The sequence below is a fragment of the Neobacillus dielmonensis genome (assembly GCF_000612665.1).
Classification (GTDB): domain Bacteria; phylum Bacillota; class Bacilli; order Bacillales; family Cytobacillaceae; genus Neobacillus; species Neobacillus dielmonensis.
The window spans coordinates 132,296-178,418 of sequence record NZ_HG942082.1; the positions used below are offsets into that span (position 1 = coordinate 132,296).

47 protein-coding genes (1 of these 47 only partly in view) are annotated in these 46,123 nt (G+C 46.7%); 11 read left to right on the forward strand and 36 right to left on the reverse strand.

What is annotated here, in order from left to right:
- The 7 genes from icmF to BN2425_RS20770 form a co-directional block, all read right to left on the reverse strand.
- On the reverse strand, nt 1-684 hold the 5' portion of the coding sequence (gene icmF / locus BN2425_RS20740) for a fused isobutyryl-CoA mutase/GTPase IcmF (RefSeq protein ID WP_042463636.1). 2,574 nt of this gene lie to the left of the window's left edge; only the first 684 of its 3,258 coding nucleotides appear in the window; the start codon lies at nt 682-684; its stop codon lies beyond the left edge, outside the window.
- Nucleotides 681-1,343, reverse strand: coding sequence for a TetR/AcrR family transcriptional regulator (locus BN2425_RS20745; RefSeq protein ID WP_042463640.1), 663 nt, complete (start codon nt 1,341-1,343; stop codon nt 681-683). The genes icmF and BN2425_RS20745 overlap by 4 nt, the downstream gene beginning before the upstream one ends.
- 103 nt (nt 1,344-1,446) lie before the next feature.
- Nucleotides 1,447-2,586, reverse strand: coding sequence for an acyl-CoA dehydrogenase (locus BN2425_RS20750; protein WP_042463642.1), 1,140 nt, complete (start codon nt 2,584-2,586; stop codon nt 1,447-1,449).
- Nucleotides 2,587-2,730: 144 nt separating this feature from the next.
- Entirely contained in the window at nt 2,731-3,861 is a 1,131-nt protein-coding gene (locus BN2425_RS20755) for an acyl-CoA dehydrogenase (protein WP_042463645.1), read from the reverse strand.
- A gap of 25 nt (nt 3,862-3,886) precedes the next feature.
- On the reverse strand, nt 3,887-4,738 hold the full coding sequence (locus tag BN2425_RS20760) for a 3-hydroxybutyryl-CoA dehydrogenase (RefSeq protein WP_042463648.1): 852 nt from the start codon (nt 4,736-4,738) through the stop codon (nt 3,887-3,889).
- A 13-nt stretch (nt 4,739-4,751) separates the two neighbouring features.
- Nucleotides 4,752-5,936, reverse strand: coding sequence for an acetyl-CoA C-acetyltransferase (locus tag BN2425_RS20765; RefSeq protein ID WP_042463651.1), 1,185 nt, complete (start codon nt 5,934-5,936; stop codon nt 4,752-4,754).
- 303 nt (nt 5,937-6,239) lie between these two features.
- Nucleotides 6,240-8,327 (reverse strand): heterodisulfide reductase-related iron-sulfur binding cluster, encoded by a 2,088-nt coding sequence (locus BN2425_RS20770; RefSeq protein WP_042463653.1) that lies wholly within the window; start codon nt 8,325-8,327, stop codon nt 6,240-6,242.
- 180 nt (nt 8,328-8,507) lie between these two features.
- On the opposite strand from BN2425_RS20770, the gene cls reads away from it, so the two are divergent.
- Together cls and uvsE are read left to right on the forward strand one after the other, a co-directional pair.
- Entirely contained in the window at nt 8,508-9,710 is a 1,203-nt protein-coding gene (cls, locus tag BN2425_RS20775; RefSeq protein ID WP_042463656.1) for a cardiolipin synthase, read from the forward strand.
- Between the two features lie 15 nt (nt 9,711-9,725).
- A complete protein-coding gene (gene uvsE / locus BN2425_RS20780; protein ID WP_042463658.1) occupies nt 9,726-10,685 on the forward strand; it encodes a UV DNA damage repair endonuclease UvsE in 960 nt (319 codons plus the stop codon).
- Between the two features lie 118 nt (nt 10,686-10,803).
- On the opposite strand, the gene BN2425_RS20785 is transcribed toward uvsE, so the two are convergent.
- The 5 genes from BN2425_RS20785 to speE form a co-directional block, all read right to left on the reverse strand.
- Complete coding sequence (locus BN2425_RS20785; RefSeq protein WP_042463800.1) at nt 10,804-10,983, reverse strand: H-type small acid-soluble spore protein; 180 nt, start codon at nt 10,981-10,983, stop codon at nt 10,804-10,806.
- A gap of 288 nt (nt 10,984-11,271) precedes the next feature.
- Nucleotides 11,272-12,942 (reverse strand): arginine--tRNA ligase, encoded by a 1,671-nt coding sequence (gene argS / locus BN2425_RS20790; protein WP_042463661.1) that lies wholly within the window; start codon nt 12,940-12,942, stop codon nt 11,272-11,274.
- Nucleotides 12,939-13,358, reverse strand: coding sequence for a DUF1934 domain-containing protein (locus tag BN2425_RS20795; RefSeq protein ID WP_235714706.1), 420 nt, complete (start codon nt 13,356-13,358; stop codon nt 12,939-12,941). Before BN2425_RS20795 ends, argS begins: the two co-directional genes overlap by 4 nt.
- A gap of 230 nt (nt 13,359-13,588) precedes the next feature.
- A complete protein-coding gene (speB, locus tag BN2425_RS20800; RefSeq protein ID WP_042463667.1) occupies nt 13,589-14,461 on the reverse strand; it encodes an agmatinase in 873 nt (290 codons plus the stop codon).
- A gap of 112 nt (nt 14,462-14,573) precedes the next feature.
- Nucleotides 14,574-15,404, reverse strand: a complete 831-nt coding sequence (speE, locus tag BN2425_RS20805) for a spermidine synthase (RefSeq protein ID WP_042463670.1) — start codon at nt 15,402-15,404, stop codon at nt 14,574-14,576.
- Nucleotides 15,405-15,913: 509 nt separating this feature from the next.
- Between speE and BN2425_RS20810 the strand changes: the two genes are divergently transcribed.
- Complete coding sequence (locus tag BN2425_RS20810; protein ID WP_042463674.1) at nt 15,914-17,983, forward strand: transglycosylase domain-containing protein; 2,070 nt, start codon at nt 15,914-15,916, stop codon at nt 17,981-17,983.
- 154 nt (nt 17,984-18,137) lie between these two features.
- Here BN2425_RS20810 and BN2425_RS20815 read toward each other — a convergent pair whose 3' ends face one another.
- Together BN2425_RS20815 and BN2425_RS20820 are read right to left on the reverse strand one after the other, a co-directional pair.
- A complete protein-coding gene (locus BN2425_RS20815) occupies nt 18,138-18,650 on the reverse strand; it encodes a YwhD family protein (RefSeq protein WP_042463677.1) in 513 nt (170 codons plus the stop codon).
- Nucleotides 18,651-18,666: 16 nt separating this feature from the next.
- The gene (locus tag BN2425_RS20820) at nt 18,667-19,317 is read right to left on the reverse strand and encodes a site-2 protease family protein (RefSeq protein ID WP_042463680.1); all 651 of its coding nucleotides are present in this window, start codon (nt 19,315-19,317) and stop codon (nt 18,667-18,669) included.
- Between the two features lie 235 nt (nt 19,318-19,552).
- Here BN2425_RS20820 and BN2425_RS20825 point away from each other — a divergent pair, with 235 nt between their 5' ends.
- Nucleotides 19,553-19,738: a 2-hydroxymuconate tautomerase gene (locus tag BN2425_RS20825; protein ID WP_042463683.1), complete on the forward strand. Its 186-nt coding sequence runs from the start codon at nt 19,553-19,555 to the stop codon at nt 19,736-19,738.
- Nucleotides 19,739-19,792: 54 nt separating this feature from the next.
- Here BN2425_RS20825 and BN2425_RS20830 read toward each other — a convergent pair whose 3' ends face one another.
- From BN2425_RS20830 to BN2425_RS20845, 4 genes are all read right to left on the reverse strand, one after another.
- On the reverse strand, nt 19,793-20,005 hold the full coding sequence (locus BN2425_RS20830; protein ID WP_154663574.1) for a hypothetical protein: 213 nt from the start codon (nt 20,003-20,005) through the stop codon (nt 19,793-19,795).
- A gap of 129 nt (nt 20,006-20,134) precedes the next feature.
- Nucleotides 20,135-20,656, reverse strand: coding sequence for a YwgA family protein (locus tag BN2425_RS20835; RefSeq protein WP_042463686.1), 522 nt, complete (start codon nt 20,654-20,656; stop codon nt 20,135-20,137).
- Nucleotides 20,657-20,687: 31 nt separating this feature from the next.
- Nucleotides 20,688-21,983: an HD domain-containing protein gene (locus BN2425_RS20840; protein ID WP_042463689.1), complete on the reverse strand. Its 1,296-nt coding sequence runs from the start codon at nt 21,981-21,983 to the stop codon at nt 20,688-20,690.
- A gap of 246 nt (nt 21,984-22,229) precedes the next feature.
- Entirely contained in the window at nt 22,230-22,469 is a 240-nt protein-coding gene (locus BN2425_RS20845) for a DUF1450 domain-containing protein (protein ID WP_042463691.1), read from the reverse strand.
- Nucleotides 22,470-22,848: 379 nt separating this feature from the next.
- Here BN2425_RS20845 and BN2425_RS20850 point away from each other — a divergent pair, with 379 nt between their 5' ends.
- Nucleotides 22,849-23,601, forward strand: coding sequence for an RsfA family transcriptional regulator (locus tag BN2425_RS20850; RefSeq protein WP_042463694.1), 753 nt, complete (start codon nt 22,849-22,851; stop codon nt 23,599-23,601).
- An 84-nt stretch (nt 23,602-23,685) separates the two neighbouring features.
- Here BN2425_RS20850 and BN2425_RS20855 read toward each other — a convergent pair whose 3' ends face one another.
- The gene (locus BN2425_RS20855; RefSeq protein ID WP_042463697.1) at nt 23,686-24,510 is read right to left on the reverse strand and encodes a lipoate--protein ligase family protein; all 825 of its coding nucleotides are present in this window, start codon (nt 24,508-24,510) and stop codon (nt 23,686-23,688) included.
- A gap of 99 nt (nt 24,511-24,609) precedes the next feature.
- A complete protein-coding gene (gene pta / locus BN2425_RS20860; protein ID WP_042463699.1) occupies nt 24,610-25,581 on the reverse strand; it encodes a phosphate acetyltransferase in 972 nt (323 codons plus the stop codon).
- 269 nt (nt 25,582-25,850) lie between these two features.
- On the opposite strand from pta, the gene hemQ reads away from it, so the two are divergent.
- Together hemQ and gerQ are read left to right on the forward strand one after the other, a co-directional pair.
- Nucleotides 25,851-26,600, forward strand: a complete 750-nt coding sequence (gene hemQ / locus BN2425_RS20865; RefSeq protein ID WP_042463702.1) for a hydrogen peroxide-dependent heme synthase — start codon at nt 25,851-25,853, stop codon at nt 26,598-26,600.
- A gap of 253 nt (nt 26,601-26,853) precedes the next feature.
- On the forward strand, nt 26,854-27,360 hold the full coding sequence (gene gerQ / locus BN2425_RS20870; protein WP_042463705.1) for a spore coat protein GerQ: 507 nt from the start codon (nt 26,854-26,856) through the stop codon (nt 27,358-27,360).
- A 50-nt stretch (nt 27,361-27,410) separates the two neighbouring features.
- On the opposite strand, the gene BN2425_RS20875 is transcribed toward gerQ, so the two are convergent.
- The 13 genes from BN2425_RS20875 to fdhD all read right to left on the reverse strand — a co-directional run bounded on the left by BN2425_RS20875 (nt 27,411) and on the right by fdhD (nt 40,334).
- Nucleotides 27,411-27,785, reverse strand: coding sequence for a DUF423 domain-containing protein (locus tag BN2425_RS20875; protein WP_042463708.1), 375 nt, complete (start codon nt 27,783-27,785; stop codon nt 27,411-27,413).
- A 15-nt stretch (nt 27,786-27,800) separates the two neighbouring features.
- The gene (locus BN2425_RS20880) at nt 27,801-28,085 is read right to left on the reverse strand and encodes a YwdI family protein (protein WP_042463711.1); all 285 of its coding nucleotides are present in this window, start codon (nt 28,083-28,085) and stop codon (nt 27,801-27,803) included.
- A gap of 283 nt (nt 28,086-28,368) precedes the next feature.
- Nucleotides 28,369-29,388 (reverse strand): thiazole biosynthesis adenylyltransferase ThiF, encoded by a 1,020-nt coding sequence (locus BN2425_RS20885; protein ID WP_042463713.1) that lies wholly within the window; start codon nt 29,386-29,388, stop codon nt 28,369-28,371.
- 204 nt (nt 29,389-29,592) lie between these two features.
- Nucleotides 29,593-29,826, reverse strand: a complete 234-nt coding sequence (moaD, locus tag BN2425_RS20890; RefSeq protein ID WP_042463715.1) for a molybdopterin converting factor subunit 1 — start codon at nt 29,824-29,826, stop codon at nt 29,593-29,595.
- Nucleotides 29,819-30,286, reverse strand: a complete 468-nt coding sequence (locus BN2425_RS20895) for a molybdenum cofactor biosynthesis protein MoaE (protein WP_042463717.1) — start codon at nt 30,284-30,286, stop codon at nt 29,819-29,821. Before BN2425_RS20895 ends, moaD begins: the two co-directional genes overlap by 8 nt.
- 12 nt (nt 30,287-30,298) lie before the next feature.
- Nucleotides 30,299-32,221 (reverse strand): molybdopterin biosynthesis protein, encoded by a 1,923-nt coding sequence (locus tag BN2425_RS20900; protein ID WP_042463720.1) that lies wholly within the window; start codon nt 32,219-32,221, stop codon nt 30,299-30,301.
- Between the two features lie 11 nt (nt 32,222-32,232).
- On the reverse strand, nt 32,233-33,465 hold the full coding sequence (locus BN2425_RS20905; protein ID WP_042463723.1) for a molybdopterin molybdotransferase MoeA: 1,233 nt from the start codon (nt 33,463-33,465) through the stop codon (nt 32,233-32,235).
- A 16-nt stretch (nt 33,466-33,481) separates the two neighbouring features.
- Nucleotides 33,482-34,081: a molybdenum cofactor guanylyltransferase gene (gene mobA, locus BN2425_RS20910; RefSeq protein ID WP_042463726.1), complete on the reverse strand. Its 600-nt coding sequence runs from the start codon at nt 34,079-34,081 to the stop codon at nt 33,482-33,484.
- A 14-nt stretch (nt 34,082-34,095) separates the two neighbouring features.
- On the reverse strand, nt 34,096-34,905 hold the full coding sequence (locus tag BN2425_RS20915; protein WP_042463728.1) for a formate dehydrogenase accessory protein FdhE: 810 nt from the start codon (nt 34,903-34,905) through the stop codon (nt 34,096-34,098).
- A gap of 71 nt (nt 34,906-34,976) precedes the next feature.
- Nucleotides 34,977-35,681, reverse strand: a complete 705-nt coding sequence (locus tag BN2425_RS20920; protein ID WP_042463730.1) for a formate dehydrogenase subunit gamma — start codon at nt 35,679-35,681, stop codon at nt 34,977-34,979.
- A complete protein-coding gene (locus tag BN2425_RS20925) occupies nt 35,674-36,495 on the reverse strand; it encodes a 4Fe-4S dicluster domain-containing protein (RefSeq protein ID WP_042463733.1) in 822 nt (273 codons plus the stop codon). Before BN2425_RS20925 ends, BN2425_RS20920 begins: the two co-directional genes overlap by 8 nt.
- 2 nt (nt 36,496-36,497) lie before the next feature.
- Entirely contained in the window at nt 36,498-39,473 is a 2,976-nt protein-coding gene (gene fdnG / locus BN2425_RS20930; protein WP_154663576.1) for a formate dehydrogenase-N subunit alpha, read from the reverse strand.
- An 84-nt stretch (nt 39,474-39,557) separates the two neighbouring features.
- Nucleotides 39,558-40,334 (reverse strand): formate dehydrogenase accessory sulfurtransferase FdhD, encoded by a 777-nt coding sequence (gene fdhD, locus BN2425_RS20935; RefSeq protein WP_042463742.1) that lies wholly within the window; start codon nt 40,332-40,334, stop codon nt 39,558-39,560.
- A gap of 536 nt (nt 40,335-40,870) precedes the next feature.
- On the opposite strand from fdhD, the gene pdxK reads away from it, so the two are divergent.
- The 3 genes from pdxK to bshB2 all read left to right on the forward strand — a co-directional run bounded on the left by pdxK (nt 40,871) and on the right by bshB2 (nt 42,909).
- Nucleotides 40,871-41,683 carry a pyridoxine/pyridoxal/pyridoxamine kinase gene (pdxK, locus tag BN2425_RS20940; protein ID WP_042463745.1) on the forward strand — a complete coding sequence of 271 codons (813 nt, stop codon included), beginning with the start codon at nt 40,871-40,873 and terminating at the stop codon, nt 41,681-41,683.
- A gap of 148 nt (nt 41,684-41,831) precedes the next feature.
- Nucleotides 41,832-42,179 (forward strand): YojF family protein, encoded by a 348-nt coding sequence (locus tag BN2425_RS20945; protein WP_042463748.1) that lies wholly within the window; start codon nt 41,832-41,834, stop codon nt 42,177-42,179.
- A gap of 64 nt (nt 42,180-42,243) precedes the next feature.
- On the forward strand, nt 42,244-42,909 hold the full coding sequence (gene bshB2, locus BN2425_RS20950; RefSeq protein WP_154663577.1) for a bacillithiol biosynthesis deacetylase BshB2: 666 nt from the start codon (nt 42,244-42,246) through the stop codon (nt 42,907-42,909).
- 162 nt (nt 42,910-43,071) lie between these two features.
- Here the strand turns inward: bshB2 and BN2425_RS20955 are convergent, their stop codons facing one another.
- Genes BN2425_RS20955 through BN2425_RS20965 form a run of 3 tightly spaced genes read right to left on the reverse strand, consistent with a single transcriptional unit; the run spans nt 43,072 to nt 45,735 of the window.
- A complete protein-coding gene (locus BN2425_RS20955; RefSeq protein WP_042463757.1) occupies nt 43,072-44,142 on the reverse strand; it encodes a PQQ-dependent sugar dehydrogenase in 1,071 nt (356 codons plus the stop codon).
- Nucleotides 44,143-44,157: 15 nt separating this feature from the next.
- The gene (locus BN2425_RS20960; RefSeq protein WP_042463760.1) at nt 44,158-45,012 is read right to left on the reverse strand and encodes a Cof-type HAD-IIB family hydrolase; all 855 of its coding nucleotides are present in this window, start codon (nt 45,010-45,012) and stop codon (nt 44,158-44,160) included.
- A 48-nt stretch (nt 45,013-45,060) separates the two neighbouring features.
- Nucleotides 45,061-45,735, reverse strand: a complete 675-nt coding sequence (locus BN2425_RS20965; RefSeq protein ID WP_264757827.1) for a DNA alkylation repair protein — start codon at nt 45,733-45,735, stop codon at nt 45,061-45,063.
- A gap of 148 nt (nt 45,736-45,883) precedes the next feature.
- On the opposite strand from BN2425_RS20965, the gene BN2425_RS22825 reads away from it, so the two are divergent.
- Complete coding sequence (locus BN2425_RS22825) at nt 45,884-46,039, forward strand: hypothetical protein (RefSeq protein WP_195891974.1); 156 nt, start codon at nt 45,884-45,886, stop codon at nt 46,037-46,039.
- The last annotated feature ends 84 nt before the right edge of the window (nt 46,040-46,123 follow it).

Here is a 46,123-nt window from a genome sequence, read left to right on the forward strand (position 1 = left end):
AGGAAACTCATTAATAAACCGGCGGATCAGTTCGTCGGTCAGCGAACTTTTTCCGGCGCCGCCTGTTCCGGTAATTCCAAGGACCGGTATCGTTTTTTCTAACTGTTTTACTTTTTCCAACACCTGCTCAGCGGCGGCAGCGGCTTCTGAATTTTGGTCGACTTGCAATTCTGCCACGGTAATCAGTTTGGCTATGGCATTAACGTCCCCGGATGGCAATTTTTCAATCATGCTGCTGATATCGTCTTGGACCGTTGAAAAATCACATTCCTGGATCATACTATCGATCATGCCCTGAAGCCCAAGCTGGCGGCCGTCCTCGGGTGAAAAGATTCTAGCAATCCCATATTCGTGCAATTCGTTTATTTCCCTAGGAATAATCACGCCGCCTCCGCCGCCGTAAATCCGGATGTGGGACGCGCCTTTTTCCTTTAATAGGTCGTACATGTATTTAAAATATTCGACATGCCCGCCTTGATAGGAGGAAATCGCAATCCCCTGGACGTCCTCCTGAATCGCGGCATTGACCACCTCTTCTACCGAACGGTTGTGGCCAAGGTGAATCACTTCGGCACCGCTCGCTTGGAGAATGCGCCGCATGATATTGATGGAGGCATCATGGCCGTCGAATAAGCTTGAGGCTGTCACAAAACGGATATGATGCTTTGGCTGAACGTTTTTCATCCTTCTCCCCCTTTTCGTAAAGCTGCCTCACTTGAATGCAGCTGCTTAATCCCCGATAGCAGTAAGTCGGTTTGCAATTCAATATATTCATCGAGAGTATAGAGCTTTCTTAGTGCCCAGCGGCGGAAGCTCCACATTTGCCCTTGGACAAAAATATCGTGGGCAATGATCTTAATTTGTTTTTCCGACAAGTTCAGTTCGCCATTTTCCACGCATTTCTCCAGCAGGCTTTCAAACATGCCCGTCATTTCCAATTCTTTTTTTAGCACATAAGGCAAAGCATCCTTGGACAGAGATTTGACCTCCTGGTACATAACGAGGATTTCTTCCTGCATCTCATCCATGACGTAGAAAAAGTTGGCAATCCCCTTTTTCAGGCTTTCAATAGTGCCTTGTTTCAGTTCCAGGTCCTTCTGCAGCCGGTCGCTGACATGGTCATAAATGCTGTCGCACACCAAATAGAGAACGTCCTCTTTGGTGCGGATGTATTCATATAACGTGCCAATACTAAAGCCTGCGGCATTGGCGATTTCCCTGGTTGTGGTCCGATGAAACCCCTTTTGTTTAAAAAGTGCAACGGCTCCTTTGATCATTTGGTCACGCCTTTTCTGGACAAGGCGTTCATCCTTGACCGAAGCCTGAACCTCCCGTTTGCTCATATTTCAACCGCCTTCAAAAGTATTTGTGGCGATCCGTCATTACCGCCTTTCACCTATAGGGTAGGCCCGGACCCTGTGGAGGGTCGGGCCGCAATCTGGCTGGTTATTTGGTTAACATTCTCGAAATGACAAGCCGTTGGATTTCTTGGGTGCCTTCATAGATTTGCGTGATTTTGGCATCGCGCATGAACCGTTCAACCGGATAGTCCTTGGTATAACCATAGCCGCCAAAGATTTGCACCGCTTCGGTCGTGACCTTCATTACGGCATCGCCGGCAAACAGTTTCGACATCGCCGACTCTTTTCCATATGGATAGCCGTTCGATTCGAGCCAAGCAGCTTGGTAGGTTAATAGCCTGGCCGCTTCAATGCTGGTTGCCATATCGGCCAGCTTGAAAGAGATGCCTTGGTTGGCAGCGATTGGCTTGCCGAACTGATGGCGTTCTTTTGCATAATCAACAGCTGCATCAAGCGCGCCTTGTGCAATCCCAACCGCTTGTGCCGCGATCCCGTTGCGCCCGCCGTCAAGGGTCATCATCGCAATTTTGAAGCCCTCGCCCTCTGCTCCAAGCCGGTTTTCTACCGGAACTCTGCAATCTTCAAAAATTAATTCTGTGGTCGGCGAGGAACGAATGCCGAGTTTCTTTTCTTTTTTGCCGACTGAGAAGCCTGGGAAGTCTTTTTCGATAACAAACGCGGTGGTACCCTTTTGCCGGCTAGAAGGATCGGTTAAGGCGAACACGACATAAATTTCTGCTTCGCCGCCATTGGTGATGAAGATTTTAGAACCATTGATGATGTAATGGTCGCCTTCAAGCCGTGCAGTCGTCCGCATGCCGCCTGCATCGGAGCCGCTGCCTGGTTCGGTCAGGCCGTAAGCGCCCATCTTGGTTCCCTCCGCAAGCGGCCTTAAATACTGTTGCTTTTGCTCTTCGGTACCAAATTTGTAAATTGGCCAGCTTGCCAGTGAAGTATGGGCTGATAGAGTGACCCCGATTGAGGAATCGATGCGGGATAGCTCCTCGATGGCGATACAGTAGGCCAAGTAGTCGCTGCCAATGCCGCCGTATTCTTCTGGCCACGGAATCCCCGTTAAGCCCAGCTCCGCCATTTTGTTAAAAAGTTCCCTATCAAACCGTTCTTCTTCGTCGCGCTCGGCAGCTGTCGGAGCGACCTCATTTCGGGCAAAATCCCGTACCATTTTGCGGATCATTTCGTGTTCTTCGGATAGTTTAAAGTTCATTTGCATGTCTCTCCCTTGATTTTGTGCTCTATATAAGATTTTTTTAATAGGCAATCATTTAAAATAATCGGATTCTACAAATAGCTATGAGGTATCTACAAAATTGGGTTAGTTATCTACAAATTTACGAGCAACCCCCAAAACTCACAGGTGCTTACTAATCACGATCTTCTGAATCTCACTCGTACCCTCGTAGATTTCCGTAATCTTGGCATCGCGAAAATACCGCTCAACCGGGTAATCCTCCGTATAGCCGTACCCGCCAAACACCTGAACGGCCTCCGTCGCCACTTCAACCGCTGTCTTCGAAGCGAACAGCTTGGCAATCGACGCTTCCTTGCCGCATTTCTCGCCCCGGTTCCGCAAATCGGCCGCCTGGTAGACTAATAGTTTTGCAGCTTCTACTTGAGTCGCCATATCCGCCAGCTTAAAAGCAATTCCCTGCTGGGAGGCAATCGACTTGCCAAACTGGTGCCGTTCTTTGGCATAGGCAGTTGCGGCGGACAGTGCGGCTTCGGCAATCCCCAGCGCCTGGGCGGCAATCCCAATGCGGCCAACATCCAAATTGGCCATTGCGATCTTGAACCCTTCACCTTCTCGGCCCAACAGGTTTTCAATCGGAACCATCATATCTTCAAAGGTCAACTGGACGGTTCGCGACCCGTGCAAGCCCATCTTCTTTTCGTCTTTACCGACTACAAAGCCCGGCATGCCCTTTTCTACAATAAACGCCGAGATCCCCCTGGGACCTTTATCAGGGTTTGTTTTGGCAAACACGATATACACATCTGCTTCAGAGCCATTGGTGATAAACATTTTACTGCCGTTCAGCACATAATGGCCGCCCTGCCTGACCGCGCGGGTTTTCAGACTGGCCGCATCCGAGCCCGAGCTCGGTTCCGTTAAACAAAACGCCCCCAAATAGTCCCCGGCAGCGAGCTTCGGTACATATTTCTGCTTCTGCTCCTCAGTGCCAAAATACAGAATCGGGTTCGTTCCAACGGATGTATGAACCGACAAAATCACGCCAACCGTTGCGCTCACTTTGGACAGTTCATGAATCGTACTGACATAGGAAACAAAGTCCATACCGGCACCACCGTACTCTTCAGGAACCGGAATGCCCATCAGGCCGAGGTGCCCCATTTTTTTCAAAATCTCCCGAGGAAACTCGCCTTGCTCCATTTTTTCAATAAACGGCTCTATCTCACTAGCTGCAAAATCGCGGACCATTTTTTGCAGCATCACTTGTTCTTCGGTGAAAAATAAATTCATGATTCCTCGCTCCTTTGGAGGACGCTTATTCGTAGGTATAGAAGCCGCGGCCTGTTTTCTTGCCGAGCCAGCCAGCCTTCACGTATTTGCGCAGCAGTGGGCATGGCCGGTATTTATCGTCGCCAAACCCCTCATGCAACGTTTCCATAATGTAAAGGCATGTATCTAAGCCGATAAAGTCAGCCAGGGTGAGCGGTCCCATCGGATGGTTCATGCCGAGCTTCATCACTTCGTCAATCGCTTCCTTGGTGGCCACACCCTCGTACAATGTGTAAATGGCTTCATTAATCATTGGCATCAACACCCGGTTTGATACGAATCCTGGAAAATCATTCACTTCAACCGGCACTTTATTCAACGTTTTCGTCATATCTTCAATCACTTGGTACACTTCATCAGAAGTCGCCAGACCGCGGATGATTTCCACCAGCTTCATCACCGGCACCGGATTCATAAAATGCATGCCAATGACCTTCTCCGGCCGCTTCGTTGCCGCTGCAATTTCTGTAATCGGCAGCGACGAGGTGTTGCTGGCTAAAATCGCATGCGCCGGGGTGATTCCATCAAGCTGGGCAAAAATTTTCGCTTTGATGTCCATGTTTTCAACCGCTGCTTCGATAACAAGGTCAACCCCAGCTGCATCCTTTAGGTTGGTTGATACCGTCAACCGAGCTAAAACTTCCTGCTTCTGTTCTTCTGTCTGTCGTCCTTTCTCCACATTGCGCGACAGGTTCTTGTTGATAACTCCTAGACCACGTTCCACAAACTTTGGTTCCAAATCATTGAGCAGTACTTGATATCCCGCCTGGGCACAAACTTGGGCGATCCCCGAGCCCATTTGTCCCGCTCCAATTACCATTACTTTTTCTACTTTCATGGTTCCCCTCCGTTTACCTTTTTGGTACTTCCACCATTATCGCATCCCCTTGGCCGCCGCCGCTGCAAATCGCCGCCACACCAGTTCCACCGCCGCGGCGCTTCAGTTCATGGATCAACGTGATAATAATTCGGGCTCCGCTCGCACCGATTGGATGTCCAAGAGCAACTGCCCCGCCGTTTACATTGATTTTTTCTGGATTGAGGCCAGCAATCTGTTTGCTTGCCAACGCGACCGCAGCAAACGCCTCATTGATTTCAAACAAGTCAATGTCCTCTACAGACTTGCCTGTTTTTCGTAAAATTTCATTAATCACCAAGCCCGGGGTTTTCGGGAAATCTTTGGCTTCCACGGCAACTGCAGCTTGGCCGATGATGACAGCTTCAATCTCACGGCCTTCACGGATAGCGCGCTCCTCACTCATTAATACCAGAGCACCGGCACCGTCATTGATTCCAGGTGCATTTCCTGCTGTAATGGTGCCGCCGCCAAATGCTGGTCCCAGCTTTGCCAATTTTTCTAGCGAGGTATCCTTCCGTGGTGCTTCATCATGCTCGACCACAATGGGTGCACCCTTGCGTTGCGGTACCTCTACTGGAATAATTTCCTCCGCAAACTTCCCGCTTTCGATAGCGGCAATCGCCCGCTGATGGCTGCGGTAGGCCCACTCATCCTGTGCTTCGCGGCTGATCTCCAAATCTTCCGCTGTCGAGTTTCCGTACGTTCCCATATGCACGCCAGTAAAGCTGCAGCTCAAGCCATCGTTAATCATTAAATCTTTGACTGCCCCATCGTTCATCCGGAGGCCCCATCTAGCATTAGGCAGAAAATAAGGTGCATTGCTCATTGATTCCATGCCGCCCGCCACAATCACTTCCTCATCCCCAGCGCGAATGATTTGATCAGCCAATGTGACACTGCGCAATCCGGACGCACACACTTTATTGATCATTTCCGTTTTGACTTCCCAAGGAAGGCCCGCATGGCGTGCTGCTTGACGTGATGGAATCTGCCCTTGTCCTCCTTGCAGCACCGATCCAAAAATCACTTCTTGAACATCTTCAGCCCGCACATCAGCACGCTTTAATGCCGCTTTAATGGCAATTCCCCCAAGCTCTGCCGCTTTCAGACTGCTCAATGCTCCGCCAAATTTTCCAAAAGGTGTTCTAACTCCGCTTAAAATGACCGTTTTCCCCATCCAATACACTCTCCCTTTTATAAAAATTTCTCCCCGTTATGGTGACTGAACGCTCGCTCGATGCTTTTCCCAAAAATAACGCAGGACTCAAATGGGTACCTACGCCAATTGCAAATGTAAGCGTTTTTATTAATAGTTTTATTTTACATGAAAAAAAGCAGAAGTTGAATTATTTTTACATAAAATTACCAAAATTAACTCAACTCTGCTATTCATGATTGTCAGGTTCTAAGATGACTTCCGAGTACTAGCTGGTGCGAACAAGTAGGAGCCAGGAGAACCGTCCCCCTGGATCCCAGATCCCTAGCAGACAGCTTTTTCTAGTAGTTCTGCTACGTCGTAGGTGGATACTTTGTCTTCGACTTCTTTGGCTTTGGTTCCGTCGGTGAGCATGGTTAGGCAGTATGGGCAGCCTGAGCTGATGACGGATGGGTTGACGGATAGTGCTTGTTCGGTTCTGGCGACGTTGATGCGGTGGCCAGTTTCTTCTTCCATCCACATGAGTCCGCCGCCGGCGCCGCAGCACATGCCTTTTTCGCGGTTGCGTTCCATTTCAATCAGCTTGACACCTGGTATGGCTTTCAAAATTTCCCGTGGTGGATCGTAGACATCGTTGTAACGGCCTAAGTAACACGAGTCATGGAACGTGATTGTTTCATTAACCGCATTCTTCGGCACGATGCGCCCTTCCTTCACCAGCTGATACAGAACTTCCGTATGGTGATACACCTCTGCTTCCAAGCCGAAATCAGGGTATTCATTTTTGAAAATATTATAGGCATGCGGGTCAATTGTAACGATTTTCTTGACCTCTGCCTTTTCGAATTCTTCAATGTTTTTCGCAGCTAAATCCTGGAACAAGAACTCGTTGCCTAAGCGGCGGGCAGTATCCCCAGAGTTCTTTTCCTTATTGCCAAGGATAGCAAACTTCACACCTGCTTCATTCAAAAGTTTTGCGAAGCTTAACGCGATTTTTTGTGAGCGGTTATCGTAAGAGCCCATCGAACCGACCCAGAATAGGTATTCGAACTCTTCGCCCGCTTTGTTCATTTCCTTAACCGTTTTCACCTCAACATCGTCGCGGAGCTCACGCCAGTCTTCGCGCTCTTTACGGTTCAAGCCCCATGGATTGCCTTGACGCTCAATGTTCGTCATCGCGCGCTGGGCATCGGCATCCATTTTTCCTTCTGTTAAAACAAGATAACGGCGCAGGTCAATAATTTTATCAACGTGCTCGTTCATAACCGGGCATTGGTCCTCACAGTTGCGGCAAGTCGTACATGCCCAGATCTCTTCTTCGGTGATCACATCGCCGATTAAGCTTGGGCTATATACTGAAGTAGCAGCCGTTTCTTCAGCACCTTGTCCGCTAGCGGCCAGCGCAATTTGGTTGCCTTTTGTATTGGCAAACGCAAACGTCGGCACCCATGGCTGCTTGGAGGTAACCGCAGCACCATAGTTGGTTAAGTGGTCGCGCATTTTTACGATTAAATCCATCGGTGACAGCATTTTGCCTGTTCCGGTGGCCGGACACATATTGGTACAGCGGCCGCACTCGACGCAGGCGTAAAAATCAATCATTTGCAGCTGGGTGAAGTCTTCAATTTTTCCAACCCCAAACGATTCTTGTGATTCATCTTCAAAGTCAATTTTTTTCAATTTACCCGGCTTTTCTAACCGGTTGAAGTAGACGTTTGCCGGACCGGCAATTAAATGGGCGTGCTTGGATTGCGGTACGTAAACTAAGAACGACAGCAAGAACAGCAGGTGAATCCACCAGGCCACATAGAAGACGGCCGTTGCGGCTGTTTCACCAATTCCGGAGAAAATAGTCGCAATTAGCGATGCAATTGGTTCCGTCCACGACGTCTCTTCGCCGTGCCAGATGATGCCCATGCCGTTTCCTAATAAAACAGACAACATCAAGCCGCCGATAAAAATTAACACAAGACCCGACTTGAAATTCCGTTTTAACCGGACTAATTTTTCAACATAGCGGCGGTAGAAAGCCCAAACAACAGCTACTAAAATCATCAAGGTGACAATTTCTTGGAAGAAAGTGAAGCCTGGATATAACGGGCCAAGCGGCAGATGTGACCCTGGCGCTAGTCCTTTCCAGATAAAATCAATCGCTCCAAATTGGACAAGGATGAAACCATAGAAGAACATCACGTGCATCGCACCGCTTTTCTTATCCTTCAAAAGCTTCTTTTGTCCAAAGACGTTGATCCAGATTTTCTCCAGCCGTGCTTTTACGTTGTTATCAAACTCGACCTTTTTGCCGAGCTTAATATACTCGATGCGAGTTTTGACAACATAAACGAACAGGCTAATAGCGTAAGCGGTTACAGCCAAAAACGCAATGAGGTTGACCCATAAGAGTCCATTCACATTGAAACGCCCCTTTCCTAATTCTCTCCCCGATTATTTTTAAGTTGTAGAAAATATGAAATTTTCTGAACATCTTACCCATATTATAAAAATGAATGAGCATTCAGTCAAACCATTTTTGCAAACTTATAGAAATGATTTTTCTAGGAAAAACTACAACAGACTGGAGGATGGCTTCCAATGAATGTTGTGATTGCGTTGATCGCACTGGTACTTCTTTCCATTATATGGCTTGTTTTAGATTTTAGCTTGGGACTAAAGAAGCATCTTGCTTCCTCTACTCAGAAGGAAACCCCCATCCTGCATGGAGACCTTGATATTTTTCCGCATGGAAAGAAGCTGTTCACCGATTATTTTGCTGAAATCCGGGCGGCCAAACATCATGTTCATGTGTTGTTTTATATCATAAAAAATGACCCGTTTAGTCAGGAATTCTTTCAGCTGTTAAAAAACAAGGCACAACAAGGTATCGAAGTCCGGTTGCTTTTGGACCAACTAGGCGGCTTAAAGGTGAAAAGAGCTGACATTCAGGCGCTCAAACAGGCGGGTGTTCAGTTTGCCTATTGCAACCGGATTCGGTTTCCGTTTCTGTTCTATACGGCACAGGTACGCAATCACCGAAAAGTCTCGATTATTGATGGGAAAATTGGCTATCTTGGCGGGTTTAATATTGGAAAAGAGTATATTGACCAAGACCCAAAACTCAGTCCTTGGCGCGATTACCATTTGAAAATCACAGGTGAGAGCGTCAATTTTTTACAAAGCGAGTTTTTAATCGACTGGCGGATTGCGACTGGGGAGAATTTGCAGAGAGATACATTCTATTTTCCTAAACTGCACCAAGGCTCAGTCCGCCACCGGCTGGTGCCAACAGAGTGCGGCCAGCTTGAAGGGTTTCAAATCAGGCTGATTCAAAAGGCCAAACGGACAATTCTAATCGGTACACCCTACTTTATTCCAAGTAAAAAAGTGCTGAATGAACTGCTAACAGCATTAGGGCGCGGGGTCAACCTTACGATCCTGACCCCCTACACCGCAGACCATATATTGGTTCAGGAAGCGTCCTATCGGTTTTTGCGGGTTTTAATTTCCGCAGGAGCACAGGTTTACCAGTATAAAAAAGGTTTTTACCATGCGAAAGTAATTGTCATCGATGATAAGGTGTGCGACGTGGGAACAGCCAATTTTGATAATCGAAGCTTCTTTTTAAATAAAGAAATCAACTGCTATATCTATGACCGCCCGTTTATTGAACGACTCCTGTCAGTTTTAAATCAAGACATCCTCGACTCGGAGCTGATGTCGTTAGAAAACCTCAATAAGCCAAATGTTGGCCGCGCTGTTAAAGAGGCGGCTGCCCAGGCTATATCCTTTTTCCTCTAGGAAGGGGCTAGATTTATGAAAATTCGTTTCGGCTATGTTTCCCATGCCATCACCCTATGGGATGCCTCGCCAGCCAAAACGCTGACATTTACCCGTTATCAGCAGATGAATGAGCAGGAACGCACGGAAAAACTGCTAGAAGTGACCAAGCAAAATCTCAACCATACCCGAAGGATGCTGTACTATAATCTCGCCCATGAAATCGAACTGTACCGGTTTTCGAGTTCGATTGTCCCATTAGCGACACATCCAGAGGTGCTTTGGGATTATAAGACACCGTTTGTGGCGGAGTGGCAGGAGCTCGGTGAGTTGGTGCGGAAAAACAACCTGCGCGTCAGCTTTCACCCCAATCAGTTTACGCTGTTTACTTCACCGCAGAAAAAAATTACGGAGAACGCGGTGGGAGACATGAAGTATCATTATGGAATGTTAGAGGCAATGGGGATTGAGCAGGACAGCTTAATCAATATTCATGTTGGCGGCGCCTATGGTGATAAGGAAAAGGCAGTTGCCCGGTTTCACAAAAATTTGACCGCACTGCCGGCCCCAATTAAAAAGATTATGACGTTGGAGAATGATGATAAAACCTATACCACTGAGGAAACATTGGCTGTGTGTGAAAAAGAAGGAGTCCCACTGTTATTTGATTACCATCATCACATGGCCAATTTGTCAGAGGCTCCCTTGGAGGAATTGCTGCCGCGGGTGTTTGCAACGTGGGCAGTGCGGCCTAATTTAGTGCCAAAAATTCATATCTCGTCGCCAAAAACTGAAAAGGAATTCCGGTCGCACGCCGACTTCGTCGACCCCGAATTCATCATGCCACTCATCATCCTGCTAAAAGAAATCGGCCAAGACGTCGACTTCATGATCGAAGCCAAAGCCAAAGACCAAGCCCTGCTAAAACTCGTCGCAGACCTAAGCAAAACCCGCGGAATCACCCGCCTAACCGGTGCCAGCATCACCATCAAATAACCGGGCTTTCCCCCTTTAAAGCGATGGGGGACAGGCCCCCGCTCAGGTAACGTATTAATGCGGTGGGGGACAGGCCCCGTTACAGAAACAAGTCTCCGATGGATTTCGGAGACTTGTTTTATTCTTCGATGAGATATAGTACTGGGACGTCTTGTTCGTTTTCGGGGTCTTTCCTTGTGTAGATGCGGGCCATTTTGCTGGCTTCGTCAATGTGCTGGATGATGACGGGTGTTCCTTCATAGGTCACGTTGATCATGTCAGCGGATTCCAAGATTTCTTTTGCTCTTCCTACATTCATGCGTGCGGTTCCACTCCTCACTGAAAAGTCTTTTATAATATTTGCATTTTTTTGGGAGGTATTCATGTTATAGGAAAAAACATACGTGATTTTACCCACTTTAATAGGGGTACCAGCGTTTTTGGCTGGCTTACCGGCGAAGTTTACACTTTTACCGGTGAAATCCCCCCTTGTATCAACCCAAACATGTACATTACCGGCGGATCTAGACAATTTACCAGCACTTCAATCCAATTCTAAATTTTCCAAACAAAAAACCCTCCCATAATGGGAGAGCTTCTAAAAGTCTTACATTTTTTCCGGAGCAGATACCCCGATTAACGCCAATGCATTCTTCAGTGAGATTTGCACGGCTTTTACCAGCGCAAGGCGGGCCTTCGTACGGTCTAGATGCTCCAAATCAAGCACTTTTTCCGCATTATAAAAACTATGGAACGCTGAAGCCAATTCATTGATATAGTTTGTAATCCGATGCGGCACCCGCTTCAAGGCTGCCTCACCGACCGCCGCAGGGAACTCACCTAATTTTTTCAGCAAATCAATTTCCTTTTCGGCACCAACCATTGAGAAATCGGCATTATTATCTACCTTTACACCCTGTTCCTCACCAGAACGTAAAATCGAGCAAATCCGGGCGTGCGCATATTGCGCATAGTATACTGGGTTTTCATTAGATTGCGATACCGCCAAATCCAAGTCAAAATCAAGATGTGTATCCGAGCTGCGCATCGCAAAGAAATAACGCGTCGCATCGAGGCCAACCTCATCGACCAAGTCCCGCATGGTAACAGCCTTTCCGGTCCGTTTGCTCATCTTCATTTTCTCGCCATTTTTATAAAGATGAACGAGCTGGATGATTTCCACCTCGAGTGCCTCGCGGTCATAACCCAGCGCCTGGATCGCTGCCTTCATCCTTGGGATATAGCCATGATGGTCCGCGCCCCAGATATTGATTAATTTTTCAAAGCCGCGGTCGAGCTTGTTTTTATGATAAGCAATATCCGGAGTCAAATACGTATAGGACCCATCTTGCTTAATTAGCACGCGGTCTTTGTCATCGCCAAAGTCTGTTGAACGCAGCCAGGTTGCCCCGTCCTGTTCATATACATAGCCCGTTTTGCGAAGCGCTTCGAGCGCCTCATCGATTTGGCCATTTTTATAAAGCGAGGTTTCCGAGAACCACACATCAAAGCGGACACGGAAATCCTCAAGATCCCGCTGCAGTTTGGCCATTTCTGTCTTCAGGCCGTACTGACGGAAAAATTCAAATCGTTCTTCTTCCGATAGATTCACATATTTGTCGCCGTACTCTTCAGCCAGCTTCTTTCCGATCCCTACAATATCCGCACCATGGTAGCCATCCTCCGGCATCTCCTTTTCCATGCCTAAGGCTTGGAAATAGCGTGCCTCAACAGAACGAGCAAGATTATTAATTTGGTTACCGGCGTCGTTAATATAGTATTCGCGGGAAACATCGTAGCCTGCTTTGTCCAAAATGTTGCACAATGAGTCCCCGACTGCCGCACCGCGGGCATGTCCTAGGTGAAGGTCACCTGTCGGGTTGGCTGACACAAACTCAACTTGAATTTTTTGCTGGCCGCCGACATTGGTTTCGCCATAGCGGTCCCCAGCCTCAAGAATGGCTGGAATCAAGTCAGTCAGATAACCATTATTCATAAAGAAGTTAATAAATCCAGGACCGGCAATCTCCAACTTTTCAATCGATGCCTTGGATCGGTCGAAGTTCTCTATAATAGCTTCTGCTATCATGCGTGGTGCCTTTTTAGCCACACGAGCCAGCTGCATCGCCATATTTGTGGAATAATCCCCATGAGCCTTTTCCTTTGGAACCTCTAAGATAACATCGGGAATCTGGTCTTCAGCCGCAAGGCCGGCCTTAAGCACGGCAGCCCGAATCTCTTCCTTTAATTTCTGTTGCGTTTGTTCAACTATATTCATATACGGTCCTCCTGAAAACTAATCTCTAAATGATATGTACCGGCATGGGCACCCTGCATGGCAAAATCATAAATGATATCCATAAAGCCTTTGCCGTTCTCATAACTAAGTTCCAACTTTTTCGTCTCTGTTGTTGTTTCAAACACACCAAACGGCATTTCATAGCTGCCCCGCAGCTTTTTTTCCAAAACAAACGGCAGCCGCATCTTCACCGCACCGCTGCGCAAAATCAATGCAGCATCCGCCGTCATTTTTACAATCGTCCGGACACTGCCCGCTTCCATCGCTTCCTCATACTGCAAATAAGAAGCCTCATCTCTTTGAAAATAGCGGCCAAACACCACCAATTCAAGCGACTCCTCCTGGTCAATCGTCGTCTTCACACTAATCCTAACCGGAATCTCCGCATCAGCCAAGCAGAATCCCTCCTTGAAATGAAGCATGGGGACGGTTCTTCTGCTTCATTTTTTCATAGCTTCCATGCAAGCTCTCTCTCTGTTTAGAAACCGTCAGCCATTCTTATATATGATGTCACTATCATTGACGATCGCTCGTAAATGCATACTTATCCATTATAAACATTGAACCCGGACAAATCAAAGATGCCTGTCCGTTTTTGGGACAGGCACCAGCCTTTACATGTTTGTTATTTAATCCAGCCAAGAATCATTTCACGGATTAACTTGCTTGCTGTGTTAACCGTTTGTTCTGATGGGTCCCAAACTGGAGCGACTTCGACTAAATCGCCGCCGACCACGTTGACCTCAGAACGGGCAATCTCATGAATCGAAGCTAGCAGCTCTTTAGAAGTAATTCCGCCTGCGTCCACTGTGCCAGTTCCCGGCGCATGTGCTGGATCGAGGACATCGATATCAATGGTGACATAAACCGGACGACCAGCCAGCTGCGGCAGAATCTGCTTTAACGGTTCCAGAACTTCAAACTTGCTGATATGCATGCCATTTTCCTTCGCCCACTCAAATTCCTCTTTCATCCCCGAGCGGATACCGAATGAATAAACATTCTTTGGTCCGATGTGCTCGGCAATCTTGCGGATTGGCGTCGAGTGTGACAATGGCTCACCTTCGTATTGTTCACGCAAGTCAGTATGCGCATCAAAATGAATAATTGCTAAATCCGGATATTTCTTATATACCGCCTTCATGACCGGCCAAGAAACAAGGTGTTCGCCGCCCATGCCAAGCGGAAACTTACCGGCATCGAGAATCCGGTCAACAAACTCCTCAATCATGTCCAAGCTGCGCTGCGCATTGCCAAACGGCAGCGGAATATCGCCTGCATCAAAATACTTTACATCATCCAGTTCTCGGTCAAGGTACGGGCTGTACTCCTCCAGACCAGGTGATACCTCACGAATCCTTGTCGGACCAAACCGAGAGCCCGGACGGAAACTAACCGTCCAATCCATCGGCATCCCATAAAGAACCACACGGCTCTCCTCAAACACAGGATGACTCTTAATAAACACATTCCCTGAATACGTCTCCTCAAAACGCATAAACCCAACTCCTCTCCGGTGCCTAAGCCCCTCTGCTGCCTTAACGCATTACTTTGGCGGGGGCCTGTCCCCCAGCGCTTTAAAGGTTGCCATAGCGGGGGCCTGTCCCCGTTTATTTCACTAAGTCTGCCACGAATTTGGGCAGGATAAAGGCTGCTTTGTGTATTTCTTTTGTGTAGTATTTGGTTTCGATTTCGTGGAAGCTATCGTCGGTTACTGCCAGCGGGTCGTGTTTTTTGGATCCGATGGTGAATGCCCATAGGCCGCTTGGGTAGGTTGGAATGTTAGCCAGGTACAAGCGGGTGATCGGGAAGATTTCACGGACATCCCGCTGGACGTTGCGGATCAGATCGGCTTTAAACCACGGATTGTCGGACTGGGCGACAAACAGGCCATCGTCTTTTAAGGCTTTGGCAATTCCAGCATAGAAGCCTTTCGTAAACAGATTAACCGCCGGGCCGACTGGCTCGGTTGAGTCCACCAGGATGACATCATATTCCCCGTTGCTGTTGGCGATATGCATAAACCCATCATCGACGCGCACTTCAACACGCGGGTCATCCAGTTTACCGGCGATCTCCGGCAGGTATTTTTTCGAGTACTCGATGACCTTACCGTCGATATCGACAAGCGTTGCTTTCTTTACTTCCGGATGCTTCAGCACCTCACGGATCACACCGCCATCACCGCCCCCCACCACAAGAACATTTTCCGGGTTTGGATGTGTAAACAGCGGAACGTGTGCTACCATTTCGTGATAGACGAATTCATCCCTGACCGAAGTCATGACCATGCCGTCCAAAAGCAGCATGTTGCCCCATTCCTCCGTTTCTACCATATCCAGCTTTTGAAACTCTGTTTGTTCTGTATGTAAGGTATTATTCACTTTCATCGTAATACCAAAGTTCTCGGTCTGCTTTTCAGTAAACCAAAGTCCACCCATATCGTCTTCCCTCTTTCATTCCAAATTTTAGAAGCATGAAACAATGAACACGAAGAGTTCTAGGCCTACACCGCGGACCGGGCTTCCACTTTATCCCTAGTAGTATCAAGAAAATGGTCCAGCCTAAGGCCATACGGCGCTGACCATAGCTTCCGCTTTTCTGTATTAGTTAAAAAAATAACGGCTTTGAGAATTGTCCAGCTCCAGTGCCCTAGCACCTAGTGTCCTTCGCACTCCGCCCTACGATAAGTCAACATCGATTCACCTTCGGCTCATCGTGTTTCCTATATCTCAGTTGGAGCACTCCAGGCCATACGGCGCTGAGCAGGGCACTTCCGCTTTTCTTATATACTACCCAAACTATTGAATTACAATCACACAAAAAAGTCTAGCAAAATTTATGAATTTCCTCTTAAAAAATGTTTAAAACAAAACTCTTTTTTCAATACTATTACTATCTATATTTTTACAGAAATCACCAAAATACATTTAGAGAGGACGGGAACAGCATGGAAATCATGACGAATCACGGATTTCGGAAGACCGTCAAATATTTGCGTGCACTTTTTTTCATCAGTTTGATTGGCATGATTTGTATGTTCATACTCATCATGGGCGTCCTCGGATATGCCAAAATCCTAGGGGCGCCGCCGCTGGCTGTTCCGCAGTCGACACTGTTTTTCGCTGACGACGGCACACTGATCGGTGAAACCAATAATGGCCAAAAACGCTATTGGGCCAAGCTCGACGACATCTCACCCGATTTGGTCAACGCCACCATTTCCATCGAGGATAAAAGTTTTTTCACCCATCACGGCTTTGATTATAAACGCGTCGCCGGGGCGATCCTTGCTGATATGAAAGCGATGGCAAAGGTCCAGGGGGCGAGTACCATTACCCAGCAGTACGCGCGGAACCTATTTCTCGAACACGATAAAACCTGGAAGCGTAAACTGCTCGAAGCCTTTTATACGATTCGCCTGGAAATGAATTATTCAAAAAAACAAATTCTAGAAGGCTACTTAAATACCATCTACTATGGCAACGGTGCATACGGTGTTGAAGCCGCCAGTCAATACTATTTTGGGAAACCGGCCTCCAAACTCACGCTCAGCGAAGCTAGCATGCTTGCTGGCATCCCAAAAGGCCCAGGCATTTATTCACCGCTTAGTTCAATGGAAAAAGCCAAGGACCGCCAGAACATTATTTTGCAAAGCATGGTCAAAAACGGCTATATCTCAAAAACCAAAGCGGAGCAAGCAGTCAGCCAGCCGCTGCAAGTAACCGGCGAACATCCCGCCAAAAAAGTTAAGGTTGCTCCCTATTTTCAGGATGCCGTTAAAAACGCCCTTAAAAACCAGCTCCATCTAGATGACCGTACGATAGCCCTGGGTGGATTAAAGGTATACACTACCTTGGATGTGAAGCAGCAAGAGGCGGCAGAGCGCGAAGCCAGTAAATATGTCTCCGATTCATCCAAAATCCAAATCGGCTTGGTCGCCATGGATCCAAAAAACGGCCAGGTGAAGGCCATGGTTGGGGGACGGGATTATCAAAAAAGTCCGTTTAACCGTGCCGTGCAAGCGGTCCGCCAGCCCGGTTCGACGATTAAACCGCTGCTCTATTATGCAGCACTAGAAAACGGCTTTACCCCCTCGTCAACCATGCGGAGCGAATATACGACGTTCCAGATTGATGATGGCAAGTCCGAGTACACACCGCATAATTTTAATAATAAATATGCGGACGGGGAAATTACACTCGCCCAAGCCCTCGCTGTTTCTGATAATATTTTCGCCGTCAAAACACATTTGTTCTTAGGCGAAGATACCTTAATTAAGACAGCGAAACGGTTTGGGATTTCTACCAAGATGGAGCAAGTTCCATCGCTCGCCCTTGGCACATCCGGCGTCAGGGTCATCGATATGGCCAATGCCTACAGCCTGCTGGCCAATGGCGGTAAAAAGGTTACGCCGACACTGATCACTAAAGTTGAAGATTATAACGGCAATGTGATATTTGAAAGCACCGAGGTGTCCAAGCAAGTCTTGGATCCGGCCAAAGCGTTTGTCTTGACGCAGATGATGACCGGCGTGTTTGACCCGAAACTAAACGGCTACGCCAGGGTAACCGGCAGCACCATTATCGACACATTAACAAGACCATATGCCGGTAAATCCGGTTCCACGGAAACCGACAGCTGGATGATTGGCTATTCACCGCAGCTCGTGACGGCCGTATGGGCCGGCTATGACAGTGGAAACAAACCTTTGGAAGCCGCACCTGAAAAAACTTATGCGAAAAACGTCTGGGCCCATTTCATGGAGGAGGCCCTCGACGGCAAACCAGTCAAGTCATTTAAGCCACCGAAGGAAGGGGTCATCGGCGTGTATATCGACCCAGCTAACGGCAAGCTGGCCACGAAAGATTGTCCGGTCCGGCGCTTTACCTATTTCGAAACTGGCACCGAGCCAACTGATTATTGCACAGAGCATATCCATGACGATCACGATAAGCCGCAAACCAAACCTAATCAGGATAAAAAGGTCCCATGGTACAAACGGATTTTCCCATGGTGACAACGAATTTACTGCTATAATAACGGAAAAAGCTCCGGAGAATCCTCCGGAGCTTTTCCTGTCCTAGTTTTACAGTGCTTTCACACTGCTTATATAGTACCATGTTTTTGCAAAACTACAAGCAATTGAGCTCGATTATTTTTTTGAAAAAATTTTACTCTGCGAGCAGTCCTTTTTTCAGTTCCTCTGCCGAATTATTCCAAAGTTCTTCATTGTGGCTGCGCAAAAACTCAGCTAACACACGCTTTGATTTTTCATCCATATGGTCGACGATAATATGGCGCTTCAGCGATTTATCCATCCGGTTCACATGTTCCGGCAGCGACTTGTAGCCGCGGCGGATCGAGCGGTCCACCGTCATATAGCAGGCCGTTACACCCGCATAATAAGGCCCAGTTTCAGCACGGTCAATCGTCACCCAAACGAGCCAATACGGCTTGCCATTCGGAACCTCTTCTTGATTGGGCAAGAACTTAATGCCCTTCTCCAAGGCACTGCGGGCATGCATCGCACCAACGTCGATTTCTGCCTCACCTGCCTCAATATCGATGATAACCGGTGAAATATTGTCCAAACTCAAGACACCGGCGCCATAGCCTTTATGGCCCTTCATTGGGTCTTCAGGCTTGATAATATTAAATCCGAGTTTTTTCTTTTTTTCTTCCATTAATGCTTAAACCTCCTTAAAAAAACAAGCTGAAGAAAAAGTCGCTTAACCCTCCGGATACCCATGGTACCACGACGTTAAAAATAGGTTGAATCGTATAATTGTCCAAAGGGGTAATGACTAAGATTAGAAAAATCAGCATCCCGTATTGTTCATACTGTGTCATTTTTGAACGAATGTCATTGGGCATTAAATCCTCGATAATCCGATAACCATCGAGCGGCGGCAGCGGAATCAAGTTAAAAATGAACAAGACAATATTCAAGTTAATAAATATATTGATAAACAGCATGAAATTATCGGAAGTCCCAGCACCAAACCGGTTTACCCCATATCCGATGATGAAACCGATGCAGGCCAACAGCAGATTGGAAAGCGGCCCGACCACCGATACCAGTACCCCGGCAAGCCGCGGCTTTTTAAAAAAGAACCGGTTTACCGGAACAGGTCTGGCCCAGCCAAAGCCAGCGATAAAAATTAAAATTGTCCCAATCGGATCCAGATGTTTAATTGGATTAATCGTAAGCCTTCCTTGGTTTTTGGCCGTCATATCCCCAAACTTATAGGCCACAAAGGCATGGGCAAATTCGTGAAACGTGAAAGCAAATATCAACGTAATCGCAACATAAGGAATCAATTTAATTGGATAGGCTAAAAATTGTTCCAACAGATTTCTCCTTCCCGTAACGGACTGTTTTATTGTTCTCTCTCTTTATTTTTCAAGCTCCCCAAGCAGTTTTGCTTTTCTTCAGTATACATGATTACCTTTTAAAAAAGAAAATATATGTGCCGTCGATTATTGCACTTTTCGCGTGTTTGTGGAACACTACAATGGAAAGCAAAGGCTTGGACATCCGTACATAACCAGCTCTTTTGCCAAAAGATTAAAGGAGGAATGTAATATGCCATATGTGACAGTCAAAATGCTAGAAGGCCGGACTGATGACCAAAAGCGGGCACTTGTTGAAAAAGTAACCGAGGCCGTCAGCGAAACAACAGGGGCACCAAAGGAAAAGGTGACAGTATTTATTGAAGAAATGTCCAAAAACCATTATGGAGTTGCCGGCGTTCGGGCCAGTGACCAATAGGTTGACCTAGAAAAGAGTGTGAACCTCCGATTCGTTCACACTCTTTTCGCTCCGCTATAGCTTGAATTCATCCTTTGGCTGGTCCAGTGCCATTTTTTGAAGCTCGAGTTTCATTTTCTCTGTTTCCATTAAAAAGTTCTGCTGTTTCAGCCGCTCCAGCTCTAACTGGTCCTTCAGCATGACCGCCTTTAATTTAGCCTGTTTTTGAAAATGTGAGGTTAATATTGCCACAATCGGTATACAGACAGCAATCGCTCCAATGATCATTCAAACGTCCCCCCAACCATAACTCCTAGTTAAATTATACAAAAAATTGGAAATAATAGGTATAATTAAATATTTTTTCCATATTAGCACAAAAAAAAGCTGGACCCAACACTCGGTCCAAGCACTTGTTTAGTTCAATTCCATGACAGCTGCCGTCTTTTTCTTTAAATCCTCAATATATTGATAGGCTTCATCAATCTCTTCCAGCGTATAGCGCTGGCTGCTTTTCAAGGTAAACACCTTGTCCGTTACTTCTTCCTTTGAAAGATTATCAAAATACAAGACCGTTGAGACCAGCTCAAGGAATCTAGCATTCTGCTCATTCATATCGGTCAAAACATCCTCTAAATGAGGCATTTCTACTTGGTTCAGGCTCAAAAACTCCTTGCCTTCCTCCGTCAGCGTGTAGCGGTACTGAAAATAGCCGCCCTTTTTCTCTTTGACCTCATTAAGGAAGCCCATATTGCATAGCTCCTCAACCCGTGTCGTCAGTTCCTCAGAGTAGGGACCGTAAAAGTGAAACTGGAACCGGTCCTGGAACGGAAAGTCTATTTTTTTCGCAATATAAATCATCTTCTGCAGCTTCTTTCTGCCGACAATTTCTCCAGATACCCTTATTGCCTGCATCAGCTTTGCATGGTCATTCAGCAAGGTTTCTCCATCTCCTTCAAATCTTCACAGTCTATTCTAACAGGCTCCGTATCTGCCTTTTCCATTCTGCTCCCGTGGTCTCATCCTGTAAAAAGTCAGCCGGGTAATAAAGCTTATGGTCCGTTCGTCTTTTACCGGAAATCGCATCGACAATTTCCGATTCACGGGACAGCTCCCGCAATTCGCCGCTTTTCATCAGCAGATGTATCGGCAAACGCTCTTCTTCCTCCCCAGGACGGTAAAAATCGTACGGAAGATCGGAAGACGAATCGACAACCAAATAATAATCCGGGTCAATTCCCGCCTTCATAAACAAGGTGGTCAATTGAGCCAGCTTTTTGTATTCGCGGGCCGGATCAAATTCGGCATATTTAAACAAATTCCGATTCACAAACCGCTTGCACAGGTCACTCAAAATCGGATCCGGTTCTTCCTGCCAGATTTGAAAATAGTACATAATCACTGATTCATCTAATTTTAAATAGTCTTCTAACGTCACATGCTCGCGGAACAAGGATGTAAAATGCATCAATTCATATTTAAATTTGTAGTTTTCCTTATATAACTGCTTGGCGCGGTGAAGGATTTTTGTCAAAATCACCTCGGCGCTGCGGGAAACCGGGTGAAAATATACCTGCCAGTACATTTGATACCGGCTCATGATGTAATCTTCTACCGCATGCATACCGCTTTTTTTAATGACGACCTGGTCCTCCCGCGGCCGCATTACCCGAAGGATCCGCTCCATATCAAACTGCCCGTAGCTGACCCCGGTAAAATATGCATCCCGCTGCAAATAGTCCATCCGGTCGGCATCAATTTGGCTCGAAATCATACTGACGACCAGCTTCTTCTCCGATGTTTTGGCGATGACCTCGGCGACTTTTTTAGGAAAATCCGCCCCCACTCGTACGAGAACCCGGTTCACTTCCGTGTTTCCTAAAATAATTTTCCGGGTGAACTCTTCATGGTCGAGATCAAAGATCTTTTCAAACGCATGGGAAAACGGGCCATGCCCAAGATCGTGAAGCAGTGCAGCACACAAGGTCAGCAGGCGGTCATCGTCATTCCACTCTGGTCTGCCGGCAAACACATCATCAATGATTCTTCGGACAATTTCATAGACACCGAGAGAATGGTTAAACCGGCTGTGCTCGGCTCCGTGGAAGGTCAAAAACGTTGTTCCCAGTTGTTTAATCCGCCGCAAGCGCTGAAATTCCTTCGTTCCAACCAAGTCCCAAATCACCCGGTCACGAACATGGACATAGCGGTGTACGGGGTCTTTAAATACTTTCTCTTCGCTAAGTTTTTCCGCCGAATAAACCATGCATTTCCCTCTTCCTGTCCTCACGTGCCAAATTCTTGTTGCAGCCACTTTGGAATAAAGCCCATCTGCAATCACTTTTTTCTATTATATCCCAAAACAGGCCTACAGTTCAGCAAAATTCCACAGCATTTTTCGACAAAAAGAAAAGCGAAAGCACCGGGACACGTCTCAAAAGCCAAATACACTTTCTTTTATCTTCAAGAAAAAAATCACCTCGTAGGCCGTGCAGAAGGTGATTCCTCTTTATCAGACTGGTGTGTCTGCTTTCTTTAATTTTTTGTTGACCTTTTCCATTAATTCTTCTTCCGTCAGCGCGGCTAATGGCCGGTTATTGACGAAGGCAAAAGTCTTTTTTCGGCCTGGTCCGCAATAGGACTGGCAGCCAATTTTGATTTCAGCATCCGGATCGATTTCTTTCAATCGAGGGATTAATGTCTTTAAATTCACCGCCTGGCAATCGTCGCAAACGCGAAATTCATTGGACATTTGCTACAACCCTTTCTACGTTCAATCTATAAATCATAGTGTAACCCACTAGGTTAATGGATTTTCATCCCATATTCATTTTACTCAAAACAGTCCCACTGACCATTTAACTCCTATGGTATTTTACAGTTTCTGACTAGCTAATGCAAGTTGCAATCTTTAGCAATCCAAAGCGCGGCAAGCCTTTTTGGAAAAAAATCCGAACTGTATGTGTATGAAACTATAATTTTCCTCAAACAAAAAAATCTATTATCCTTTTAACCAATTTGGTATAAAGCCTCAAAAACTTGTCCATCATAAGACTAGAACTTTTAAAAAATTTAGTCAGATGTCATTCTGGCCCTTATTCGGAATTTATTTTTTGAGGAGATGAAACAAAATGAAAGTTCGTCAAGATGCATGGACAGATGAAAACGATCTGCTTTTGGCTGAAACGGTCCTCCGTCATGTAAGAGAAGGAAGCACTCAACTGAACGCATTTGAGGAAGTCGGGGATAAGCTCAACCGTACTTCTGCGGCATGCGGATTCAGATGGAATGCCGTCGTCCGCCATCAATATGAAAAAGCATTGGCTTTGGCCAAAAAACAGCGGAAACAAAGACAGAGAATTCTAGGAAGAGACCAAGGCGGCAAGAAAAAACTGCTTTACCAACCGCCTGTGCCACAAGCCTCCGATTTGGAAGCAGTGCCAGTCCAAGTTGAAATGGTGCAAGAAATGGGAGAAGTGGCCGAAATCGAAACAACCAATCTGACAACGGAAATGGCAGCAGAAACCTTTGTACAGCCTACCGTACAAATGTATCGCCCAGCACCAGCCACAAACGGCATGACCATGGACAGCGTGATTGCCTACTTGGAAAACTTTAAACATTCCAATCTGCAAAATGAAGTATTAAAAACCGAGAATGAAAGATTGAAGCGAGAAATCGCTGACCTGAAGAAACAAAACGAAGAACTGGACGCGAAAGTCAAGAGCCTCGAACAAAACTCCGAAACCATGCAGGAAGATTACGAGACCCTCATGAAAATCATGAATCGCGCCCGAAAACTCGTCCTATTTGAAGAAGAAGAAAGACCTGCTACCAAATTCAAAATGGACCGCAACGGAAACCTTGAAAAAGTAGCAGAATAATGAAATACGTGAAACGGGGGGACGGTTCTCCCGCTTCATTCCTCAGAATGAAGCAAGAGAACCGTCCCCCTGCTGCGTTTTATGCTATAAAAATTTTTGATTGCGGTCTACGATTCTTTGATAATACCCCGGCAGCAGTTCGAGTTCGGTTTCGTTGAGCTGGCCGGCGTATAGATGATCGCTGTTTTGTTTGAGCTGGGTTAACAGGCGGAGCATCACGTCATTGATTGACAGTTGCATACCGAATAGCTCTGATAGGGAGGCCATGACTTCGGGCTCAATTTCTGGATAGGCAAATTTGGTGGCCTGCTCTCGTTTGGCTAGCCGGTAAAATTCCCGTACCAGTTCCGCCCGCGTGCTGCCACTGCCATTAACGCAAAGATAGATTTGCACCGCAACCCCTCGTCTTAGCCTCCGCTGCGAGATGCCGGCAAACTTTTTGCCCCCGATGCTAAGGTCATAGCTTCCCGGGCAATACGAGCCGATAATTTCCCGGGCCTCAATCTCCAAAGAGAAGTCCGCAAACATCTGACGAATCAACAGCCACATCGTGTCATAGCCGCGGTTAATATCAATGCCTTTGTCCGCTTCCGGCAGCACCAGCGAAATATTGAGAACACCCTCATCCAACACAACAGCCAAGCCGCCAGAATTTCTCACGATTGGCTGCCAGCCATTGTTTTTTAAAAATTGTAATCCGTCCTGTAGAAATGGCAGTTTCGTATCTTGGATGCCAAGAACGATTGTTTGATGGTGCACCCATGTGCGGGCAGTCGCCGGCGCCTGGCCCGCTCCGACTGAGGCACACAATGTATCATCAATGCCAAATGATTGTAACGCTTGAAAATGCGGCCCAACGGAGGACTGGTCAATAATCCGCCATTCGGGCTGGCGCAGTAAACTTTCCATAATGGTAGCTCCTTGCAAACTTAGATAAAATCATTTTAGCATACACAGCTGCAAATCAAAAAAGAGCCGGCCCCCAATGGAACCAGCCCCAAAATCCTATTACAATCCCTGTGCAGCAGTAATCAATGCCAATTTGTAGACATCTTCTTCGTTACAGCCGCGTGACAGGTCGTTCACCGGACGATTTAAACCTTGTAAAATCGGTCCAACTGCTTCAAATCCGCCTAGGCGTTGGGCAATTTTATAACCGATATTTCCTGCTTCTAAGCTTGGGAAGATAAATACATTGGCATCCCCTTGAATCACAGAACCTGGTGCCTTGCTTTTCGCAACGGATGGAACAAACGCTGCATCAAATTGGAACTCGCCATCCAACACAAGTTCAGGATCACGGCGTTTTGCCTCTGCTACCGCTTCAGCCACTTTCTCGGTTTCAGGAGACTTTGCAGAACCTTTTGTTGAGAAGCTTAACATTGCAACGCGTGGGTCAATGTCAAACATTTGTGCAGTTTTTGCACTTTCAACAGCAATCTCAGCTAAATCCATGCTATCTGGGGCAATATTAATCGCACAATCAGCGAACACATACTTCTCGTCATCGCGAACCATGATAAACACGCCGGATGTTTTCTTAATGCCTTGTTTGGTTTTGATGATTTGCAATGCCGGACGAACTGTATCCGCTGTGGAATGTGCCGCACCGCTTACCAAACCGTTTGCTTGGTTTAAATAAACCAACATCGTGCCAAAGTAGTTTTCATCAAGCAGCATTTTGCGGGCATCTTCTTCCGTTACTTTGCCTTTGCGGCGCTCAACAAACGCTGCAACCAACTCATCCATGCCGGCATAGTTTGCTGGATCATAAATCTCAGCGTTGTCCAAAGAAACGCCAAGCTCACTCGCTTTCGCTTGAACCTGCTCAACATTGCCAATCAAAATTGGTGTCAATAATTTTTCTTCTGCCAAACGGCCGCATGCTTTCACAATACGTTCGTCCAAGCCTTCTGGAAAAACAATCCGCAGGTCACGTCCAGAAATTTTCTGTTTTAATCCTTCGAATAAATCACTCATTATGTAACCCTCCTAATTAAAGCTCCTTTAATAGCATACTTTACCATGATAAAATTTCAAGCAACAAAGTCACAGACAGCGTTTACATGAAAAAATTATTTAATTGCAAAAATTTGCGCTCACTATTTTACTATTCTCATTTAATAGCTTAAATATCCATACAGCGCACAATTTGGCGAAATAAGAAGTTTCATAAAGGCATCCGTTGGTCAAACTATGTTATAGTTGGTATGATATTTAATAAGAATAATTACATAGGAGTGATGATCATGAGTGAAGCCGCACAAACACTTGATGGCTGGTATTGTTTGCATGACTTCCGGACCGTTGATTGGACCACTTGGAAAATGCTTCCGAGTGACGAGCGCCAGGCAGCCATCCACGAGTTTTTAGGTTTAGTTGAAAAATGGAATAGCACGCAAGAAAGTAAAGAAGGCAGCCATGCTTTATATACAATTGTCGGCCAAAAAGCTGATTTTATGATGATGATTCTTCGTCCGACGATGGAAGAATTAAACGAAATCGAGACAGAATTTAATAAAACAAAATTGGCAGAATTCACAGTTCCTACATATTCTTATGTTTCGGTTGTGGAATTGAGCAACTATCTGCCGGCGAATTCCGATGAGGATCCGTACCAAAACCCTCATGTCCGGTCCCGCCTTTATCCGATTCTTCCAAAAGCCAAACATGTTTGCTTTTATCCAATGGATAAGCGCCGCCAAGGCAATGATAACTGGTACATGCTGCCAATGGAAGAGCGCCGCAATTTAATGCGCAGCCACGGCATGATTGGCCGTTCTTATGCCGGCAAGGTGAAACAAATCATCACTGGATCCGTGGGCTTCGATGATTACGAGTGGGGTGTCACTCTATTTGCTGAAGATGTTCTGCAGTTTAAAAAGCTTGTTTATGAAATGCGCTTTGACGAAGTCAGCGCCCGCTACGGCGAGTTTGGCGCCTTCTTTGTCGGCAATTTATTAGAAGAAGAACGAGTGGAAACATTCCTTCGCGTTTAATATTCGATTAATTAAGTTCCCAGTGTCCTGGGAACTTTTTACTTTCCTCCAACATGAATATAGGCATATCTGAATCCCTCATTTCATACTATTTAAACAGCGAAACTTTGAAAGTTTGAAAGCATCTCCTAGCAAGTGAGGTGAAAAGCGCAAAGTTTTTTTTCATCAAATGGGTCACCAAATTGCATGTTTGGGAGTATGAATACATTGTTGGGCCAATGAATCATTTATTCATTTTTTAGGAGGGAAAAAAATGAACCAATTTTACAATCGCCAAGCTCAGCCCTTTACCCCCGGGGCAGCAGGGCAGCAGGCAGGCCAGCCAACGGTAGGGTCTATGGGAGGACCAATTGGTGCCGCAGGAATGTTTCCCGGGCAGCAAACTGGTTTTCCGCAATTCCCGCAGGCAGGAACACCTGGGATGACCATGCCAACTGCGCCTTCAGGCGGCACTGCCAGCCAAGTGCCTGGTATGCTTCCCATTGAACAATCATACATTGAGAACATTTTACGGTTAAACAAAGGCAAGCTTGTCCATTTGTTTGCCACCTTTGAGGGCAGTACGCAATGGAATTCCAAAGAATTTACCGGTATCATCGAAGCGGCCGGCCGCGATCATGTTATTTTAAGCGATCCGCAAACCGGCAGGCGCTACCTAATTCCAATGGTAGCAGTCGATTACATTACCTTTGATGAGGAAATCGAATACGAATACCCATTCGGCGCAGGTCCTAACTTAAGCACCTTTCAGCCACGTTAATTTCATCAACAAAAAAGGTATTGGAGCATCCCCCAATACCTTCTTTCTTTTTATAAATATTTTGCCGTTCCAATGATCATCATTACCCAGGCTGCTAAAAAACAAACGCCGCCGAGCGGTGTAATGGCGCCTAAGACACTGATTTTAGTCAGGCTCAATACGTACAAACTGCCGCTGAACAGGATAATACCAACCAGCATCAGCCAGCCTGACCAGGTAAACAGTGAACCTGCTGCTGCCAATTTTCCAATCAGCAGACCGACCACTAATAACCCCGCTGCATGAAACATTTGATATTGGACACCTGTTTCCCAAATCCCTAAGTAATGGGCATCTAGTTTGTCTTTAAGCCCATGTGCTCCGAACGCCCCTAAAGCGACGGCCAAAAAGGCGTTGACCGCCCCTGCGATAATAAATAGTTTCATCTTATTTCCCCCTTGTTAAAAATCAAACAGCGAATCGCCGTTTGCTTCATCCATGTCTATTTTTTTTGGCTGGTTCAAGGCCGCCGGCTGCTGAAATGGTTGGTAGTTAGCAGCAGGCTGTACGGCAGGCGCTGGCGGAAACGGTTTAGCCCCACTAGCCGATTTTTCATCGAGAATTAATTCGCATAATATTTTAATAGAGTAAATCTTCTCCCGTAAGCTTTCTTCCTTTTGGGAGGTTTGGGCTTGCTTTAACTCTTCTTCGATTTTAGCTAAAAGTTTTTGAACAGATATATTCACTATAATCGGCACCTCATATTTTGGAGTCTCTTTCTATTCTACATGAGGATTGAATTTTTTCAAAAAAATAAGCTGGCCCATAGCAGACCAGCTGACAATTTTCTTAATGTTTCACGTGAAACACGTCGAAACGCGGCATTGATATCCATAAATATCCGGTTTTTGTAGAATTGTTTATGACTTTCGTAGAATTCCTTTAAATTTTGTAGAATCCAGGCCCGATTTTGTAGAAAAACCCCTTTTTTTCAAAAAAAAGACCCCGCACCTCTCATCGGTTACGGGATTATCCTAATATTCTTTGGTAAATCGTTTTCGCCTGCGTCATGTCCTTTGTTCCATGGATCAGGGCGCGCCCATCCTGGAAAATAACCATCCGCTGGTCACCCATTTCGACAGAAAGCAAATACGGATTGCCTTTGACGGTATGACCGAGTGTACTCAACTGTGCGGCAAGCTGCTCCAACGAGATTTCTCTTGGTGTGGAGGGCCGAATTTGGACCGTATCGCGGCCGCATAGCACCGATGTTTTTGAACGGTTTTCCTGATCCAAGTACGGATAGGTTCGATGCTCGCCGCAAGATAAACAGCCAGCAAATTTTGCCTTGGACATTTTCATACTCGTATATTGATTTCGCCATACATCAAAGCTAACAAACGCAGTTCGGGCAGCGTCCCAATCTTCGGCTAACATCTTCAGGGCCTCTGCGGTTTGATGGGCAATCACCATTTGCACGGCAGGAGCTATAATGCCGCCAGTATCGCATGTCATCCCCTGAAGCGGAATCGAGCGGAGCAAACAATTCAAACATGGCGTTTTGCCAGGAATAATCGAAAAACTCATGCCGAAGCTGCCGACACATGCCCCATAAATCCAAGGAATCTTGTATTTTTGAGCCACGTCATTCATAATCATCCGGGTTTCAAAGTTATCGGTGGCATCGAGCATCAGGTCGACACCGGCAACCAGTTCCTCGAGTAATTCTGGAGTTGCGTCCCCGACAACAGAATGAATCTCCACGTCCGAATTAATTTCGCGAAGGCGCCGTTCGGCTGCTGCTGCTTTTGGCCACTTTTCTGCGACATCAGCTTCGGTATACAGCTGCTGGCGCTGCAGGTTACTCTCTTCGACATAATCCCGGTCCACGATGGTGATTTTGCCGACCCCGGCCCGTGTCAACACTTCGGCACTACCCGACCCAAGTGCCCCAGCACCGAGAATCAACACATGCTTGCTGCGAATTTTTTCCTGGCCACTTTTGCCGATGCCGGGAAAGAGAATTTGCCGTGAATAGCGTTCATTCATTGTTGTTTCCCCCCACTTCTAAAGAAAACTCGCCAAAAGGCGAGCTTTTCTGGGCAATTCCAATCACATTCAGCCAATCTAAGGCCTTTATTTGTGCTATTCTAGTTTTTATTTGCGTTTTCTCACGTTTTATTTGCGAATTTTTGCATTTTATTTGCGAATTCTCACGTCTTATTTGCGAATTTCCTAGTTTTATTCGCGAAATCAGCCGCCGCTGACTGGCGGTATAAATGCAACCTCGTCGCCATCACGAATCACTTCATCGTTGGAAGCAAACTCCTCGTTGATGGCCGTCATAACGGTGTCCATCTTTGGCAGATTATAAATGGCGGCCAAATCCGCCTTTAGCTCGGCTACCGTTTTCCCGCCTGCATCCAGCGTTAGTGACTCTTCTCCTACAGCATCGCGCAGATGAGCGAAAAATAATACTTTAATCATGCAAGTCATCCTCCCCCGGCTTGCCTTTCGGATAGGCGACCGTCTCTAGCTGATTGCCAACCCACTCCTCGCCGTCATCCCAATTCTCTTTTTTCCAAATTGGAACAATCTCCTTAATCCGCTCAATCGCGTAACGGTTGGCTTCATAGGCATCAGCACGGTGCGGTGTTGATACGGCAATCACTACCGCGACATCCGTAATGTCAAGGCGCCCGACTCGGTGGGTAATCGCTACCTTCGAGCCTTCCCAGCGTTCCTCGATTTCCCGGCCAATTTGCTCGAGCTTTTTCACCGCCATCGATTCATACGCTTCATAGATTAAAAATAACGTCTTTTTCCCATGAGTCAATTCCCGGACAGTGCCGATAAAGGTTGTTATGGCGCCAGCCTCGCGCTGGACCACCTTATCAATGACTTTTTGTATATTAATCGGTTCTTTTGAGATTTCAAAAAACTTCAATCGGCTCACCTCTTAATCCAAGCTCTTCGGCCGGGCGTTTTCTACCACCTGATAGCCGCCGATATTTTCTACCTGCGCCTTAAATACAGGCGATTGAATGATGCTGACCAGCAGTTGGCCCGACTCACTTTCGTAAAACTCACGCGTCATCAGCAGGTCATATTCCTCATCGGCCACCGGAATAAAATCCAAACCCATTGCCTTTGCTGCTGGATAAATTCCCAGACCCACACCATGAGCGTCCCCTTTTACTTCCGCTGCGACAGCTAAGTGGGAAAACATCTCGCGTTCATAGCCGGTAATCTGTTCCGCGTCCAATCCTGCCTCTTCAAGGAGCAGATCAAACAAGATTCTCGTTCCAGCTCCTTTTTGCCGGTTCACAAAGTTCGCATCAACCCGCAGCAAATCAGCAGCTGACCCAATTCCCAGCGGATTTCCTGCTGGCAAAATCCAGCCCTGCTTCCGTTTCAAAAATGGATACAGCACAACATCCTGTCCAGCCAGCATTCTTTTTACATAAGAAATATTATATTGCTTGGTTTCCGGGTCGAGCAAGTGAATGCCGGCGACATGGGCCTCGCCTTTGCGGATCGCCATGATGCCCGCCATACTGCCGACGTGGGAAGAAACAATTTTCCTATCCGTCTCCACCCGTTTCAATTGAGATGATAACAGGTCAATGGTCATGTCGTGACTTCCGGTAAACACGATCGCTTTGCGAATTTCATCGAGCGGGCGGAGCAGTTCCACTTCTGCCACTTCACCCTGCTCGTAGCCAATTACATCCGGCGGAACGATTAACAAGCCATCAGCCCTTACGTACGACATGGTCACACCCGCCGCTCTTGTTAGCGGATTGGCCACATACTCACCGTTGATATAGCCGATATTCATTCGGACAAAGTCTTCCACACCCATTGAGGAAACGATACGCCGGCCCAGTTTGACCTGTACCGTTTGCCGTTTTGGTACCGGAATCCCTAGATATTTGCAAACCAAAGGCTGGACAAACCATTCTAAAGCCAGATAGGCGGAAACAGGATATCCCGGCACCCCGACCACGACGGTACCGTTTATTTTTCCTAAAATCACCGGTTTTCCAGGCCGTGCGGCGACCCCATGGGTAAAAACAGTGCCGATTTCCTCAATAATGTGGACCGTGAAGTCCTTCCTGCCTGCCGAAGAGCCAGCATTGATGACGATGATATCGGAGGTTTTTGCTGCTTCTAAAAGAACCTGCTTAATTTGCTCAGGTTCATCCTTTACGATGGGATGAAGCTTTGGTTCACCGCCCCACTCCTTAATAAAGCCACTAAACACGGTCCCGTTGAACTCGACAATTTTTCCGGGCGTCATTTCTAAACCGGCTTCCACCAATTCATTGCCTGTCGGAATGACGGTGACGACTGGCTTTTTCACAACACGGACAACCAGCTCCTGAGAGGCCAGTAATATCCCTATGTCAGCCGGACGCAGCATATGTCCTTGTGGAAACAACATTTCCTCCTGGACGATATCCTCGCCAATCGGGCGGATATGCTGCCAAGGCGTGGCTGGTTCAATGATTTCAATTATCTCGTCATCCACGATATGAACATTTTCAATCATAATCACTGCATTAAACGGCGACGGAATCGCATTTCCCGTATCGACATACACGAATTGCGTCCCATTCTTCAAATAAAGCGGTGTTTGTTCGTGGGCTCCATAGGTGCTCTCCGCCACCACGGCAACCCCGTCCATGGCCGAAGCATGGTAATGTGGTGTTGATACGCGGGCAAAAATTGGTTCCGCTGTAACAAGGCCCAAAGCCTCCGTCACCGGGATTGTTTCGACATCAGGGGTCACATCGAACGCTTCAAGCAATTCTTCCCGGGCTTTGTGCCGGGGCTTGTCTTCCAAATACACTTTTCGTTTGAATTTTTGCTGTTCCATGTCTGCTCCCCCTATCTCGATGAAATCACAGGAACGTATTCACCCTGTAATACGCCCTCTTTTGCTGAAAGAATTTCGACAATCCCATCGCTTTTCACCAGCGTGGTAATCAAGCCGGATTTGCCGATAATCGGCTCGGCCCACCATTCTTCGTCCCGTTCCTCTAAGCGGACACGGACATAATCGGCCCGGCCCATGGAAGAGGCGATGTTTTTGGTCATCCGGGCATAGATTCGGTCCGGCTTTCGCTCAATTTTTTCGCCCTTTAATTTTCGCAGAATCCGCAATCCGAATAATTGAAAAATAATCATCGCGGAGGCTGGGTGTCCCGGAAGACCGATTACTGGCTTGCCGTCGGCCATCGCCAGGATTGTCGGCTTGCCCGGTTTGATCGAGATGCCGTGAACAAACACACCAGGTGCTCCTAATGACTGAATCACTTCGGTTGTGTAATCCTTGGCCCCGACAGAGCTGCCGCCGGAAAGGATTAAACAATCGACCTGTTCATATAGCTCGCGGGCCCGCCGTTTAAATTCTTCATAGTCATCTTTGACGATGCCGCCGTAGATGACCTCAACATCTGATTCATTGGCCAATCCCGCAATCGTCAAATAGTTGATATCGCGAATCTGCCCCATTTCGAGGGTTCGCGTTTGATATGGCACAATTTCGTCACCTGAGGACAAATAACCGGCCTTTAGCTTGCGGTACACCTTTACCTGCGTAATTCCCAGCGAAGCCAAGGCGCCGAGTTCCTGCGGCCGTAATTTGGTTCCTTTATCTAAAACGACTTCGCCCGCGCGGATATCTTCGCCGGCACGGATGACATTTTCCCCGGGTGCGATTTGCTTGTACATATTTAGCAAACCATCCGCATCCTCACAGTGCTCAATCATGATTACGCTGTCACTGCCCGCAGGAAGCATTCCTCCCGTGGGAATATACACGGCCTGGCCTGGACCTACCTTTACCGAAGGAACCTCGCCCATTTTTACCTCTCCAACCACTGTGACAAAGCCGGGCATTGATTCCGATGAACCATACGTGTCTTTTGCCCGGACGGCATAGCCGTCGACAGTCGATCGGTCAAAACCCGGTACATTTTCTTTTGCCAAAACCGGCTCCGCAAGAATATAGTGAAGGGCTTCCGAAAGCTCCCTAATCTCGGTTTGCTCAAGTGCTTTTACCTGTTCATCAATTAAACCAAAGGTTTCTTCCACTGTTTTTACCTTGAAAAATTGCATTGCCCGCCAATACCCCCTAACTTTCGCTAGCAGCCTGCCGTTTCGCATCCTCATATTCACTTGGATGGTTCATGTTGAAAAAGGTTTTCTCTATATCTAACTGGCTAAAACTGCCAAGTTGTTTCTCCGTTAAGTATAACACGTTTAACTGGTCCAAGAGGTGTTTCATCCGAAGATTTCCTGACTTTATACAGGATTCGGCTGCCATTGCCACTCTTTTATGATAAACGGCAAATAACGGGTGCTGTTTGCCCTCGATGACAGGTATGACCGCATCATAATTCTGGGCGTGTGTTACCAAGGCATGTGCAAGTTCACCTGAGACAAACGGCATGTCGCAGGCAGCAAGTAGATTCATATCGGATTCGGACGCCAGCAAGCCGGCATGGAGGCCAGCGAGCGGCCCCATGCCGGGATAATGGTCAGACGTGACTTTTAAGCCTAAAAATTCATAGCTTTTAGGTTCATTGGTTACTAAAATCATTTCGTTAAAGTAACTTTTTAGCCTATCTCTGATTCTTTCAATATTGGGTTGGTCGTTTATTTTTAGCAAGGCCTTATTACTGCCCATCCTGCTTGATTTCCCGCCGGATAAAATAATTGCTCCAGCTTTCATGCTGCAACACCTGCTTAATTAGTTTGCTTTTTCTCACCAACGCTAGAGTACCCTTGTTCTTGAGCCACATAATCTAGATGTATGGAGTTTAAATCCATTAGGGCCGCTGACGGTTTTTCAATATATTGCCTAGTATCTATGATTTTAATATAGCCATTGCATTCACCGCAAACCTGTATCTGTGAAACAGGGTCGCCTTCAATCGTCAAAAAATGGATTTTTTCATGGTCGGTGTTGCCGCAATGCGAGCATTCCAGGCGGCGCCCATTCCAATGGGCATGACAGCGCGGACAATGGACCACCTTTTTGCCCTCGGCTTCCAGTACGGCCAACCGCACGGGCTCACCGCATACCGGGCAGCCGGCACCAGGCATGGCATGACTAATCGCATGCTGGGTCTTTTCAGCAGTCAGCTGCAGATACGGGCGGAGTGCGGTTTCCGCTAGGAACGGCGGAATCCACTGCTCTAGGCCATGTTCCTCGGAAAATTTTTCAAAATAGGTTTGGTTAAAGGAATAAGCCTCTTCAATCCAGCGGATGACAGTTTCGTCTGTTAACACAGACCGGACCGCGGCTAAATTCGGCTCGAGTTCAGGGTTATTGGTAATCAGTGTTACGTTTAACTCCTCTATCCACTGTAAGAATAGTGAAATATCAAAATCAATCGCCGTTAACGAGACAATAGGCACCCCTGCTGCTATTGCCGCTTGATCGATGCTGGGGCGAATCGTCTCGGGGTCAATGGTTTGCTTCCAGTGCTCCTGCAATTGGACAATCTGTTTTTGCAGCTCCTGGTACTCTTTTGAAACAACCGATTTTATCATCGTTGCTGCACCTCTTTTATTAAAATTAGAGAGTGGCTGTCTTTATAAGACAGACAGCCACTCATTCCCGGTTACGCTTCTTTTTTAAATTTTGGATCGTCTAAGTCTGGGAAATTGCCTTGCTTGACTTCTTCATCATACCAGTCAGCGTAGTGGCCTTTTGCCCACCAAGCAGGAACCTTACCGGTCACCACTCCAGACCAGCCTGGACGTGAATGTTTGTGAATGACACTGAGATACACGTGGCCAACAATAACGGCAATCCCTAAACCAAAGCCAATATTGTGAAGAACGTAGCCCCATTGAACTAGCGCTCTCGGGAAGAATTGCGGCAACCACATGGTAAATCCTGAAGCAATAACCAGAATCGCACAGAACATTTGTAGAATCGAGTTAATTTTCTCTCCGGCATTAAAGAACGTTTGTTTTACATGGCAAAACTTGAAGCCAAATAATTCTTTAACAAAGTTCCCAAAAAAAGCAATGTCGCGCTTTTTCCAAGTGATTAATTCTTTTATCCACATGACCAGGAATTTTGGACTGAATATCGCCAGGATCAAGGTTGGCGTAATGAAAATAACTGCGAAGATTCGGTGCAACAGCCGTGCACCTTCTGGACCGCCAAAAACAGGATAGAGCCAATCGAAAAATTCCGTATACATAGGCAGAGCCGTGAAATAAAGCGCGAAGAAGGCAATGCCATTGATCGCATGGGCCCAAACAAATGCCTTTGGAAAGCGGCGGATTTTTACATCCGGTTTATTTTGATTACTCATGGCCCTGACCTCCATCCTGATCTTTATTCTTCCTGGAGATAATATTGTTTGTAACAAATGCTCCTACTAAAGCCATTGTCGTGGCTCCAAGCATCATCTTGCCGATCGGCTGTGCGTAATCCTTCCAGACCACTGCAGAGGTTGGCACCTTAGGATTTTCAGGAAGTCCGTAAACAGATGGCTTCTCTGCTAACACATAAATGGTATGGGTTCCGCCAACTCCTTGTGGATTGTACACTTGAGCATTAGGGAAACGTCCTTTTATTTCTTGAACCCGCTGTTCTGCTTTCTTGAGCATGGCAGTTTCTTCGCCAAATTCCAGAGAACCAGTATGGCAGGTGGTTACGCAGGCAGGCTGCAGGCCTTCTTCCAAGCGGTCCGTACACATCGTGCATTTTTGCGATTTTCGGTATTTATCACCGTTTTTATCGACATATTCTTTCAACGAAATGACTTCGAACGGACAGTTTTGCACACAGTAGCCGCAGCCGACACATTTGTCATGATCAATGACAACGGTGCCGTATTTGGTATAGCTGATGGCATTTTCTGGACAGACCTTTTCGCAGGCGGCATCGGTGCAATGGAAGCAGGCGGAATGTCGGAACAGGTATTCTAAGTCGCCTTTGCCATTCTCGTGCTCGATATACTGCATGACATTCCAGGTGTCAGCCGATACCTTTGGATGAGACTGGACACTGCCCTGGAAATCTTGCGGGTCTGCCGGCAGGTCGTTCCAGTTTTTGCAGGCTACCATACAGGCACGGCAGCCATCACATTTGGTTACATCGACGTATTTCATATATTTTGTCATTGTTACGCCCTCCTAACATCGCAGAGGAATGCTTTATATTCAGGAATCATCGTATTGGCATCCCCAATATGCGGAGTCAGGCGGTTGGCCGTCGCGCCTGTGGCATACCCTTTAAAGCCAAAATGCCATGGCATACCGATTTGGTGGACTTGTTTTCCTCTTACCTTAAATGGTTTATACCGCTTCGTGACCATCGCATAGGCTTCAATTTCGCCGCGGGCTGAAGTGACTACAATTTTATCTTTATTCTTGATGCCTTTTTCTTTCGCCAGTTCTTCGCTAATTTCCACAAACATGTGGCCGGCAAGCTCGGACAACCATTCCTGGTTCCGGGTCATGGTTCCGGACTGCCAGTGTTCGCTGACCCGGTATGTGGTGGCCACGATTGGATAATCGGACTTAAATCCTCGCTTATTGAAGTCCCCTTCGAAAAGCGTGATCGCCGGGTTGATTTCCTGACTGGAGAAAGCATTTGGCATTGGACTTTCATATGGTTCATAATGCTCAGGGAATGGACCGTCATTCAGAGTAGGCGCAAACAATAACGCCACGCCGTCTTTGTTCATCATAAACGCGCCCGTGCCGCCAGGAGCAGCTGGTGCTGTGTCTGCTTTAAAGTCAGGCACGTCATTGCCGACCCATTTGTTTTGGAGGCTATCCCACCAAATTACCGCTTTTTCCTTGCTCCAAGGATTGCCGTTTGCATCCGCGGAAGCGCGGTTGTAAATGATTCGGCGGTTCATAGGCCATGCGAATGACCAGTTCAAATAGTGATGGCCGCCTGTGTCTTTATTGTCACGGTTCTTGGATTTGTTCTTGCCTTCTTCAGGATAGAAACCGGAATAAATCCAGTTGCCGCTCGAAGTCGTGCCATCATCTTTCAAGGCACCGAAACCAGGCAGCAGTTTTCCTGTTGTCAGGTCATAGCCATTGATTTCTTTTGCTACTAGATCGATATCTGGAACATCACCGGTACCATAGTTCCAATCAAGCGCCAAGAACGGTTTGTCCGCCGATTTGCTGCTTCCGGCATATAGTTTTTTCAGTTTTGTTGCCAGTTCATGGATGATATCAAGATCCGGTCTTGCCTCGCCTCTAGAATCAATCGCCTTCCAGCGGTATTGCATCCAGCGCGAGCTGTTTGAGATGCTGCCTTCTTTTTCAAAAGAAGCACTAGCAGGGAGCAGGAACACTTCTGTCTTGATGTCTGCCGGGTTGCTTCCGGCTGCTTTTTGCCAGAACGCTGAGCTTTCGGTTTCCCACAGGTCAATGGCAACGAGCCATTTTAGTTTACCTAACGCTTCTTTTTCCTTACCGGCGTTTGGCCCGCCGACTACCGGGTTGGTGCCGAAGAAGAACGCTCCGTCAAGCCCGCCATCATACATTGTTTTAAACAGATTGATATGTGAATAGTTTTTGTTGCCTTTTGGCAGGAAGTGATAGCCAAATTCATTATCCTTTGTGGCGTTGCTGCCATACCATGCTTTTAGCAGGCTGACGACGAATTTAGGTTTGTTGCTCCAGTAGCCAGAGACAGGTGTTTCTTTTGCCAAATAGCCGGCTAACGTCGCGTGCTCAGGCACAGTGGCTTTTGGTGAAGCAAGGTAGCCAGTAAGGTTATCGTATAACAAGCCAAAGTCCGTTGACCCTTGAACATTGGACTCACCGCGCATCGCGTTAATGCCGCCGCCAGGGATGCCGATGTTGCCTAACAATAGCTGAAGGATCGCATAAATACGGACGTTTTGCGATCCGACCGTATGCTGGGTTGCTCCCATCGCATACATGATCGTGCCGGATTTTCCGGCTTTTCCTGTCGCACAGAAGGTTTTACATACATTCAAGTAGTCTTCCTTCGGTGTTCCGGTTACCGCTGTAACGGTGTCCACGTCGTAGCGGGAATAATGTTTCTTCATTAACTGGAAGACGGAACGAGGATGTTCTAAGGTCATATCCTTGACAGGTGTTCCATCCGGGTTTGATTCCAATGCCCATTTTGTTTTATCATAACTGCGTTTTGCTTCATCATAGCCAGAGAACAGACCATCCTTGAATTCATAGCCTTCTTTGACGATGAAGGAAGCATTTGTATAGTTAGCCACATACTCCTTGTGGATGAGATTGTTATCAAGTGCATACTTAATCATGCCGCCAACAAACGGAATATCGGTACCTGAACGGAGGGAGGCATAAACATCTGCCTGCGACGATGTTCTCGTGAACCGCGGGTCAACCGAGATGATTTTTCCGCCGTTTTCTCTTGCTTTGGTCAGCCATCTAAAGCTGATGACATGATTTTCTGCAGGGTTGGCGCCAATAATCAACGCACAATCGGTATGCTGCAGATCATTCCAATGGTTAGTCATTGCTCCACGTCCAAATGTAGGTGCCAGACCGGCAACCGTTGAACTATGTCATATGCGTGCCTGGTGTTCTAGGTAGGTTACACCAAGCCCTCTCATAAGTTTCGAGAGCAAATAGGTTTCTTCGTTATCCAGTGCCGCGCCGCCAAGGCTGGCAATCTTTTCGGTTTTATTGACAGTGATGCCGTTTTCTGTTTCGACAAACGATGCGTCCCTTGTTTCTTTTGTTCGTTTGGCAATGGTGTCGAGCATCCAGTTCCAATCTTTTTCTACCCACTTATCACTGCCTGGTGCACGATAAAGTGGTTTGGTCAGTCGTTTTTCAGAAGTGTACAGTTGTCTAAGTGTGGTTCCCTTGCTGCAAAGTTTTCCTTCGTTAATTGGGTTATCCGGATCCCCTTCCGTATAAACCACAGTATTGTCTTTGGTATGGACGAGAATTCCGCATCCGACACCACAGAAACAGCAAATGGTTGGTGTTACAGTAGCTTTGGCAATTTTAAATCCTTTCGATTGGGCATAGGCTTTTTTCTCATTAAAGCCGAGTTCCACCACTGCCAACGTTACAGCAGTTGCGCCAGAAAGCTTTAAAAATTGCCGGCGGTTTAAGTTTATTTCAACCATCACTATTCTCCTTCCCTTAATATGAATAGACATCCCAATTTGATTTTTCTCTCTCTATCTAGTTTTTGGCTGTTGTTAATTCCCCCCTTCAAGGCTTAATTCGAATACTGGTTTTATGCTAACGTCATTTTGCACTCTGCCTGCAGAGGTATAAATCGTGGCCATTTTCCCTCTTAAATAGCCGACGACCTCTACGTTTAAGTACCGGGCCAGCTGGACCGCCTGCTTGGTGGCAGCAGTACGTGAGCCGATGACAGGAAAGCCAAATTTGGCTGCTTTGGAGAGCATCTCATAGGAAACTCTCCCTGTAGTCAACAGGATGGTCTGCTCTGGGTCTAATTGCTTTCTCAGGGCATAACCAATAATTTTATCGACGGCATTGTGGCGGCCAATATCTTCGCGGATTGTAATCGTGCCGTCTGCTTCGACAATGCAGGCCCCATGCATGCCGCCCGTTTCAAGATAGAACGGAGAGTTTTGAGCAAATTCGCTGCGTTTTTTTAATAAATAGCTAAGTTTATAGCTTTTATTGGAAACAATTTTTTCAAACTGCTTGACATCAGTCATTGAAAAGAACGTGACACCCCTGCCGCAGCCTGCGGTATAGTGTCTTTTCTTTGAAAAAAATTGCTCTTCTTCAAAATCAGAACGGAGTGTCATATGAATGATTCCCATTTCCTCATTGACAGAGATGGACTCCACATCCCGAGCATCCTGAATAAATCCCTCTGAATATAAGTACCCATATGCCCAATCCTCCAAATCAAATTTGGTCAACTGGAAAACAGCAATTTCATAGCCGTTGATAACGAGTGTAATCGGATATTCATCAGGGCAGCCTTTGTGATTCATGGTTTCCCCTCCTTTTGTTCTAGTAAAAAAGCGTTCCTTTGGTTTTTTAAATAAACCTTGTAAATCCATTTTAAAACTTATTTCCCACAGTAACTCCCAAGAAAATGACAAATTGATAGCAAATTAGCATCAATTTATCGACACTTTTGTGAACACACTGCGACAAATGAAAGCGATAACAATTAAAACATAATCATATAAAGCCCATGACCATACTAATAGTAAAATGACAACACCATCCTGTATGTAATATTTCTCACTCTATGGGGACAGGCCCCCACCCAAGTAACGCATCACCACACCGGGGGCCTGTCCCCCATCCAAGTAACGCACCACCGCACTGGGGGCCTGTCCCCCACCCAAGTAACGCACCACCGCACTGGGGGCCTGTCCCCCATCCTGGTAATGTTTTACTGCACGAAAAAGAATGTTCCTGAGGAATTTTTTTCTATTTGGAGCTGTAATTCTGATATAATTTAGCAAATGTTTTATAATAGGAAAGAGGATTTCTTATTTGCCTTTAGGAGGTATTACATATGACAATTAATAAAGCGTTGACAATTGCTGGTTCCGATTCAAGCGGCGGGGCTGGTCTTGAGGCTGATTTAAAAACATTCCAGGAGCTTGGCGTCTATGGGATGACGGCGATTACTTGTATTGTGACGATGGATCCAAACGGCTGGCACCATAATGTGGCACCGATCGAAACGGCTCTTGTCGAAAAACAGTTGGAGACCATTTTATCGGTCGGCATTGACTCGATGAAAACGGGGATGCTGGGAACCGTTGATATTATCGAATTAACCGCCAGAAAAATTGATGAACACAAACTCGAACGCGTGGTCATTGACCCCGTTATGGTCTGCAAAGGCGAAGACGAGGTGTTAAACCCTGAAACCGCTGATGCAATGCGTGAACTATTAGTGCCGCGCGCCCTTGTGGTGACTCCAAACCTTTTCGAAGCAGGACAACTTGCCGGCATGAAGACACCTAAAACACTCGACGAAATGAAACAAGCCGCTGCCAAAATCGTGGATTTAGGAGCGAAAAATGTCGTCATTAAAGGCGGCAGCAAACTGCAAACCGAAGAAAAATCCCTTGACCTTCTATATGATGGAAAAGAGTTTAAGATTTACGAATCCGAAAAAGTTGAAACTACCTACACTCACGGAGCTGGCTGCACCAACTCTGCAGCCATTGCAGCTGAGCTGGCAAAAGGCCAAAACGTTTATGAAGCAATGCAAGTTTCCAAAGACTTTGTCTCTGCTGCGATTGAACAAGGCTTCCGGTTAAACGAGTATGTTGGTCCAACCTGGCACGGTGCCTACAGAACCAAATCAGGGAGATAAATAAGAATGATGCCTCTCATCCAATGAGGGCATCTTTTTTTCGAAACAAAGTAAAGCATGGATTTCGCATTTTCCCACTGATTTTAGTATGATAGCATTAATAATTTATTTTTATTTCCATTGTATGGAAGGGAAGGAGGAGCTGGGCGTGGAAGTAGTTGACGTAAAACAGGTCCAGGAAGCCATTAATGGTTTTGCCAACCAAGATGTCTATATTCATCTGGAAACCACAAACGGGGCCTACGCCTCACATAACGATCAGTCTTTCTTTTCGGCGGGAGCCTATATCCGCAACGCCTTAGTCCGTTATGAAATCGGCAAAATTACTGGCAAAGGTCCGTACCGAGTTGGTTTGAAAATTAACCTTGGCTGGGTTTATGCGGAAGGAATCACACATTTTGAAGTGGATGAACAGGGAAGATTGTTGATGGCCGGCCATGGTTTTGACGGCAAGTTGGCCGTTGCTTTGGAAATCAGCAAGACCCCATTCGAATAAAGAGTTGTCCGCCAGATAGCTGGATTATTTTTTAAAAATTTTTCTGAAAGGAGCAGTGGAGATGATTAATAAAGAACGGCAAGTCTTGGTTGTGTTCCCGCACCCAGATGATGAAGCGTTTGGCGTTTCCGGCACGATTGCCACACACGTCAACAATGGCACACCGGTTACATATGCCTGCCTGACTCTAGGTGAAATGGGGCGCAACTTGGGGAATCCTCCGTTTACAAACCGAGAAAACCTTCCGAAAATTAGAAGGGCCGAATTAAAAGAAGCGGCCAGAGCAATCGGCATCCAAGATCTTCGCATGCTCGGTTACCGCGATAAAACGGTTGAGTTTGAAGATGATGAAAAGTTAGCGAACCACATGTTAGAAATCATCAACGAGGTCAATCCGTCGCTGATTATAACTTTCTATCCTGGCTACTCCGTACACCCTGACCATGATGCGACCGGTGCGGCTGTCATCCGGGCCGTAGAAAAGCTGCCGCCTGCCGCAAGGCCAACCCTACATTGTGTTGCTTTTTCGAACGACTGCATCGAGGCACTCGGTGAAGCGGATATTATTAACGATGTCAGTGCGGTTTCCAGCAAAAAAATCGCAGCCATTAAAGCACATCGATCCCAGACAGAAGCAATGATGAAAACGATGGAAGAAAGTTTCCAGAAACAAGATCCGCAAGTGTTAGCACGTGTGAATTTTGAACGGTTCTGGACGTATAAATGGTAAAAAGCCCTCCAACTCGGAAGGGCTTTTCCTTTTGCCACAGAGACTAGAGTATGCTACTTGCGCATAGTATCTCACAATTCACGGATATACTCCCCCAACTTGCGGATACCACACTCTTACTTACGGAAAGGCCCATCCAACTTGCAAAAGCCCCTCATGATGTTATTTTAAACTCCCTACCAGCACCCGATACAACTTATCATCCAACTCATCCGGTGTGCCCCGGCCATCCAGGTTATTGCTGACAAAATACAAATAATCATCATCCACCAATACATCCCTTATCCGACCGAGACCTGTGACCACCGCCTCGGTTTGCTTTTTCTCCAAATCATAGATGCGGACGGCATTTCCTCTTAACGCAGCCACATACAACTTATCATCAACAGCTGCCATGCCGGACGGAGCCCACGTCTCCTCGCCGGAATGGAATAACGGAGTCACCATCCCTGCTTTTGTTTCATCCCCTTGAATCACCGGCCAACCGAAATTCGCTCCCGGCACGATTCTATTGATTTCATCATGTGCTGACTGGCCATGTTCACTTGCATATAACACATCGCCGACCCACGCCAGTCCCTGCGGATTGCGGTGACCGAAGCTGTAAACATAGGAGTTGGGGTCCGGATTATCCACCGGAATCGTGCCGTCCACATTCATCCGCAGAATTTTTCCGTTTAACGAACTCAAGTCTTGGGCCGTTTCTGGATTCGTGCCGTCACCCGATGTGATATACAGCTTGCCATCAGGCCCCATTTTCAACCTTCCGCCGTGATGATAGGCAGCACTTGGGATTTTATCAAGCAAGACCCCATCCTCCGACCAGCCGGCACCATTCGTAAACAACGTGACAACTCGGTTGTATTGACCGCCCGCCTCATCGGTATACGTATAATAAGCATACGCCTTGCGGTTAGTTGAAAAATCAGGGTCCAATATAAACCCCAACAATCCGGCTTCTGCTGCCTGTGCCAGCTTGGGTTCCAGGTATACCGGCTGGCGTTCTACTTGCCCATTTTCAATTTTGACAATGCTTCCTGTCCGTTCACTGATGTAAAACGTTCCATCCAACTTATTAATCGACCATGGCACAAATAAATGGTCCGCGACCACTTCAACATCAGGCTGGAGAACAAATGCCTCGTCCCCAGGCACTTCCTCTTTTTTTTCAAAAACAGAACATCCAGACATAAGCAGCATGAACATGAGTAAAATAGAACTGAACCGGTACATGGATCCCCTTCCCTCCTATAATACTTGCATTATCGCTTTCGCTACTCCGCTATGTTCATTGGTGTCAGTTACCCGGTCACACATCGCCTTGATGGTGTCACTGGCATTCCCCATTGCCACGGAAATACCAGCCTTCTCTAGCATGGAGACATCATTGAAATTATCACCAATCGCCATTGTTTCCGACAAAGAGATTCCTTGCGAGCGGACAAACGCCTCCAGAGCAATCCCTTTTTGTGCCTTCCGGGCCATAATTTCAATATTTTCATTGGCGGACTTTGTCACAGCCAACTCCTCCAAACCGTTCATCGATTGGCTTGCCGCTTCTAGCTTATCTAATTCAAACGAGAATCCAAGCAGTTTATAAATTTGGTTATCGTCATCCGAGAATAGTTTTTCATAGTCATCAATCGGGTGGATTAGCCCGTCACGCAGCCTTGCCCCGGCGGCATAGGCCACCTCTTCTGGTTTCACTTCGGGATTGGCACTGACCACGATGTCTATCAAAATGGAGACCGCACGATCGGTATCGATGGAAAAAGCCCCTTTGTCGGTGTAAACCTCATAATACACGTCGTTTGTTTTTAAACGACTTGCTGCCTCACGTGCCAACTCTTGTGGAATTGGGATCGACGTGATTACTTCGCCGGTTTTGGATCGGACCTCGGCCCCGTTGACACAAATCACTGGGCAGGTTAAACCGGCCTGTTTTAACACAAACATCGCCTCTTGGTAGGACCGGCCCGTTGCCACCACGACTTCAATCCCCTGCGATTGTGCTTTTAAAATCGCTTGCCGGTTTTCCTCAGTAATTTCTTGCATGGTATTCAATAACGTCCCGTCCATATCTGTTGCAATACATTTAATCACGCTAGCACGCCTTTCTGCTTTTTTTGCCATTTTACCACGAATGATTTGTTATCGCTTGTGAAGATACTTGCTGCCTTCCCGTACACTGAGCGGGGCAAGCGTAGAACTTTCAATAAATTGTTTAACGGAACTAGGATTGGTCTTCGAATACTCCCTTAACGCCCAGCCAATTGCCTTTTGGATAAAGAATTCCTTCGATGCGGCATTTTGCTTTATGTATTGATAAAGAAGCTCTTCATTCGTATCTTGCTTGTATTTTAATTGAAAAAGAATCGCAGCGCGCCGCAGCCATAGATCCTCATGTACGGCCCACTTGCCGATGGTTTCATGAATCACTTCCGGAACCTTTTTCGCGATGGCCCCTACCGGTTTAGGGGCAATTGCATCAACTGAGTCCCACCAGGATTTTGTGGTAATGAGCTGCTCCATAAACGGCAAATCTTGTTTTTCCAACTTATTCATCATTTTTTCCATGTAGACCAATGCAGTGTATTGATACTCCCGCTCTGGCTTGTCCCAAAGTGCCCAAACAAAATCACGGTTAAACGGCTGTTTCAAGATTTCGGTTTCTTGAAAAAATTGCTTTTCCAACTGTGCCCGCAATGGTTTTTTAATTCCGAGAAAAGGAAAATGATTCTTCATGTATTTTGCCATCGGTTCTGCATTCGCGGGATTGTGGTTTGCTTCAAATAACTGTGTCAGGTAATCCAATGTTACCGGCACATCCGTCATCCTTTCTTATCTTATATTTCATTGTTTTAGTTTATCTTGAATTCCATAAATTTTCCATTTTTTCTTACCAATTGAAAAGGGAATAAACATACCCGCCGATGCCAAACTATCAATGTACCTGAACGAAAGGAGCATCCACATGACCAAAAAAGTCAACAAAGGCAGCAACAATCAAAACTCACCAAAAGCCGGCCATGCCGAAGCAGAATTCGCCACCGAATTCGTCAGCGGCGACAACAGCAAAGGCAACAAACGCAACAAAAGCCAACAAAGCAAAACCAACCCACACAAATAAAGGGGGACAGGCCCCCAGTACAGTATCACTTTACTGCGGCGGGGGCCTGTCCCCTAGTACGGTAACGCTTTATTGCAGCGGGGG

Bases quoted from the DNA above. Each gene is read 5' to 3' on its own strand.
- BN2425_RS20745 (WP_042463640.1), bottom strand. From the start codon at position 1,343: ATGAGCAAACGGGAGGTTCAGGCTTCGGTCAAGGATGAACGCCTTGTC.
- BN2425_RS20750 (WP_042463642.1), bottom strand. From the start codon at position 2,586: ATGAACTTTAAACTATCCGAAGAACACGAAATGATCCGCAAAATGGTA.
- BN2425_RS20755 (WP_042463645.1), bottom strand. From the start codon at position 3,861: ATGAATTTATTTTTCACCGAAGAACAAGTGATGCTGCAAAAAATGGTC.
- BN2425_RS20760 (WP_042463648.1), bottom strand. From the start codon at position 4,738: ATGAAAGTAGAAAAAGTAATGGTAATTGGAGCGGGACAAATGGGCTCG.
- BN2425_RS20765 (WP_042463651.1), bottom strand. From the start codon at position 5,936: ATGGGGAAAACGGTCATTTTAAGCGGAGTTAGAACACCTTTTGGAAAA.
- cls (WP_042463656.1), top strand. From the start codon at position 8,508: ATGAATGTTGTGATTGCGTTGATCGCACTGGTACTTCTTTCCATTATA.
- uvsE (WP_042463658.1), top strand. From the start codon at position 9,726: ATGAAAATTCGTTTCGGCTATGTTTCCCATGCCATCACCCTATGGGAT.
- BN2425_RS20785 (WP_042463800.1), bottom strand. From the start codon at position 10,983: ATGAATGTAGGAAGAGCAAAAGAAATCTTGGAATCCGCTGACATGATC.
- argS (WP_042463661.1), bottom strand. From the start codon at position 12,942: ATGAATATAGTTGAACAAACGCAACAGAAATTAAAGGAAGAGATTCGG.
- speB (WP_042463667.1), bottom strand. From the start codon at position 14,461: ATGCGTTTTGAGGAGACGTATTCAGGGAATGTGTTTATTAAGAGTCAT.
- speE (WP_042463670.1), bottom strand. From the start codon at position 15,404: ATGGGTGGACTTTGGTTTACTGAAAAGCAGACCGAGAACTTTGGTATT.
- BN2425_RS20810 (WP_042463674.1), top strand. From the start codon at position 15,914: ATGGAAATCATGACGAATCACGGATTTCGGAAGACCGTCAAATATTTG.
- BN2425_RS20815 (WP_042463677.1), bottom strand. From the start codon at position 18,650: ATGGAAGAAAAAAAGAAAAAACTCGGATTTAATATTATCAAGCCTGAA.
- BN2425_RS20825 (WP_042463683.1), top strand. From the start codon at position 19,553: ATGCCATATGTGACAGTCAAAATGCTAGAAGGCCGGACTGATGACCAA.
- BN2425_RS20830 (WP_154663574.1), bottom strand. From the start codon at position 20,005: ATGATCATTGGAGCGATTGCTGTCTGTATACCGATTGTGGCAATATTA.
- BN2425_RS20840 (WP_042463689.1), bottom strand. From the start codon at position 21,983: ATGGTTTATTCGGCGGAAAAACTTAGCGAAGAGAAAGTATTTAAAGAC.
- BN2425_RS20845 (WP_042463691.1), bottom strand. From the start codon at position 22,469: ATGTCCAATGAATTTCGCGTTTGCGACGATTGCCAGGCGGTGAATTTA.
- BN2425_RS20850 (WP_042463694.1), top strand. From the start codon at position 22,849: ATGAAAGTTCGTCAAGATGCATGGACAGATGAAAACGATCTGCTTTTG.
- BN2425_RS20855 (WP_042463697.1), bottom strand. From the start codon at position 24,510: ATGGAAAGTTTACTGCGCCAGCCCGAATGGCGGATTATTGACCAGTCC.
- pta (WP_042463699.1), bottom strand. From the start codon at position 25,581: ATGAGTGATTTATTCGAAGGATTAAAACAGAAAATTTCTGGACGTGAC.
- hemQ (WP_042463702.1), top strand. From the start codon at position 25,851: ATGAGTGAAGCCGCACAAACACTTGATGGCTGGTATTGTTTGCATGAC.
- gerQ (WP_042463705.1), top strand. From the start codon at position 26,854: ATGAACCAATTTTACAATCGCCAAGCTCAGCCCTTTACCCCCGGGGCA.
- BN2425_RS20875 (WP_042463708.1), bottom strand. From the start codon at position 27,785: ATGAAACTATTTATTATCGCAGGGGCGGTCAACGCCTTTTTGGCCGTC.
- BN2425_RS20885 (WP_042463713.1), bottom strand. From the start codon at position 29,388: ATGAATGAACGCTATTCACGGCAAATTCTCTTTCCCGGCATCGGCAAA.
- moaD (WP_042463715.1), bottom strand. From the start codon at position 29,826: ATGATTAAAGTATTATTTTTCGCTCATCTGCGCGATGCTGTAGGAGAA.
- BN2425_RS20900 (WP_042463720.1), bottom strand. From the start codon at position 32,221: ATGGAACAGCAAAAATTCAAACGAAAAGTGTATTTGGAAGACAAGCCC.
- BN2425_RS20905 (WP_042463723.1), bottom strand. From the start codon at position 33,465: ATGCAATTTTTCAAGGTAAAAACAGTGGAAGAAACCTTTGGTTTAATT.
- mobA (WP_042463726.1), bottom strand. From the start codon at position 34,081: ATGAAAGCTGGAGCAATTATTTTATCCGGCGGGAAATCAAGCAGGATG.
- BN2425_RS20915 (WP_042463728.1), bottom strand. From the start codon at position 34,905: ATGATAAAATCGGTTGTTTCAAAAGAGTACCAGGAGCTGCAAAAACAG.
- BN2425_RS20920 (WP_042463730.1), bottom strand. From the start codon at position 35,681: ATGAGTAATCAAAATAAACCGGATGTAAAAATCCGCCGCTTTCCAAAG.
- BN2425_RS20925 (WP_042463733.1), bottom strand. From the start codon at position 36,495: ATGACAAAATATATGAAATACGTCGATGTAACCAAATGTGATGGCTGC.
- fdhD (WP_042463742.1), bottom strand. From the start codon at position 40,334: ATGAATCACAAAGGCTGCCCTGATGAATATCCGATTACACTCGTTATC.
- pdxK (WP_042463745.1), top strand. From the start codon at position 40,871: ATGACAATTAATAAAGCGTTGACAATTGCTGGTTCCGATTCAAGCGGC.
- BN2425_RS20955 (WP_042463757.1), bottom strand. From the start codon at position 44,142: ATGTACCGGTTCAGTTCTATTTTACTCATGTTCATGCTGCTTATGTCT.
- BN2425_RS22825 (WP_195891974.1), top strand. From the start codon at position 45,884: ATGACCAAAAAAGTCAACAAAGGCAGCAACAATCAAAACTCACCAAAA.